Origin of the sequence: Rhizobium sp. S96, from assembly GCF_030382195.1 — a bacterium.
Classification (GTDB): domain Bacteria; phylum Pseudomonadota; class Alphaproteobacteria; order Rhizobiales; family Rhizobiaceae; genus Rhizobium.
In genome coordinates this window covers 1-56720 of the sequence record NZ_JAUDRY010000014.1, presented here as the reverse complement: position 1 = coordinate 56720, position 56720 = coordinate 1, and the positions used below count along the sequence as shown (strand labels likewise).

General features: G+C 60.5%; 55 protein-coding genes (1 of these 55 running past the window's edge). 25 read left to right on the top strand and 30 right to left on the bottom strand.

The annotated features are described in order from the left end of the window. Window positions 1-630, top strand: the 3' end of a protein-coding gene (locus tag QTL94_RS17255; protein WP_289802633.1) for an SLC13 family permease. 1206 nt of this gene lie to the left of the window's left edge; 630 of the gene's 1836 nt are visible here — the last part of the coding sequence; its start codon lies beyond the left edge, outside the window; it ends in the stop codon at window positions 628-630. A 147-nt stretch (window positions 631-777) separates the two neighbouring features. On the opposite strand, the gene QTL94_RS17250 is transcribed toward QTL94_RS17255, so the two are convergent. After that, window positions 778-2502 (bottom strand): hypothetical protein, encoded by a 1725-nt coding sequence (locus QTL94_RS17250; protein WP_289802632.1) that lies wholly within the window; start codon window positions 2500-2502, stop codon window positions 778-780. A gap of 595 nt (window positions 2503-3097) precedes the next feature. Between QTL94_RS17250 and QTL94_RS17245 the strand changes: the two genes are divergently transcribed. The 7 genes from QTL94_RS17245 to QTL94_RS17215 are packed head-to-tail and all read left to right on the top strand — an operon-like array spanning window position 3098 to window position 8623. Beyond that, on the top strand, window positions 3098-3586 hold the full coding sequence (locus QTL94_RS17245; RefSeq protein WP_244499448.1) for a Na+/H+ antiporter subunit E: 489 nt from the start codon (window positions 3098-3100) through the stop codon (window positions 3584-3586). Beyond that, entirely contained in the window at window positions 3579-3839 is a 261-nt protein-coding gene (locus QTL94_RS17240) for an MrpF/PhaF family protein (RefSeq protein WP_065690746.1), read from the top strand. Before QTL94_RS17245 ends, QTL94_RS17240 begins: the two co-directional genes overlap by 8 nt. A gap of 5 nt (window positions 3840-3844) precedes the next feature. Further along, window positions 3845-4096: a hydrogenase subunit MbhD domain-containing protein gene (locus QTL94_RS17235; RefSeq protein ID WP_065690747.1), complete on the top strand. Its 252-nt coding sequence runs from the start codon at window positions 3845-3847 to the stop codon at window positions 4094-4096. Further along, the gene (gene mnhG, locus QTL94_RS17230; RefSeq protein WP_289802631.1) at window positions 4089-4433 is read left to right on the top strand and encodes a monovalent cation/H(+) antiporter subunit G; all 345 of its coding nucleotides are present in this window, start codon (window positions 4089-4091) and stop codon (window positions 4431-4433) included. Before QTL94_RS17235 ends, mnhG begins: the two co-directional genes overlap by 8 nt. After that, entirely contained in the window at window positions 4430-5116 is a 687-nt protein-coding gene (gene mbhE / locus QTL94_RS17225) for a hydrogen gas-evolving membrane-bound hydrogenase subunit E (RefSeq protein ID WP_065690749.1), read from the top strand. Before mnhG ends, mbhE begins: the two co-directional genes overlap by 4 nt. A gap of 19 nt (window positions 5117-5135) precedes the next feature. Then, window positions 5136-5504, top strand: a complete 369-nt coding sequence (locus QTL94_RS17220; RefSeq protein ID WP_065690750.1) for a sodium:proton antiporter — start codon at window positions 5136-5138, stop codon at window positions 5502-5504. Continuing rightward, window positions 5498-8623 (top strand): proton-conducting transporter transmembrane domain-containing protein, encoded by a 3126-nt coding sequence (locus tag QTL94_RS17215; RefSeq protein ID WP_289802630.1) that lies wholly within the window; start codon window positions 5498-5500, stop codon window positions 8621-8623. Before QTL94_RS17220 ends, QTL94_RS17215 begins: the two co-directional genes overlap by 7 nt. A gap of 32 nt (window positions 8624-8655) precedes the next feature. Here the strand turns inward: QTL94_RS17215 and QTL94_RS17210 are convergent, their stop codons facing one another. Continuing rightward, on the bottom strand, window positions 8656-9819 hold the full coding sequence (locus tag QTL94_RS17210) for an alpha/beta hydrolase (RefSeq protein ID WP_065690752.1): 1164 nt from the start codon (window positions 9817-9819) through the stop codon (window positions 8656-8658). A 688-nt stretch (window positions 9820-10507) separates the two neighbouring features. On the opposite strand from QTL94_RS17210, the gene QTL94_RS17205 reads away from it, so the two are divergent. From QTL94_RS17205 to QTL94_RS17185, 5 genes are all read left to right on the top strand, one after another. After that, window positions 10508-11605 (top strand): efflux RND transporter periplasmic adaptor subunit, encoded by a 1098-nt coding sequence (locus tag QTL94_RS17205; protein WP_289802629.1) that lies wholly within the window; start codon window positions 10508-10510, stop codon window positions 11603-11605. Next, window positions 11602-14691 carry an efflux RND transporter permease subunit gene (locus QTL94_RS17200; protein WP_289802628.1) on the top strand — a complete coding sequence of 1030 codons (3090 nt, stop codon included), beginning with the start codon at window positions 11602-11604 and terminating at the stop codon, window positions 14689-14691. Before QTL94_RS17205 ends, QTL94_RS17200 begins: the two co-directional genes overlap by 4 nt. Before the next feature lie 223 nt (window positions 14692-14914). Next, window positions 14915-15412 (top strand): DUF1269 domain-containing protein, encoded by a 498-nt coding sequence (locus tag QTL94_RS17195; protein ID WP_289802627.1) that lies wholly within the window; start codon window positions 14915-14917, stop codon window positions 15410-15412. 155 nt (window positions 15413-15567) lie between these two features. Beyond that, entirely contained in the window at window positions 15568-16611 is a 1044-nt protein-coding gene (locus QTL94_RS17190) for an AI-2E family transporter (RefSeq protein WP_065690756.1), read from the top strand. Window positions 16612-17245: 634 nt separating this feature from the next. Then, the gene (locus QTL94_RS17185; protein ID WP_289802626.1) at window positions 17246-18382 is read left to right on the top strand and encodes a helix-turn-helix domain-containing protein; all 1137 of its coding nucleotides are present in this window, start codon (window positions 17246-17248) and stop codon (window positions 18380-18382) included. A gap of 102 nt (window positions 18383-18484) precedes the next feature. Here QTL94_RS17185 and QTL94_RS17180 read toward each other — a convergent pair whose 3' ends face one another. The 3 genes from QTL94_RS17180 to cax all read right to left on the bottom strand — a co-directional run bounded on the left by QTL94_RS17180 (window position 18485) and on the right by cax (window position 22170). Beyond that, on the bottom strand, window positions 18485-20413 hold the full coding sequence (locus QTL94_RS17180) for a mechanosensitive ion channel family protein (protein WP_289802625.1): 1929 nt from the start codon (window positions 20411-20413) through the stop codon (window positions 18485-18487). Between the two features lie 77 nt (window positions 20414-20490). Continuing rightward, window positions 20491-20955 carry a DUF2267 domain-containing protein gene (locus tag QTL94_RS17175; RefSeq protein WP_289802624.1) on the bottom strand — a complete coding sequence of 155 codons (465 nt, stop codon included), beginning with the start codon at window positions 20953-20955 and terminating at the stop codon, window positions 20491-20493. 75 nt (window positions 20956-21030) lie between these two features. Then, on the bottom strand, window positions 21031-22170 hold the full coding sequence (gene cax, locus QTL94_RS17170) for a calcium/proton exchanger (protein WP_289802623.1): 1140 nt from the start codon (window positions 22168-22170) through the stop codon (window positions 21031-21033). Between the two features lie 203 nt (window positions 22171-22373). On the opposite strand from cax, the gene QTL94_RS17165 reads away from it, so the two are divergent. Further along, window positions 22374-23246 (top strand): bile acid:sodium symporter family protein, encoded by an 873-nt coding sequence (locus tag QTL94_RS17165; protein WP_289802622.1) that lies wholly within the window; start codon window positions 22374-22376, stop codon window positions 23244-23246. On the opposite strand, the gene QTL94_RS17160 is transcribed toward QTL94_RS17165, so the two are convergent. Next, window positions 23233-24597 (bottom strand): DUF2254 domain-containing protein, encoded by a 1365-nt coding sequence (locus QTL94_RS17160; protein WP_289802621.1) that lies wholly within the window; start codon window positions 24595-24597, stop codon window positions 23233-23235. The two genes, QTL94_RS17165 and QTL94_RS17160, sit on opposite strands and share 14 nt — an antisense overlap. A 165-nt stretch (window positions 24598-24762) precedes the next feature. On the opposite strand from QTL94_RS17160, the gene QTL94_RS17155 reads away from it, so the two are divergent. The 3 genes from QTL94_RS17155 (at window position 24763) to QTL94_RS17145 (ending at window position 26690) form a co-directional block, all read left to right on the top strand. Then, complete coding sequence (locus tag QTL94_RS17155; protein WP_289802620.1) at window positions 24763-25068, top strand: hypothetical protein; 306 nt, start codon at window positions 24763-24765, stop codon at window positions 25066-25068. Beyond that, window positions 25053-26084 carry a hypothetical protein gene (locus tag QTL94_RS17150; protein WP_289802619.1) on the top strand — a complete coding sequence of 344 codons (1032 nt, stop codon included), beginning with the start codon at window positions 25053-25055 and terminating at the stop codon, window positions 26082-26084. The genes QTL94_RS17155 and QTL94_RS17150 overlap by 16 nt, the downstream gene beginning before the upstream one ends. A gap of 99 nt (window positions 26085-26183) precedes the next feature. Next, on the top strand, window positions 26184-26690 hold the full coding sequence (locus tag QTL94_RS17145) for a DUF4405 domain-containing protein (protein ID WP_289802618.1): 507 nt from the start codon (window positions 26184-26186) through the stop codon (window positions 26688-26690). On the opposite strand, the gene QTL94_RS17140 is transcribed toward QTL94_RS17145, so the two are convergent. From QTL94_RS17140 to QTL94_RS17100, 9 genes are all read right to left on the bottom strand, one after another. Beyond that, the gene (locus QTL94_RS17140) at window positions 26684-27865 is read right to left on the bottom strand and encodes an acetate and sugar kinases/Hsc70/actin family protein (RefSeq protein ID WP_289802617.1); all 1182 of its coding nucleotides are present in this window, start codon (window positions 27863-27865) and stop codon (window positions 26684-26686) included. The two genes, QTL94_RS17145 and QTL94_RS17140, sit on opposite strands and share 7 nt — an antisense overlap. A 23-nt stretch (window positions 27866-27888) precedes the next feature. Then, a complete protein-coding gene (locus QTL94_RS17135) occupies window positions 27889-28179 on the bottom strand; it encodes a hypothetical protein (RefSeq protein WP_289802616.1) in 291 nt (96 codons plus the stop codon). Further along, complete coding sequence (locus QTL94_RS17130) at window positions 28166-29791, bottom strand: MBL fold metallo-hydrolase (RefSeq protein ID WP_289802615.1); 1626 nt, start codon at window positions 29789-29791, stop codon at window positions 28166-28168. Before QTL94_RS17130 ends, QTL94_RS17135 begins: the two co-directional genes overlap by 14 nt. Window positions 29792-29888: 97 nt before the next feature. Next, the gene (locus tag QTL94_RS17125) at window positions 29889-30611 is read right to left on the bottom strand and encodes a CBS domain-containing protein (RefSeq protein ID WP_289802614.1); all 723 of its coding nucleotides are present in this window, start codon (window positions 30609-30611) and stop codon (window positions 29889-29891) included. Window positions 30612-30721: 110 nt separating this feature from the next. Continuing rightward, the gene (locus QTL94_RS17120; RefSeq protein ID WP_289802613.1) at window positions 30722-31735 is read right to left on the bottom strand and encodes a lysylphosphatidylglycerol synthase transmembrane domain-containing protein; all 1014 of its coding nucleotides are present in this window, start codon (window positions 31733-31735) and stop codon (window positions 30722-30724) included. 34 nt (window positions 31736-31769) lie between these two features. Beyond that, window positions 31770-32708, bottom strand: a complete 939-nt coding sequence (locus QTL94_RS17115; protein WP_289802688.1) for an ABC transporter ATP-binding protein — start codon at window positions 32706-32708, stop codon at window positions 31770-31772. Between the two features lie 174 nt (window positions 32709-32882). Beyond that, on the bottom strand, window positions 32883-35504 hold the full coding sequence (gene mgtA, locus QTL94_RS17110; protein WP_289802612.1) for a magnesium-translocating P-type ATPase: 2622 nt from the start codon (window positions 35502-35504) through the stop codon (window positions 32883-32885). 56 nt (window positions 35505-35560) lie between these two features. Next, window positions 35561-35959: a DUF5335 family protein gene (locus QTL94_RS17105; protein ID WP_289802611.1), complete on the bottom strand. Its 399-nt coding sequence runs from the start codon at window positions 35957-35959 to the stop codon at window positions 35561-35563. Window positions 35960-36065: 106 nt separating this feature from the next. Beyond that, a complete protein-coding gene (locus QTL94_RS17100) occupies window positions 36066-36578 on the bottom strand; it encodes an Hsp20/alpha crystallin family protein (RefSeq protein ID WP_289802610.1) in 513 nt (170 codons plus the stop codon). 653 nt (window positions 36579-37231) lie between these two features. Between QTL94_RS17100 and QTL94_RS17095 the strand changes: the two genes are divergently transcribed. Continuing rightward, window positions 37232-37882, top strand: a complete 651-nt coding sequence (locus tag QTL94_RS17095; protein ID WP_289802609.1) for a BON domain-containing protein — start codon at window positions 37232-37234, stop codon at window positions 37880-37882. Window positions 37883-38138: 256 nt separating this feature from the next. Continuing rightward, a complete protein-coding gene (locus tag QTL94_RS17090; RefSeq protein WP_289802608.1) occupies window positions 38139-38597 on the top strand; it encodes a pyridoxamine 5'-phosphate oxidase family protein in 459 nt (152 codons plus the stop codon). 79 nt (window positions 38598-38676) lie between these two features. On the opposite strand, the gene QTL94_RS17085 is transcribed toward QTL94_RS17090, so the two are convergent. After that, window positions 38677-38910 carry a hypothetical protein gene (locus QTL94_RS17085; protein ID WP_065690775.1) on the bottom strand — a complete coding sequence of 78 codons (234 nt, stop codon included), beginning with the start codon at window positions 38908-38910 and terminating at the stop codon, window positions 38677-38679. A 235-nt stretch (window positions 38911-39145) separates the two neighbouring features. Here QTL94_RS17085 and QTL94_RS17080 point away from each other — a divergent pair, with 235 nt between their 5' ends. Next, window positions 39146-39886, top strand: coding sequence for a Crp/Fnr family transcriptional regulator (locus QTL94_RS17080; protein WP_289802607.1), 741 nt, complete (start codon window positions 39146-39148; stop codon window positions 39884-39886). 13 nt (window positions 39887-39899) lie between these two features. Continuing rightward, complete coding sequence (locus tag QTL94_RS17075; RefSeq protein WP_289802606.1) at window positions 39900-41807, top strand: hybrid sensor histidine kinase/response regulator; 1908 nt, start codon at window positions 39900-39902, stop codon at window positions 41805-41807. An 8-nt stretch (window positions 41808-41815) separates the two neighbouring features. Here QTL94_RS17075 and QTL94_RS17070 read toward each other — a convergent pair whose 3' ends face one another. The 11 genes from QTL94_RS17070 to QTL94_RS17020 form a co-directional block, all read right to left on the bottom strand. After that, window positions 41816-42505: a CBS domain-containing protein gene (locus QTL94_RS17070; RefSeq protein ID WP_289802605.1), complete on the bottom strand. Its 690-nt coding sequence runs from the start codon at window positions 42503-42505 to the stop codon at window positions 41816-41818. Between the two features lie 41 nt (window positions 42506-42546). Further along, window positions 42547-43002: a host attachment protein gene (locus QTL94_RS17065; protein ID WP_153271262.1), complete on the bottom strand. Its 456-nt coding sequence runs from the start codon at window positions 43000-43002 to the stop codon at window positions 42547-42549. A 142-nt stretch (window positions 43003-43144) separates the two neighbouring features. Next, the gene (locus tag QTL94_RS17060; RefSeq protein WP_289802604.1) at window positions 43145-44557 is read right to left on the bottom strand and encodes a trypsin-like peptidase domain-containing protein; all 1413 of its coding nucleotides are present in this window, start codon (window positions 44555-44557) and stop codon (window positions 43145-43147) included. Window positions 44558-44696: 139 nt separating this feature from the next. Continuing rightward, window positions 44697-46046: a sensor histidine kinase gene (locus QTL94_RS17055; RefSeq protein ID WP_289802603.1), complete on the bottom strand. Its 1350-nt coding sequence runs from the start codon at window positions 46044-46046 to the stop codon at window positions 44697-44699. Then, complete coding sequence (locus tag QTL94_RS17050) at window positions 46043-46720, bottom strand: response regulator transcription factor (RefSeq protein ID WP_065690782.1); 678 nt, start codon at window positions 46718-46720, stop codon at window positions 46043-46045. The genes QTL94_RS17055 and QTL94_RS17050 overlap by 4 nt, the downstream gene beginning before the upstream one ends. After that, complete coding sequence (locus QTL94_RS17045) at window positions 46717-47283, bottom strand: cytochrome b/b6 domain-containing protein (protein ID WP_289802602.1); 567 nt, start codon at window positions 47281-47283, stop codon at window positions 46717-46719. Before QTL94_RS17045 ends, QTL94_RS17050 begins: the two co-directional genes overlap by 4 nt. 1 nt (window position 47284) lies before the next feature. Further along, window positions 47285-47551 (bottom strand): PepSY domain-containing protein, encoded by a 267-nt coding sequence (locus QTL94_RS17040; RefSeq protein ID WP_065690784.1) that lies wholly within the window; start codon window positions 47549-47551, stop codon window positions 47285-47287. 96 nt (window positions 47552-47647) lie between these two features. Then, complete coding sequence (locus QTL94_RS17035) at window positions 47648-48439, bottom strand: sulfite exporter TauE/SafE family protein (protein ID WP_289802601.1); 792 nt, start codon at window positions 48437-48439, stop codon at window positions 47648-47650. Window positions 48440-48478: 39 nt separating this feature from the next. Continuing rightward, entirely contained in the window at window positions 48479-48919 is a 441-nt protein-coding gene (locus QTL94_RS17030; RefSeq protein ID WP_289802600.1) for a YeeE/YedE family protein, read from the bottom strand. Then, a complete protein-coding gene (locus QTL94_RS17025) occupies window positions 48916-49347 on the bottom strand; it encodes a YeeE/YedE family protein (RefSeq protein WP_065690787.1) in 432 nt (143 codons plus the stop codon). The genes QTL94_RS17030 and QTL94_RS17025 overlap by 4 nt, the downstream gene beginning before the upstream one ends. Window positions 49348-49353: 6 nt before the next feature. Beyond that, entirely contained in the window at window positions 49354-50292 is a 939-nt protein-coding gene (locus tag QTL94_RS17020; RefSeq protein ID WP_141683928.1) for an MBL fold metallo-hydrolase, read from the bottom strand. Window positions 50293-50395: 103 nt separating this feature from the next. Here QTL94_RS17020 and QTL94_RS17015 point away from each other — a divergent pair, with 103 nt between their 5' ends. The 3 genes from QTL94_RS17015 (at window position 50396) to QTL94_RS17005 (ending at window position 52378) form a co-directional block, all read left to right on the top strand. Beyond that, the gene (locus QTL94_RS17015; RefSeq protein WP_065690789.1) at window positions 50396-51043 is read left to right on the top strand and encodes a peroxiredoxin; all 648 of its coding nucleotides are present in this window, start codon (window positions 50396-50398) and stop codon (window positions 51041-51043) included. Beyond that, window positions 51040-51489 (top strand): ArsR/SmtB family transcription factor, encoded by a 450-nt coding sequence (locus QTL94_RS17010; RefSeq protein WP_289802599.1) that lies wholly within the window; start codon window positions 51040-51042, stop codon window positions 51487-51489. Before QTL94_RS17015 ends, QTL94_RS17010 begins: the two co-directional genes overlap by 4 nt. Before the next feature lie 139 nt (window positions 51490-51628). Further along, the gene (locus tag QTL94_RS17005) at window positions 51629-52378 is read left to right on the top strand and encodes a response regulator (RefSeq protein ID WP_289802687.1); all 750 of its coding nucleotides are present in this window, start codon (window positions 51629-51631) and stop codon (window positions 52376-52378) included. On the opposite strand, the gene QTL94_RS17000 is transcribed toward QTL94_RS17005, so the two are convergent. Next, window positions 52332-52778, bottom strand: a complete 447-nt coding sequence (locus QTL94_RS17000; RefSeq protein ID WP_289802598.1) for a hypothetical protein — start codon at window positions 52776-52778, stop codon at window positions 52332-52334. The two genes, QTL94_RS17005 and QTL94_RS17000, sit on opposite strands and share 47 nt — an antisense overlap. A gap of 130 nt (window positions 52779-52908) precedes the next feature. Here QTL94_RS17000 and QTL94_RS16995 point away from each other — a divergent pair, with 130 nt between their 5' ends. Then, window positions 52909-54771 carry a heavy metal translocating P-type ATPase gene (locus QTL94_RS16995; protein WP_289802597.1) on the top strand — a complete coding sequence of 621 codons (1863 nt, stop codon included), beginning with the start codon at window positions 52909-52911 and terminating at the stop codon, window positions 54769-54771. Here the strand turns inward: QTL94_RS16995 and QTL94_RS16990 are convergent. Beyond that, on the bottom strand, window positions 54768-55580 hold the full coding sequence (locus QTL94_RS16990; protein WP_289802596.1) for a universal stress protein: 813 nt from the start codon (window positions 55578-55580) through the stop codon (window positions 54768-54770). The two genes, QTL94_RS16995 and QTL94_RS16990, sit on opposite strands and share 4 nt — an antisense overlap. Window positions 55581-55655: 75 nt before the next feature. Beyond that, window positions 55656-56489 carry a universal stress protein gene (locus QTL94_RS16985; RefSeq protein ID WP_289802595.1) on the bottom strand — a complete coding sequence of 278 codons (834 nt, stop codon included), beginning with the start codon at window positions 56487-56489 and terminating at the stop codon, window positions 55656-55658. Between the last annotated feature and the right edge of the window lie 231 nt (window positions 56490-56720).

Here is a 56720-nt window from a genome sequence, read left to right as displayed (position 1 = left end):
AATTCGCCGGAACTCGTACGCCGGCAGGCGGTGCCCCTTGGGCCCGGCGCACGCCAGGCGATCGTCATCCTGCTCGCCATGGTTCTGCTTCTCGCAACGGGTGTCGTCCCGCCTGCCGTGGCGGGTCTTCTCGCTGCCGGGGCGATTATCCTGTCGGGGATCATGAGCGTCGAACAGGCCTATCGCGCGGTCGGCTGGACGACCGTGATCCTCGTCGGTGCGATGATGCCGCTGTCGACGGCGATGGTGCAGACCGGGGCGGCAAAGCTGATGGCCGAGCACCTCGTGAATTTCGTTGGCGACGCCGGTCCTATCGCCTTGCTCGCCGGTCTCTTCGTGCTGACCGCTATCATGGGGCAGCTCATCAGCAACACCGCGACTGCGCTGATCGTCATTCCGATCGGTGTCGCAGCGGCGACGGCGATGGGGATCTCGCCGCGTCCCGTGCTGATGAGCACGGCGGTGGCCGCTGCGGGCGCGTTTCTGACACCGATTGCGACCCCGACAAACCTGATGGTTATGGGACCGGGCGGTTATGCCTTCAGCGACTACTGGAAGCTCGGCCTGCCGTTGTTGATCTGGTTCTTCGTCGTGTCGGTATTCCTCGTACCGTTGATCTGGCGCTTCTGAGATTGCAGACCGCGTCCGGGCGGTTTGCATACGCCCAGGCGTGCGATCGCGCCGCTCTTGGCGGTCAGTCTGAGATCAGGCGCGCAGCGCCTTCTTGATGAATATGGGCGATCACGCGCCGCCGCATAGGGCGGCGCTGCAGCGGGGCTATTGAGATTTCACCAGCCCGGAGAACCCTGCCACCGCCAAGAGGCTCAGGGCCCAGCCGATGATCGACTGCAGGAAATAGTATTTCAGGGTGAAGGTGCCGTTGGGCTTGAGCGAGTCTGGCCGCCAGTATTCCTTCTGTCCGATCGAAGCCACCGGCAGCAGCACGTCCAGCGAGTACATGAAGGCGTTGAACTCAGGATAGCTCGCGGCTTCCGGCTGGCTGCGGAAACAGGTCAGCTGATCCTGGCCGATCTCTGCGCGTCCTGCCAGGTCCTGTCCGCTCGTCGGCATGAAGCGGCTTTCCGTCCGGGGCAGATCGCACATCGTCCACTCGGGCGAACGCAGCACGACGGGGCTGTTCGGCTTCATCGCCCCGGTATTGTAGGCGACGGCGAAAACGGCCGTACCGGCCGCCCAGAAAACCATCATCCACACCAGCGCCAAAAGCGGCTGGCGGCCATAGCGAAGGGTAACCGCAAGGATCGCGTCGCTGGCCGCAAGCGTCGCCCGCAGGGCCGGGTTTTTGGCCCGGCCGCGGCGAGCGCGTCGCTGCAGCCGTTCCTTGGTGATCAGCACCGCGCGGGCGTCCTCGTCATGACCCATTTCCCGCAGCACCGTCGCGAGATGCTCGTAGGGCTGCGGCCAGAAATCCGCCTTCCAGCGATCGGGGGTCTGGCGCGATAACCAGTCGAGCCGGCTGTCAGCATCGACCGGGCCCCCGATGAATGCGCCGTACCGGCAGCGGTTCAGGAGCAGATCGCCGGTTTGCGGCCAGCTTGCCTGTTCGTCGTCTATGGCGCCGATCGTCGTGGCGGTCAGGTCGAGAGTTCCGATGACCGACGCATTCTGGCGCAGGAAAAAGGCGCCATCGATGGTGGTGCGGTTGAGCCGCAGCGCATTGCCGCCCGGTTGCGAAAGCGAGGCCGCGGTGCAGTCGACGTCACCGCCGAAACGGGCACCGAGAAAGCGCGCCTCGCCGATGATCGTTGCGCCGCGCAGCGCCAGATCGCCGCCAGCGACAACGGCGTCGCCGTTCAACGCGACCTCGCCAGGGCGCTCGATCCGCGCGCCGACAGCGTTGACATCGCCACCGAGACGAACGCCCGAGAGATTGATGCCGCCCCTGATGTCAGCACCGCGCAGCAGGACGCCGCCGCGGGCCTCCAATCCATCCGCTTCGATGACGATCCCACTGGGCCAGCTGATCGAAGCGCCGTCCGCCTCGATGTTGCCGCCGCTCCGCGCGCTCGAGAGGCGGATTTCGCCCGTGACGGTGGCGCCGCGCAGCGAAAGGCATCCGCGGGCCTCCAGTCTGTCAGCCTGCAGTCCTGGTAACGCCGAGCCATCGAGGAAGAGGTTGTCGATGACGGCGGAGCGCAAGACAGGTGGGGCTTCGAAGTGGCAATCCTTGAGGCCGATGTCGCGGGGAATCCGGCACCCTTCAAGGTCGAGAATGCCTGATATCCAGGCGCCGCTCAGCCTCAATCCCTTTTCATGCAGCCGGTAGCCATCGTTGCCGAGGATGAGATAGCGCAGCAGTTCGGCGCGCACAGTCCGCTCCGCGTCGATCTTCTCCGGACGCAGGCCGTCCCCTAACCTGTCAAAGTCCCCCAATTGCAGATGTGCAACCACCTTTGCTTCGGCCGCGCTGAGCGGGTGAAACTCGGCAAGGCTGGGCGCAACGGGAATGGCGGGTTGAGACTGCGGGATTTTTTCATTCATGAGCTGGCCATCCATTCAGCCACAACCAGCGATGCTGCCTTAAGACGATGGCGTCGAAGAGAGATCGACCGGACCCAGGCGTCAGCCGGTTGGCCGTGGCGACTTGGCATTTCATATGCTCATTCACCTCCACCATTGCGTCGCGAAATGCGCCTCTCCGCAACGCAAGCGCGGCAAACCACTGCCGCAAGCGACGCCCAAATCGCGCATCCAGCCAGGAAGGATTTGGCGCTCCTCATGCTGCAGCCTGGATTTCCCGCCGCAGGAATGATCCATCCAGTGATTGATTTCGCCGTTTTACATGCAGGTCAAGAGGTTATGCCGAAATCCATCGCACAGCGACGGTATGCAGGACAAGAAGCATAACTTCTGGATTCAATGCCGATCACAGGGCGCCGTATGCGGTGCTAAGCTACCGCTATAGTTCGTCAAACCTGTTTCGCGGGGCGGAAAGGGCGGACCAGAACGGGCGGGCAGGGGGATTCATGAGGTAAGCTTGCCTGCCCGGACTGAGTGCTGACACTCCACCGTCATCCGTCGAAAGCCTGCGCCCATGCCAGAAGACCATGCAACATCGCAGCCACGGCGATCGGGATTGCCGCAAAGCCTCCTCTTCCTCTGGGGTTTTCTCTTTATTGTCTGGCTGGTGATAAATTCGTCGATCGAGTTGCCGATTGCTGCTGTCGGCGCGCTGGTCTCCTTTGTGCTGGCTGCGATCTTTGTGCGCCGTGGTGATGTCTGGCGGATCGCGGTGACGCCAGCAAAGATCTTTCATTTCGTCGCCTACACCGGCGTTTTCCTGGTCGAGCTGGTGAAGGCGAACATCAACATGCTGCGCTATGTCTATGCGCCGCGTATCGATATTCACCCTGGGATCGTGAAGGTGAAGATGCCACTCAAATCGCCGATCGGGCGGCTGGCGCTTGCCAATTCAATCGCGCTTACGCCCGGGTCGCTGGTGATGGACCTCAGAGGCGATGCGCTCTTCGTTCACTGGCTCGACGTCAAGACGACCGACACGGAGATGGCGACACAGATGATCATCGGGCCGTTCGAGAAGCATTTGGGAGAGGTGTTTGGCTGAGATCATCCTGCGGATCGCCGTCGTCCTGATTTTTTTCAGCATCGTCTTCGGTGTGGTGCGGCTCGTGATTGGTCGCACGGCGATCGATCGAGTGGTGGCCATCGACATGCTGACGGTCGTCACGATCTCGCTGATTGCGCTCTATGCCCACATATCCGGGCGTTTCGTCTATATCGACGTTGCTCTCGTCTATGGACTTCTGAGCTTCCTGGCTGTTCTCGCGATCGCTCGCTTTCTGGAAAAGGGGCCGTAACAGCCATGCTCGAGATGCTGATCCTGTTGGTATGCGGCAGTATCCTGGTTAGCGGCGTGCTGGCCGTCGTGCTCAGCAATCTCATGGCAGCAATGGTGAGCGCCGGCCTCGCAAGTCTGTTTGCAGCAGCATCCTATGTGCTCTTGGCCGCACCTGATGTTGCGATGGCCGAGGCTGCGATCGGCTCCGGCCTCGCGACGCTCATTTTCCTCTATGCGATCCGCAAGACCCGCGGCGCGGGAGCGGCCGATGAGTGAGCTGATCGGCAGCATCGTCATCCTCGTTGGCGCTTTTTTCCTCTTTTCGGCGGGTGTCGGTTTACTGCGCATGCCCGATGTTTTCACGCGTATTCAGGCCGGCACGAAGGCGTCGACGCTCGGCAATATCCTCGTACTTGCCGGCCTCGGGATCTATCACCCGGACTGGTCGTTAAAGCTTCTGATCATTGCGTATTTCGTACTGCTGACCAATCCGCTGTCGTCGCATGCCCTGTCGCGGGCCGCCCACGCAATTCGTGCGCCGATGGCGGCGACCACCGTGGTGGATGCTCTACGCGATGAAAATGACGGCGGCGTTGAAGAGGGTTCACGATGAGGCGCGCATTCAGCCTGCTCGCCGTCCTGGCATTCGGCGTCATCTTTGCGGGACTTGTTGGAGGTTATGACGAGCGCCAGACGCTCTCCGCTCTGGCCGTGCACTATCTGACGCAGGTGCCGTTGGATCTTGGCGCGCCCAATGTCGTTACCGGAATTCTGATTACATTTCGCGGCTTTGATACGCTCGGGGAAGTCGCGGTGCTGTTCATGGTGGCGGCGAGCGTCGGGCTTCTGCTGGCCGATGATATCGACGAGGAACGCCGACCTATGGCCGCGCGCCGGGGACCGAGCGAGTTGGTGCGGAATGGCGCGGAAGTGGTGCTGCCTCTGATCTTCCTGTTCGGCGCCTATGTAATCATGAACGGCCATTTGTCGGCCGGCGGCGGGTTCCAAGGGGGCGCGGTCGTTGCCTCTGGAGTCATGCTTCTCATGCTCGCCTATCCCGCGGGACTGATCCACCACGGGTTCCTGAGCATCACGGAGTCGCTCGCCGGCGTGTTCTACGTCTTGATCGGCATTTTCGGCATCGTCTTCGGCTTGGGGTTCCTCGACAGTCACATCCTGCCGCGCGGCAATTTCGGGACACTGTTCAGCGCCGGGGCGATCCCGCTGATATCGGCGCTCCTCGGCATCAAAGTCGGCGCGGAATTGAGCGTCATAATCGATCGGTTTCGGAGCTGAGGCGGGAGATAGGAGCGTCATGGGGCTGCCAATATCGGAGATCCTTCTCGTCACGGGATTCCTGCTCGTTCTCATCGGCTTCTGGGGCATGTTGAGGCACCGGAACATATTGCGCATCATCATCGGCTTTTCGCTGATCGATACCGGCATGCATATCGTCTTGGTGGCGACCGGCTATGTCACGGGGGGAACCGCACCGATCATCGATGAAGCGCTAAGCAAGGCAGATGCCGCGGTGCGCGCCGTCGATCCCATTCCCGCGGCGCTTGTCGTGACCGCGATCGTCATCGGCTTCTCTGTTACCGCGATCATGCTCTCCTTCGCGATCCGGCTTCACGCCGTCAGCAAGACCCTCTCGATCGATGCCCTGACGGAGTCTAAATGGTAGATAGCCTTCTTCAGCCGCTGACCATTTTCCTGCTCGGCCTCGGTGGGGGCTTTCTCATTCCTCTGCTCTACCGCATCGCCAAGCCGTTGCCCGCGGTGGGATTCGTCGTCGCGCTGGTGGGGATGACCGTCATTTCATGCGTCTGCCTGTGGCGTGTCCATGACAGCGGGGCGCCCATCGAGATACTGACCGCAGGCAGTGTGCCGCCGTTCTCAATCAATCTGCGCTTCGGCGTGTGGGAAGGCTTCTTCTCAGTCTGCGTCAACATCGTTGCTGTGCTCGGCGCCTGGCATCTTTGGGAGCGGCTGCGCGGGAGCTACCCGGCACTGTTGCTCTACCTGATCCTGATCATGGGCATCAACGGCATGATCATGACCCGCGACCTCTTCAACCAGTTCGTCTTCCTCGAGATCATGTCGATTGGGACCTATGGGCTCCTTGGGCTCGAGCGGACTCCCTCGGCGCTCGCAGCGAGCTTCAAATACATCATGGCAACCGTGCTTGCCTCCTCTTTTTTCCTGCTGGGCGCCGGGCTTCTCTATCATGTAACCGGCACCCTCAATATCGACGGAATGATTGCGAACCGGGCAGCAATCACTGGACCGATCGGCACGACAGCACTGCTGTTCGTGCTTGCTTGCCTGGTGCTGGAGCTGAAGCCGTTCCCGGCAAACGGATGGGGACTGGATGTCTACGAGACGGCGCCGAGCGGCGTCGCGGCGCTTGTATCGGTCGGTGTATCGGCCGGCGTGTTCTTCACGCTTTTCAAGCTGTTGCCGCTCTTTGCCGATCATCTCGGAATCCTCGTCGTGTCGGGCGGGGTGACCTTTCTTCTGTCCAATCTCGTCGGGTTGACCCAAACCAGCGTGCAACGAATGCTGGGTTATTCCTCGATCGCGCAGATGGGCCTGCTGATGCTGGCGCTCGCGCTGCTCCACCAGCTTGGCGCCGAACCGTCGCTGCCGATGGTGGTCGGTGGGCTCTTCATCAATCACCTTTTTGCGAAAGCTGGCCTGTTCTGGCTTGCCGGCATTGTCGAGCGCCGCGAAGTCGCGGGCTGGTCCGATCTTGCCGGCAATCGGCTTGCACTTTCCATTCTTGCGGTGTTCGTCGTCGCGATTGCCGGTCTGCCGCCATTTCCGGGATTCTGGGCGAAGTGGGAACTGGTGATGCAGGCGGCGGCTGGCGGGCGATATGTCTGGATAGCGGTCGTTCTTGTTGGGTCGCTGCTCGAGGCAGCTTACATGTTTCGCTGGTTCAAGCAGGCGACGCGCCCGATGCCGACCCAAGCAGGCAGCAGTTTGCCGCTGAACAGCGAATTGCTCATCCGTCCTGCCTTGACCAGATTGGTGCCGGTGATCGTCGGCGCGATCTTGCTGTTTGCGAGTGGGTATGCTGCGGCAGCGATCGCAGGCGTCGCGTCAGTGTGGATCGTGGCCCCGCTTTGCGTCGGTGGCCTCCTTTACCTTCTTGATGGGCTTGGCGGACGGGTCAAGTGCATCCTGATGCTGGCTGCCGTGATGATTGTCGGCCAGTGGATCATTGCCGATATGGTGGGCCTGAGCCGGCTCTTCGCCGTCCTACTGTTCGCGGGCAGCCTGGTCATCGCCTTTGCCAGCCTGTATCGCGCCGATTCTCGGCCCGGCTTCTATCCGATGATGGCGATCCTGCTGTTGTCGATCGCCAGTCTGCTGCATGCGGCGACCAGTCTCGAGTTCTTCTTCCATTGGGAGATCATCACGCTCGCGTCGTATTTCCTGATCGCCCAGCGATCAGGAGCCCACCCTTACGTGCTGCAGTTTCTGCTGTTTTCGCTGGTGTCGGCCTTTTGCCTGCTTGCCGGCTTCGGCATTGCTACCAGCGCCAACGGGAGCGGGACCCTAGCGGCATTTGCCACCGCTGGTCCGGCTGCGGCGCCGGCCTTCCTGTTCCTGGCGATCGGATTTCTGATCAAGGCCGGCGCTGTTGGCGTGCATGTCTGGCTGCCCGGTGCTTATGCGGAGGCGGATGACGATCTGTCCGCCATGCTTTCGGCAGTTATCAGCAAGGTCGCGGTCTTCGGCTTGTTCATGGTGACCTATCTCGCCATTCGCTCCGAAGTCGGGCTCGAGATGGCGCATGTCATGGGTTGGATCGGACTGCTGACGACGCTTGCCGGCGCGGTCATGGCATTTCAGCAAAGCGATCTGAAGCGAATGCTCGGCTACTCCAGCATGAGCCAGATCGGCTACATCATCACGGCGATCGCCTTGATGAGCCATCTCGGCTGGGTGACGGCCTTCTACCTCGTCGCCAATCACCTGATGGTCAAGGGCATCCTCTTTCTTGCGGCAGCCGCCGTGGTCCTGAGGACGGGCACGCGGCTGTTTGATGAAACAGGGGGGCTGGCCAAACGGATGCCGCTCACCTTCGTGTTGGTGGTCATCGCGCTCATCTCGATGTCAGGGCTGCCGCCGCTCGCCGGTTTTGGTGGGAAATGGCTGCTTCTAAGCGCGATGGTCGACCGGGGCTGGTATGGCCTTGCGATCGGTGGCCTGCTCGCGACCTTTATTGGCTTCCTCTACATGTTCCGCTTCGCCTATTCGATCTTCCTGGGGAAAAGAAGCGCGGAGCATGATCAAGTGGCGGAGGCGCCTTTGGCGATACTGCTTCCCCAGTTCGTTCTGGTCCTGGCGATCTTCCTGCTGTCGTTCTTCCCAAAGCTGGTCATGGATCCGGTATCGGCCGCGATCGATCCATACTTCGCCTCGACCCTGGTCTGGCAGGGCATGTCGCTGGAGACCATCTATGGCTATTGGAACCCCGTGCCGGTCATGGCCATCAGTGTGGCGGTCGCGGCATTGTTGCTGGGGCTCTTCCTCCTGATCTACCGAAGCGGGCGAGGGCGCTCTGTGCCCATCAGCACCGCACATTTCTATGGCTTCTATCGCGCGGCATTTGCGCCACTCGTCACACCCGTTGCCAATTTCATCTGGGATGGCGTCTGCACTCTGACCACGGGAGCGGCGGGAGTTGTTCGCCGCATCTACACCGGCAACGGCCAGACATATGCATTGCATGTGCTCTACTACGTCATTGCCGTGTATCTGCTTGGCACGCTCGGTCTTCCGGCGGGATAACCAAGTTCGCCGCCAGCTCGGACGGCATCACGCTATTGTCCGGCTGCGGCCTGTGCCAGGCCGCCGATAATGCGGCTCGGTAGGAATATCACCAGGGACGCTGCACCCTCGATGACGGACGCGCCGTCGGCGAGCATCGTCTGGCCGGCCGGTCCCTGATCCTCCCGCAGCACGCTACGCACCAGGGCATCGTTGTTCACCACCTCCATCAACGTTGGTGAACTGGCGAAGACATTATGCCGGCCGCCATCAATGTCGGACACATCGATGACTGCGATATCTCTTTTCTGCAGGATCGCGACCTCGGAACCACTACCGACGCGCGGGTGGCCACCCGCCAAGCGCCGGGAGATTCCGAGCGCGCGATCGCGCCGCGAGACGAGAATCGTGAATGGTCGCGGGATATCGCCGATATCGTCAAGTTGGCTCAAGAACACGTCGACGTCGATGTCGGGGGCGGCCAGCACCACGCCGCCCAGGCGCTTCAGCGTGCCGGTACGGCCCCGGAGAGCCAGATCGCGCAAGGCTTCGGTGACGACATAGGCGCCCATCGAGTGGCCGACCACGACAATTCTCTTCGCGTTGGTCTCCGCGGCGATTTCGATCGTTTCAGCAAGTCCACGCCGGCCCACAAGCGCGCTGTCGCGGTCGAAGACATACAGCGGGATCGACGCTCCCGAGGGCCAGGCATAATGGAGCGCGACCGACTTGACGTTGTAGTCGTAGACGATCTGGGCATTGCGGAAGACGCTGTCGGCGAAGTTGTTATTGTAGCCGTGCACGAAGATGAAAATTTCGCGATCTTCGGGCGCGCGCTGGGCCAGCGCCGCATTCAATTGCCGAATGAACTCTTGTCGTTGCGCGATCGGCTGGTAGGTCCGCGCCGAAAAATGCCGACTGGGATCGGGCACGCGCCCGCTTTTCTCGACGCGTCCGGGAACGTGGTTCTGTGGAATGCCGATGTCGAGTTTCGCGAAGTTCAGTATTTTGGAACGCTCTGCCGAATATGGCAGCGAAAGATTGTCGGATCGGGCGCGCGTGGTGGCAACGTAGATCGGGACGGTCGCGCGTGGCCCCGCTGTCGATGCAGACGAGGCCGGAGATGCCGTCGGCAGGCCGAGCACGGCGCGAGGTCCCCCACAGCCGACCAGAGTCAGTAGCACGATTACAATAACCGACAATCGTATTGGTGACATGGCTTGGCTTAATTCCCTGGCAAGCTCTTCAAATCGGTGATCGGCAAGACATCTCGCAGACAGTCGGTTCGGATCGCTCACCCGGGTTGCATTGGGCGAAGCACGCCGCAGTTCTAAGCTATCTCCAGCGAGTCCGGAAGATGAATTCCGGAGGTATTGGCGGTATTTAGCATTTCGTGGCCGGCGGGCGACAGAATGTGAATGTCTCGCTCCTACGCCAGTAGATATCGCTTAAACAATAGACTGCTAAAATCTGGACGGTAGGCCTGTTTGCGGGATTCTATGCTGATCACTTCGCTTCTTGAACCGCTCTATAGTTCTTAAAGGAGCACTGCGCCTTCGGGTTCCCGGGACGGCGCACGCTGATCCGGGCGTTTAAGGGAGCATCGTCACTTGGGTTCCTACTCAGGACTTCTAGCGTTCGCGTCGATCACCGGGACCTATGGATTGACGAATAGCGAGCGCGTTCCTTCGCCTCGTCTTTTCGCCATTGCGACCGGATCGCTGAGGCTATCCCTTATGAGGCGGGCCGCCGCGGGAGGGAGCTTGCAGCGAGCCACTAAGTGGACGCGAAAAGCATCGATTCGTGGCAAAAAATGCATTTATCCAATTGATTCTATTTCATTTCCGCAATCGTCCACGCGGGGCACCGTGTCGGCGCGTCGATAAGCATTCGGGGGAACAACCCATGAAAATACGCCTTGCTGCATCAAAATCCCATGCAATGTCCGCCGCTGTTCTGGCCGCCTTTATCCTTGCCGGGTGCCAACGAGAGGACGAGGCGGGGGAGCGCCCGCCACGACCGGTCAAGACCGTCGCCGTTTCGTTCAATCCTGAGGATACCTACGGATCGCTGGTCGGCGAAATCCGGCCGCGAACCGAGACCAGCTTCAGCTTCCGGCAGGGCGGAGAGATCAGAGAGCGCGATGTCGAGGTGGGTGACCTTGTCGAAGCCGGCACTGTTCTCGCACGCCTCGATACAGAGGATGCGCAGGATTCTATGCGGAAGGCCGAAGCGAATCTGTTTGCTGCGCAGGCTCAGTCCCAGAACGCCGAGACCGAGCGGGCGCGGCAACAGCAACTCTATCCCCGCACCTCGACCCGCCAGGCTTTTGATGCGGCAATTGCGCAGGCGAGCACCGCGCAGGCCGGCGTTGATGCCGCCCAGGCTGCTCTGCGGATCGCCCAGACGAATCTCGACAATCGCGTGCTGAAGGCAAATGCTCCCGGCGTTGTCACCGCGGTTGGGGGCGAGGTTGGGCAGGTGGTTGGCGGCGGGCAGATGGTGGTCCGCGTGGCCCAACTTGGCACGCGCGATGCCGTCTTCCAGGTGCCGGAGGCAACGATCCAGAGCACCGGTGGCGAGGCGCGTGTCGAAGTGCAGCTTCTCAGCAATCCCAACGTGAAGGCGACGGGGTCGGTTCGTGAAATATCGCCGACGGCCGACCCGATAACGCGCAACTTCACGGTGCGGGTCGGACTTGACACCGCGCCCGACGAATTCCGTTTCGGCAGCGCCGTGCGCGGCACTATACGGCTATCCGGAGAGCCGGCAGCACGGTTGCCGACTACCGCGCTGTTCAATCAAGGTGACCGCAGCGCCGTGTGGGTCGTCGATGCCGCCAGCAAGACGACCAAGCTCGTGCCGGTCGAGGTGCATCGCTTCGATACGAAGGATTTCCTCGTGACCAAAGGTCTGTCGAGCGGAGACAACGTCGTCGTCGCCGGGGTGCAGCAGCTTCGCCCGGGCATGCCGGTCCGCCTGCTTGAAGGAAGCGCCGAATGAACGAGGGCTTCAACCTATCGGGCTGGGCGATCCGTCGACAGAGCCTCATCATCTTCCTGGTTGTCCTTGCGGCGATCGCCGGTGTGATTGCCTATATCAATCTTGGTCGTGACGAGGATCCCGAGTTTACCTTCAAGACAATGATTGTCTCGGCCGGATGGCCGGGCGGTACGATCGAGCAGACGACCGACCAGATCACCGATCGGCTCGAGCGGACGCTGGAAGAGGTTCCGCACCTCGACAGCCTGCGCAGCGTGACAACGGCTGGCCAGTCGATTGTCTACGTGACGCTGGACGATTCGACGCCCCCGGATCAGGTGGGTGAGTCCTGGTATCAGGCCCGCAAGAAAGTCGGCGATATGGTGTCGACGCTGCCGGCCGGCGTGCGCGGGCCGTTCTTCAACGACGACTTCGGCGACACCTTCGGTATCATCTATGGTTTCACGTCGGATGGCTTCAGCGATCGCGAGGTGCGCGATTGGGCTTACGAGGCGCGAAACCGTCTGCTGAAGCTCGACAACATCGGCAAGGTTCAGCTGATCGGCACGCAGGACGAGACGATCTATATCGAGTTCTCGACCGAACGGCTGGCAAGTCTTGGCCTCAGCGCGGCGACAGTGATCGGCACGATACAGGCGCAGAACGCCGTTCTGCCCGCCGGCCTTATCACATCAGCGCAGGATCGCACGATCCTGCAGGTCTCCGGCAGCCTTTCCGACGAGACCACGCTGCGGCAGCTGAATATTCCAACCGCGTCCGGGTTCGTGCGTCTCGGCGATATTGCCAGCGTCGTGCGGGGAACGGTCGATCCGCCTCAGCCGCGCTTCCGGATCAAGGGCAAGCCCGCGATCGGCATTGCCATTTCAATGGCATCCGGCGGCGACATTCTGCAGCTCGGTCAGAATATCGACGCGACGATGCAGAAGTTCGAGGACGACCTGCCGATCGGCATCGAGGTGACACATGTCGCCAGCCAGCCGGCAGTGGTCAAGACCGCGATCCGTGGCTTTACGACGTCACTGGCTCAGGCCGTGGTGATCGTTCTTGGCGTCAGCTTCCTCGCGCTCGGTGTGCGTGCCGGCATCGCCGTCGCCGTCTCCATTCCGCTCGTCCTCGCCCTGACCTTCCTGTTCATGGACATTACCGGCATCGCGCTCCAGCGTGTTTCGCTCGGAGCGCTGATTATCGCGCTGACACTGATGATCGACGACACGATGGTGACCGTCGAGACCATGATGGCGAAGCTCGAGCAGGGCTATGAGCGCATCAAGGCGGCCTCGCATGCCTATACGTCGACGGCATTTCCGATGCTGGCGGGAACGCTGGTGACGATCGCCGGTTTCATTCCGGTCGGCTTTGCCAGCAGCTCGTCGGGCGAGTATGCGCGATCGCTCTTCCTGGTGATCGGCTTCTCGCTGATCGTGTCCTGGCTGGTCGCCGTCTTGTTGACGCCGATCGTCGGCCTTGCCGTTCTCAAATCAGGCACGGCGACGGGCGAGAAGCAGGACGGCGCACTGCTGCGCGGATTCAAGAACGTTCTTTATGCCTGCATGCGGATGCGTCTCGTCGTTGTGCTCGCCACCGTCGCCTTGTTTGCGCTGGCGCTCGTCGGATCAACGGCGATGAAGCGGCAGTTCTTCCCGGCATCCGATCGGCCCGAGCTGATATTGCAGCTGACGCTGCCGCAAAGCGCATCGCAGGAGGCCACGGCGGCTGAAGTGTCGAAAGCCGAGGAGGTGCTTGCCGCTGACGAGGACGTGGCCGACTGGAGCTTCTATATCGGTTCCGATCCCGTTCGCTTCTATCTGTCGATGGATCTGCAGGCACCGGCGCCTTCCCGTGCGCAGGCGGTGGTGATCGCCAAGAGCGTCGGGGCGCGTGATGCGTTGCAGGCACGCCTTCAGAAGGCGCTCGACGAAAAGCTGCCTGACATCATCGTGCGCGTATCGCCGCTGGAAATGGGACCGCCGGTTGGCTGGCCCGTGCAATATCGCGTCACCGGTTCCGACATTCCCGGGGTTCGCAACGTCGCCTGGCAGGTCGCGGATGCTATCAGCAAGGTGCCTGGCGTGGTTCAGCCGAACCTCGACTGGAACGAACCTGTCCGCAAGATCGTCATCAACGTCGACCAGGATCGTGCCCGGCTGGTGGGGCTGAATTCGTCGGTGATTGCCCAGACGCTCTTTGCGACAGCATCCGGCGTTCCGATCACCCAGGTACGGGACTCGATCTACCTGATCAATGTCGTTGCCCGGTCGACTGCTGAGGAGCGAGTCGATATCAGCACGATCCGTTCGCTGCAGATCCCGGTCGGCCCCAATCACACGGTGCCGCTCTCGAGCATCGCGACGATCGACTATCAGACCACGCAGCCGGTGATCTGGCGCCGCGACGGTTCGACGACGATCACCGTTCAGGCGGATACAGCGGAAGGCGTGTTGGCTGCCGGTGTTGTTGAGGCGGCAGCCGGCAAGATCGATGAGGTGCGCAAGGCCAATCCGCGTTACCAGATTGAGGTTGGCGGTGCGGTCGAGGGCGCGGAGGAGGGGCTGGCGTCGGTTGTTGAAATGCTGCCGGTCATGGCGATCATCATCCTGATCGTGCTGATGTTCCAGCTGCAAAGCGTCCAGCGTCTGCTGCTCGTCATCAGTGTCGTGCCGTTGGGATTGATCGGTGTCGTCCTGATCATGCTGATCACCAACACGCCGGTGGGTTTCATCGCGGTGCTCGGCATGATCGCGCTGATCGGCATGATCACCCGAAACTCGGTGGTGCTTATCGACCAGATCGACATCGCGATCGAGGAGAAGGGCAGGACGTGGCAGAGCGTCATCGATGCGACCGCCCATCGTCTGCGCCCGGTCTTCCTGACTGCGGGATCGACAGTCCTCGGAATGCTGCCGATCATCCGCGATCCGTTCTGGTCGCCACTAGCTTTCACGGTGATTGGGGGACTGGTGGTCGCGGCGGCATTGACGCTGATCTTCCTGCCGGTGCTCTACGTGCTGTGGTTTCGCATTCCCGCAGACGCCGAGCCCGAAAAGGCCAAGGCGGACGCGGCTGAGCCTGCCGCCGCCAAGGCATAATAGCTCTTCCGGTGGTGTGCCCGATATCTTCGGTGTTCCCGCTATCTCATTGTCCGTGACCGGTTTTTTGGTCACGGACATCCGACCGTTGCCTGATAGGGGCGGCAAAAGAAAGAGACGCAATGCCAAGCTCCGGGATTCCCTGCTAATTCCTTCAGTATATTCCCGGCTATGATTTATTCTTAGCGTGTCAGTCCAAAGCCCTGTTGAGGGGGGAGTAATCATGTCTGATCTGATTGCAATTGTTTACCCGACCGAAGCTAAAGCCGAAGAAGTGCGTCAGCGCTTGTTCGAATTGCAGAAAGAGTACTTGATCAAAATGGGCGATGCCGTCATCGCCACAAAGACCGAGGCCGGCAAGATCAAGTTGAACCAGCTGGTCAATACGACAGCCGCAGGTGCTGCGTCCGGCAGCTTTTGGGGCTTGCTGATCGGCGTCCTCTTCCTCAATCCGCTTCTGGGCGTGGCGGTCGGCGCTGCATCCGGCGCCATCGGCGGCGCCTTGACGGATGTTGGCATCAACGACGCTTTCATGAAGGAACTCGCAAACAGTCTTCAGCCGGGCAACGGGGCCCTGTTCGTCCTGATCCAGGAGATGACGGCGGACAAGGTTCTCAAGGAGATATCGCCTTTTGGCGGCGTCGTGCTCAAGACCTCTCTCGATGAAACGAAGGAGCAGGTCTTGCGTGACGCGTTGCAGAAAGCAACTGCGACCAGCTGACTTGCGGTAGCGGGCGGGATTTCGGCCCCGCGTGGAAGGGCAGGTGATAGCCGCTGCCCTGCGCGCGGTGACGGACCGGCCTCTTGATGCGATGCCGGGCCCCGACGTTTGTAGCGGGCGGGGCCGGCAGTAAGAACAAGAATTTAGGGGTGGGCATGCTCGAAGCAAGTGGCAGTCGCATGATCGGGTCGATAGCGACCGGCATCCTCGTACTCGCTCTGCTTTACGTCGCGCAATCGATCTTCGCGCCGCTTATCTTCTCCCTTTTTGTCATTGCGCTGGTGTGGCCGTGCCAGGCTGTGTTGCAGCGCTGGCTTCCCAAGCTTTTGGCTCTTCTCATCACGTTGATCATCACGATGGTGGTTATCATCTCCATCGGTTCGTCCGTCGCGTGGGGGTTCAGCAAGCTCGCGCAATGGCTTTTTGTCAACGCCGAGCGTTTCCAGACGATCTATGTCGACTGGACAAACTGGCTGGAAGGGCATGGCCTCGCGGTGGCAGGGCCACTGGCTGATCGCTTCGATGTCAGCTGGCTGGTGCGCTTTGTGCAGGGGATGGCTGGGCGCCTAAACAGCTTCGCCGGCTTTGCGTTGCTGGTCTTCATCTTCGTCATGCTCGGCTTACTCGAGGTGGAGGATTTCAATGCCCGGCTTACGGCGCCTGCTGCCCAGCCTCATGGTATGCGCATCCTGTCGGCCAATCGCATCATCGGTGCAAAGCTGCGCCGCTTCATGATCGTCCGGACGTTCGCAAGTATCCTTACTGGATTGGCCGTCTGGCTGTTTGCGTTGGCGGCGGGGCTTGAGCTTGCTGCTGCCTGGGGCGCGATCGCCTTCGCGCTCAACTATATCCCATTTATTGGCGCGTTCGTCGCAACGGCGCTTCCGACGTTGTTTGCCATCGCGCAGTTCGATTCATGGCAGACGGCAGTCATCATCTTCGCGTGCCTGAACGTGATCCAGTTCATCATCGGCAGCTATCTGGAGCCGCGGCTTACGGGCGCTTCGCTGGCCATATCGCCCTTTGCCGTCATCTTTGCGGTGTTCTTCTGGAGCTTCATGTGGGGGATATCTGGGGCCTTCATCGGCGTGCCTATCCTGATCGCGTTCATCGTCTACTGCGCGGGCACACCGTCAGGAAAGTGGGTCGCCACGCTGCTCTCGAGCAGCGCGATGGCTGCGACAGACCGCGAGCCATAAGGGAGGAGTGGCTCGTGAGGGGACTGTTTTTCGACATGAATACAATATGATACCAGCACTTGGCGATCCTGCCGGTGCGTGGTTCATCTGACAGTTGAGGAAAGGGGGGGAAAGAGCTAGATTGCAGGTGGGAGGAACAACGGCTGCCCTTGCTGGTATGCCCGAATAGCCAGATGAACGCTGATAAGCGCGGCAACACCTGCCGTGTGCGACGAGACACTGCGTTCAAAGCCTGCAGATAACACACACTTGCATCATTCCGACGTCACCAGGCCCTCACTTGTGGGCCCGAGAGGAGAGTACGAATGAACTGCATATCTGCTATTCGCCCTGTGGCGGCAGACTTGGCACTCAATCACGGGCTCGAAACAAACGTCGCCGTTTCGAGTGGTGTTCAGCATTTTACGCCTGAAGACGACATAAGCTGCAATGGCGGCTGCAATGTGGTGGCCTGCGATACGGCTGTCGACGATGCCGTTTCATCGGTTGGACCGCAGGCTCAAGCCGCATCGAGAGAGATTGACTATCTCGTCGACGATTTGCGGCCGAAGCTCAGCGCTGCTTTCCAGGGCCGGAGTTCCGCCTCACTCAGTAGCCGAACTCGCTCTCCCATCAGCCAACGGGAGGTGACGCGATGACGGAAGATCTTACGACCCATGTCAGATCACCGGAGCCGCAGTTGGATTGTGAGAGGTTTTCCGGCTCGGATGGCGAGGCAGCCGATACGACAACAGCTGAAGAGAACGCGCAGTATCTTCCGTCCTTCGAATTCTCGACCGATGGGCTCGCCCGACCTGATCAGTTTGCAGCTTGGCGCGATAGTTTCTCGCCAATGCTCGAACTGGCCGACGAGGACCCGACGACCACCTACTTCGGCGGGCGTCAGAGGCTTTGGGATCTTGGAAGTCTGCTGCTTGCGCAAATCAGTACGGATAGGCTCTCGTTCTCCAGCCTGCCTGGCTATGTCCGGCGCGATCCCGTCGATCACTGGACGATGACCGTCTTGCAGTCGGGCCAGATCCGGACCGACAGGGGGCGAAGCGGGTTTGCAGCGGGGCCTGGCGAGGTCCAGATCCATTCGCTTGGTCGCTCCTTCAACGGTAGCGTCGACAAGAGCGAAATGCTCATGCTGTTCGTGCCGCGCGATCTATCCGTGGAAACAGCCGCGACGCTAGGCTCGGCGGAGTTTTCCACGCTTGGTACCGGCATGGGCGGGCTGTTCTCGGACTACCTCATTGACGTATCCAATCGTTTGCCAACGCTGACCCAGGCAGACCTTCCGGGGCTGGTCGCAGCGACACGGGCGATGATCCTTGCCTGTGTCTCGCCATCCGCGGATCATATCGAGGCCGCCGAAGGGCCAATCGCCAATGTGCTGCTCGAGAGGGCGCGGCAACTGGTGCACGGTCGGCTGCTTGACCCGAAGCTGGGGAGCGAGCTGGTCCGACGGGAGCTCGGTATTTCGCGGACGCGGCTCTATAACCTGTTCGAGCCCTTCGGCGGCGTGATGCATTACATTCAGCACCGCCGCCTGCTCAGTGCCTATGCCGCACTGACCGATCCCAATGATCGGCGGCTGATCTTCCAGATTGCCGAAGAACGGGGGTTCAGCGATGGCGCCGAGTTCAGTCGCGCCTTCAAACGCGCGTTTGGCTACAGCCCAAGCGAAGTGCGCAATCGAGATGGCGGGGGCATTCCAATTCGGCGGGATCTCGACGATTGCCCGTCCGAGGAGCGTCTGGGCGTGCTTCTTCGACGATTGCAGGGGTAAGCCTAGGTTGTCGCGAGGCGCGGCCTCGCGACATGTCCGCAGCGCCGGCAATGAAGGCTTCGGCCGACAGCTGTCATTGGGGCTGCGTCACCGGCGATGGTCCTAAGTCGAGGGAGCGGCAGCCTTTACGTCATGCGCCATGACTGCCGCCTGAGCGGCAGCCGCTCCGCCAGATTTGTCATCGCCGCCGACCTGCACCGTAGGCTGGGCGAAGGTTATTCCGTTCGCCAGGAAGGCCTCGCGGAGCTTGGCATAGGCCTTGCGCCGTATATAGGTCTGCATTCCGGGAACGGTGGTCATTCCGAAACTCAGGATGATGCCGTAGTCTCCGAATTCCTCGACGCCTTTCATTTTCAAGGGCTCGATGAAGAGCGGTCCCAGCTCGCTGTCTTCCTTCAGTTCGGCGCCGACCTTCTTTGTCAGTTTGCGGGCGTTCTCGATATTGGTGTCGTAACCCACCGAAATCCGGAACTTGTCGATCACCCAATCGCGGCTCATATTCTCGACTGCGCCGAGGTCGCCGAAGGGCACCGTAAAGACCGGGCCGCGATGATGCCGGAGCCGGACGGAGCGCAGGCTAAAACCTTCCACGGTTCCCTTGTAGTCCTTCGCCTGGATGTACTCGCCGACCCGGAAAGCATCGTCGAGCATGTAGAAGACGCCGCTGATGATGTCCTTCACCAGCGTCTGCGAGCCGAACCCGATCGCGACGCCGAAAATCCCGGCCCCGGCAAGCAGCGGCCCGATCTGAACCCCCAGTTCCGAGAGCACGATGAGGCCGGCGATAACGAGGACCACGACTGCGATTGCATTCCGGAAAATTGGGAGAAGCGTGCGAATGCGAGCGCGGCGCGCGGCATCCGCAGGAGAAAGCGACGCTGTGTCGGATGCCGTTAGCAGCGAACGGTCGATCCAGTGCCTCACCAACTGCCAGACAAGATCGGCAAGAAGCAAGACGATAACGCTCTTCAGACCTCCGTAGACAAGCGCCGCGATCCAGGGATCCTGCCGCCCGGGTGCTTCGGGGTTGAGATGCCACACGAGCGCCAGCCAACCGAGCGCCACTCCGACGACAGCGGCCCGGATTCCGTGCGTGACCAGCAAGTGTCGCAAGCCGCCGGTGTCTGACGAGAGCGCCGTCGTTACGCGTGCCGTCCCTCTGAGGACGCGCGGAAGGGCAATGGCGTAGATGCCGAGCCAGAACAGCGCTTTCATGTCGAGGCACCACGCGACCCAGAGTGCTACGCCGAACGCCGTCGCCGCAGCCTTCCACGACGCCGACGTCTCCATCGTCGACCAGACGGCCTCGACGGCCAAAGCCAGCACGATCACAGAGAAACACACGGCGATCGCGTTCGCAACATCAGGATCGATGCCCTGCGGTCCCGTGATGGCAGATGTTGCGATGCCAACGACCACAATGCCGATGAGTATGGACAGACGGTGCCGCTGTGGAGGCGACATAAGCATCAATGGCATCAAGGTAAGGGCCAGACGGATGACAATGAACGCGATGATGTAAGCAAGCAGTGTCAGGCGGGCGAGTGGAGGCCAATCCACGGCGAAGAAGATCGCGGCCGTTACGAGCGAGAATATGCCGATGGATCCAAGCCTCACGAGTGTGCTGTCGCTGCGCACCACGAGCCGTCGCCAGACCATTTCGGCCGCAAGCCCGATGGCGATAAGACCCGCGAAGATCGCGAAGACCGGCGCATACCCCTTCGCAATGGCTTCGCCGCGCGTTCTCGCTGCGGCTGCGTTCAGTTCCCCGGGCACGCGCGGAAGAGCACTCAGGACATTGTTGACGCGCTCACGGATCGACGCTTCCCATTTTGCAAAGCCAAACTTGCTCGTGTCGGAAACAGACGCGGCCTGTCCCGCCTTGTGGCTCTCCAGCCAGGATTGAACCTCGGGGTCTGCGAGCAGCTGCAAGAGCTGATCGACTTTCTGATCAGGAGCAGTGGCGGGCAGCGGTGCTGCCGACGCGATGGACGAGAACAGAATTACCAGCCCGACGATTATCCATCTCATGTCAGAAAGCCTCTTTTGAACAGCTTATTCGAACACTGTCTGGCGGGCTTTTGCAATCGTCCGATTGGTGAAGCCTATCATGCGGCAGATGGGGGCTTGTTCAGGGTCACAGACGTGAGCTGATTCCCGATCGTGGCGGTGGTTGCGCAGAGCCTCAGCGCGATGTCGAGCTTGTTCGATCTCTTGCGAGGAAGGCGGGCTTCGAACAGCTTCAGGACTTTCGGAAACAGCTCGGCGTCTGAGACGATGCTTCGGGGCAGAGCCGCGTTGATCAACGCAGGCAGATCGTGAAGATCATCGTGTCCCTGGCTCTTCATCGGATCCCAGGCCTCGAAATAAAGACCGCGAAGCATCATGGGCAAATCGTTGCCAACCTTGGCGTTGTCATCCACCGAAAGCCTGTCTCGTACCCCGTGAAGGATCGTGCGCAGCACCTCATATGCGACGCGCTGCTCGCAGCCGAGCAGTTCGGAAAGTTCTCGGATCCAGACCGTTGCCTGCTGCGCGGCATCCGGAAAGGTGAGAATGGGGCTGTAGCGCATGCGATCCTCCGTATTGCGGTTCCTTCAGCAATTTCGATTTGCGTGAAGAATGTCAGTGTCGTTCTTGATCTTCGTTCACAGCACCATCGGCGGCAGCAGGAAAAGCGTGAGCCCGAAGATGGCGTAGACCGCCAGGGCGAGAACGCCGATATACCAGGTGCCGTGGCCGCCGTTGGACAGGAACGTGGCCGCCATCGTGGCGATGAGCATCATGGTCACCGCGCCGGGCCAGAACTGGAGCGACATCGGCGCAGGGCCCAGGAAATAGCTCGTGATGACCAGAACGGGTGCGACGAACAGGGCGATCTGCGCCGCGCTCCCGAGCGCAATGCCGACGCTCAGATCAAGACGGTTGGAGCGCGCGGCCGAGAAGGCCGTCGTCATCTCGGCCGCGCCGCCGACCAAGGCGACGATGATAAAACCAACGAAAGCCGGCGTCATACCCATCTGCTCCGCGGCAGCCTGAACGGATCCCACAAAGACCTCGCTCACCAGGGCGACCAACAGCGTGACGACGAGCAGGATGGCGACGGAAACCGACAATGACCAGGAAGCGTGTTCTTCAGCCTCGCCGACGCTAGCGAACAGTTCGCGATGTGTCTTGAGCGAGAACAGCATGCCCAGTCCGTAGACGGCGATGAGCAGCACCGACAATCCAAGGCTCAGCTTGCTCGACACTGCGGAGGCCTGATCGACGTTCTTGATCAGGGACGGAACCAGGACCGCGACGGTCGCCAAGAACAGCAAGCAGGACTGGAAGCGGGCATTGATGCGATTGAAATCCTGCACATGGTGCTTGAGGCCGCCGAGCAGGAAGGCCCCTCCCAGCATGAAGAGGGTGTTTGTCACGATCGCACCGGCAATGGATGCCTTCACCAGCTGGTATTGTCCTGCCTGGAGGGCCGCGAGCGAGATCACAAGCTCGGTCAGATTGCCGAGCGTCGCGTTAAGCAGACCTCCGACCGCGTCTCCGGTTCGCACGGAAACGGCCTCGGTCGCGCGACTAAGCAGTGCTGCAAGCGGCACGATCGCCAAGACCGACAGGCCAAACAGCAGCGTATGAGCATCCGGCGACGCTAGTTCGATCAAAAGAACAGCGGGCACGAAGACGAGAAGCGCCAGAAGCGGCGCCTGTCGCACTTCGCCAATCAGCCGCTTTGCCAATCCGGACGGCTGGGGCGATTTGCTGGAATGGATCTGCTGGACGTTACCCATCGCTGCCTCCCAGAACATTCATCTGCGACGGCGAGAATAGGAGCACGATTGCAACGCGCATTGACGGGGATCAAAGCAGGGATGCCGCATTGATCAATCCTATCGTCCCTAGCCGTGATTTCGCAGGAGTACATTGAAGGAGATCAACGACGGGTATCGGCCGTCGCAGTATGATTGCCCAGGAAAGCCGGGAGGTGGCGAGGATGTCGGATCTGCTGAAATACACCCTGCATGTCGCGCTTGTTTCATTCATGCTCGGCAGTCTGGTCGATGTGGGCCTCAAGCTCGATGTGAGGGAAGCCTGGGCGGCACTGCACGACAGGCGGTTCGTCATATCCAGCGTTCTCTCGGCCTTTGTCGTCGGGCCGCTGCTTGCCCTGTTTATCGCGCGCGCACTCGCATTGCCGGAGCCTTACGCACTCGGGCTGTTGCTGCTTGGGCTGACGCCGTGCGCGCCGTTTCTGCCCCTGCTTTCAGATGTCGCGAAAGGCGATCCGGCCTATACCGCAGCGTTCATCGTGATCGCAGCGCTTGGCACAATCGTCGTGATGCCAATCGCGGTGCCCTTCGTAGCGCCGGACCTGCACGCAGGCGCGGGCGTTATCGCGCGGCCTCTACTGCTGTTGGTGCTGGCGCCGTTCGCCATCGGCATCGCCGTTCGAAGCCTCTCCAAAAGATGGGCCGACAGAAGTGATCCGATCATCAGAAAGCTGGTCGCGGTCAACATTGTCATACTTCTGGCCGTTGCCGTGCTGCAGAACTGGCAGGACATGCTGAGTGCGGTTGGCACCTGGGCGATCGCCGCGCAGTTCATCTACTACTTCGCACTGGCGGCTTGTTCCTATGCGCTTTCGTTCGGGCTGAGATACGATAAGCGCAGCGTCGTTACGCTTGGAGTGTCCACCAGGAATGTCGGCGCTGCGCTTGCGCCCTTGTCCGCCGTTCCAGATGCGGACCCGCGGTCCAGCACAATGTGCATTCTTGCCGCCTGCATCACTCTTCTGGTTGGATTTGCTGTTGCAAGACTGCTCAGCCGGCTGGCTCCGGCTCCTCGTCTTGAAATCAATCGCGGCTAGCGGAACTCAACCGTCTTCCGGTGCCACCCAATCCTTGCGAGTCGGGCGTCCGTGCAAGTTTCAAATCCTCTGGAAGGACGTAGATTTTTTCCAGCATCCGGTCGAGGAGGTCCAATTCCTCGAGCAGCGTTGGGCGGCGACTATCTGGCAGCACCTCCAGTGCATACTCGATTACTGCCCTCATGCGGCGCGCAATCTGGAAGTTCTCGGCGCCGTATAGCCGTATCTCGCTGAAGGTCAGTTGCACGAAGTCCTCCCAGTTCGGCGTTCTGCAGATCAGCCGCAGTTTTCCTGATTTCCCGCGGAGCTGGTCGCCAAGGAGATGCCGTCCGCCGACGAAACACAACAGGCGTTGCAGTTGATCGATCGCCAGCACCGCTGTCGTCGGATCGTTGATTGCCTTCGACAGCGCTTTGATGCCGATATCGACGATGATCCTGAACGCAAACGTCGAGTCCTGTTCCAGGGTGCGCTCTGGCCCGAGAGCGACCAGCGCCTTGAGCTTGCGTTCGTCGGGCAGGTCTTGGCCGTACAAACGGAAGAGGACTTCACCAGTGCCGACGAAATCACCGACCCTCGGCACAAGTTCGATGATCGAATCCGTTCCGTCGGCGAGGCCGACGAGGCCCCGCATGTTGACGGCAACTACGATGGCAGGGTTGGCTTGGTGGAAGATGACTTTATCAGGCGTGCCCACTGTCGTGATGGAGCTGTCATCGGAACCATCAGCGAGATCAGGATAAACAGCCTTGATGACATCATGTCCCTTTTCACCGACCCTCAAGATGATGCTGACAGGACGCAGCAAGCGTGCAGCGTAGTCTATGAGGTAGAGAAAGGCCGCGATGGACAAGAAGCCAAGTAGTCCCGCCATTCCCGAGACGCCGTGAGGCACGGTGGTATCAAGTCTCGAAAGAGCGCCGGCGGCGAAGAGCAATGTAAAGATGAAGAGGCCAACGGTAAAGCGGATGGCGTTGTCCTGCAGCAGGGTGGTCGCGATAATTCTGGGCGTCAACTGACCGCCGGCAACCTGAATGGCAACCAGAAGGGAGCCAAAGGTAAAGACAACGAAGGTCAGGGTCATCGTGACGATCGTCTCGAGCATGCGTTGCGTGCCCGCGACGCCCCATGGCCAGACGTCCACGAAGACCGGCCACGCATCGAAGGCGTAGACCAGTCTGATGGCGCCGACGTACAGTAAAAGGGCAATAAATGGAACGATCCACAGCGAGGATCGGACGTAGCTTCTAAATCCGTACCAATGATTCCAACCCATCGCGGCGTATCTCGCTCTTGAGCGCCAAGTAAAACTGCCTTCTATCAAGCATGCCTTATCAATTCTGCGACGCATTGACCCCGATCAAGCGGTGGCGTTCTCATTTTGATTTAACTCAATGTGGGACAGCGTCAGCCTGATAGCCTTTATCACAAGTTGGCATTCCCGGTCTGCGGGGTCGCGCGCCTCGCAATAAAATAAGTCCGAGAGCAGGCATCGAAAGAGCTACGCATGAGATTCATGAGCAAAACCAAGTACATCTGCGTCCCGACTCGCCATGGCCTTTTCAACGTCGTTGATGCCGCGACCGGCTCGCCCGTCGAAGTCGATGCCACGGCGATCTTTCTTACACGCAGGGAAGCGCATCGCCTTATCGCAAGGCTCGATAGGGCTGCTTCACATGGCAACGACGATCAACGTCTGGTCGTCCCGCAACAATCCCTCGGGGCTACCCGTGAGTACGAAGGGGGAAGGCAATGGTACATGCAGGAGCTGTTGAAGAAGCTGCCGCGGCACCCTCAAAATCGGACGTGGAAGATCAGCTAGAGAGGATCCTCGCAAGCGAGGATCTCCGTCTCCCGACGCGTGCGCAGAACTTCCTGCGGTATGTGGTCGAGGAGACGCTTGAGGGACGGTCGCACTACCTTAAGGCCTACACGATCGCCGAGACGGTCTTTGCGAGACGAAACTTCGACGCGCAGAATGATCCCGCGGTCCGCATCGAGGCTTGCCGGATCAGGAGAGAGCTGGAGCGCTTCTATCTGCTGTCGCGACAGCCTGAACCTGTCCTGATCACGATTCCCAAAGGTGGCTACGTTCCGTCATTCGCGACCAATCCGGATTTCGGAGTGCAGATTGCGGCGGTCGCGACGAACCCCCCGCCCATTTTAGTGAGGCGCGCCGAGTGGCTCAGTGGTCCTTCGAGGCAATCGGCCGACCTCAAGGGGGCATTCGTTGGATTTTCGATCATCGGGATCGCGACAATCTCTGTTATTGCCCTGCAACTTGCCTCAACGCCACCGGTACAAAAGCCGGCTGAGGTGCAGGCGGCGCCAACGATCGTCGTGGAGCCTATCGATGATGCTGGCGGCAGCGGCCAGGCAGCGGAGATCTCTCGCTTCCTCAGGGACGAGCTTGTCGTCAAACTCGTGTCGGGCGGAAAGCTGACAGTGATGCTGCAGCCTGCAGCATCCGGCGCCAACGGGGATGAGCGCTACTTGCTGCAAAGCAGTGTAAGAAAGAACGAGGAGCGGCTTCGTCTCACAGCTCGCCTCGTGCGCCAGAGCGATGGAGCCGTCCTTTGGTCGGGCAGCTACGACCTGAACCAGCGCCCGGACACATCGCTGGGGACGGAGGAGGCGGTGGCAGACCAGATCGCACATGACATTGCGCAGCCACTCAAGATCGGGTCGCCTCTGACGCTGCCCACAGTTTCGCTATCGGACAAAGAGGACCCCAAGGGTAGCAGCGGGGCGCATATGTCGATGCCTGCAGGCGTTGAACCTCAATCCTTGGCGAGCAACAGGGAAAAACGCACTGCGATGGGCGGTCTATCATTCTAGGGAGCGGCGAAGGCAGGTGCTGCACCCTCTATGGACGATGTTTAATTATGGCCACGCGAAGTGCCATGTCATGATCCCGCCATTACCAACAGGTGGACAATGACGAACCTCATAAAGCGTTACGCAACCCCATTCATCACCGGCTTGTTTCTTGTTTCATTGATTTCTGGAATCGCGCTCTTCTTCCATGTCGGCCAAGGCTGGTTTCATGGTATGCACGAGTGGCTCAGTATGGTTCTGATCGCTCCTTTCGCTTTTCACCTCTGGAAGAACTGGAAGGCGTTTTCCAATTATTTCCGACGGGCGCCGATGGCGATTGCGTTGGTGATCTCGCTGGCTGCCGCCCTCTATTACGCGGTGCCGTCGGGAGCCGAGGGTGGCCGTGCTGGCGGCCCTCCTCACTTCGCCTTTGCCAGCGCCATCCTGAAAAATCCCGCATCCCAGGTCGCGCCGCTTCTGGGGACGACACCCGAGGCCCTTGTCCAGAAGTTGACCAGTGCTGGATTTGCCGCTGCCGCATCCGAGGCAACCCTTAGTGATATAGCGGTGCGCTCCGGCAAGGATGAGGCGGCGCTTCTTCAGATATTGGTTGCGAAGCCTCAATGATATCCATGTCGATTGATGGTAGCGAGTGCCTCGTCGGCGATGACTTGCTCTTCGTCAGTGGGAATGACGAATGCAGCAATGGTGCTGTCCTTGGCATTCAACACGGTTGCGCTGGTTTTGTTGGCCGCCTCGTTCAGGGAAAGGCCCATCCATAACAGGTGCCGCTCGATCCCCCGGCGGATCTCAGGCTGGTGCTCTCCAATACCGCCGGTAAAGACGATCGCGTCGACGCCGCCAATCGAAACGGCGAGACGGCCGATTTCGCCCGCAACTCTGAAGCAGAACAGATCGATGGCTTCCCTGGCGGCGGGGCGGAAGTCCTCCAGGAGGGCTTGGGTATCGCCGCTTGTCCCCGAGACCCCGAAAAGCCCGCATCGATGATAGAGAAAATCCTCCAGCTTGTCGGCATCCGACAATTCGGATCTGAGTAGATGAAGCAGGACGCCGGGATCCATAGCTCCCGGCCGCGTGGCCATCGGGACGCCATCGAGAGCTGAAAAGCCCATGCTGGTGTCAATGCTCACTCCATCGACCATGCCGCAAAGGCTGGCGCTGTTTCCAAGGTGAGCGCAGACAACTCTGCCGCCACCTATGTCTGGCGCAAGTCTATGCAGACAGGCCGATACATGTTTGTAGGAGAGACCGTGGAAGCCGTATCTCCGCACGCCCGCCTCGTGCATCGAGGTGGGGATTGCCAGTCTGGCCGCCAAGCTGCATTGCGAGGCGTGAAAGGCCGTGTCGAAGGATGCGGTTTGCACGACTGGCGGATAGAGCGAGAAGATGGCGTCGATTACTTGCAGCGCCTGCGACTGCTCCCGAGGCGCCAGTCGTGACAAGGCTTCGATTTGGGACATCGTGCTCGCGTTGAGCGGCGTCGGCCCGTTGAAAAGGAGTCCGCCGTGTATGATGCGGTGGCCGACAAATGCCATGTGGCAGCCAGCGTGCACCAGACGATCGATAACATTCGCGATTGCCTTGATGCCAATGCCGTCTGCGGTAATCGGCAGCTCGATTTCCTGGACATCCTCACCCACCTGATATGTGAACCGCGGGCTCTGACCGAAACACAAAGTGCCTCGGCCGACACGCTTGGCCACCCCGGAACCGACATCGAACACGCCAATCTTCAAACTCGAAGAACCGGCATTGAAGACTACTCCCACTTCCCTGGTCATGCTGAACCTCACTTGGTCGCCAGCTACCGGGAGCTGGCTTCCGCAACGGCGGACTCCAATAGCTGCAAGGCGTAATCTGCCGTCGACTTCTCATCATCGGCGCAGAGCTTCAACGCACGGCACCGATTCTTCAGATCTCGCAGGATCCGGCGCCGAACTCTCTGGATGACAGGCGCATGCTCCTTCTTCAGAAGCTCCTGCAGGCAGGCGACGGCGACCAGCTCTGACACCAGCAGCCTGCCTTCCACTTCGCCCTGCGTGGGAACGGCGAAGTGTTCGCCGGCGGGTTTGAAATCCCGGTCAGTGCATAGCATTGTGGTTCTCCCTTGCCTTGATGTCTTCTTCGCCAGGGTCGAGCGCGCGCCTGACCTTGCGAAGGATCACAGCCCGGCCTTTCTGATCGGCGGCTTGGCTCAGACGGTCGGAGAGGTCGAGGACGAAGCGCTGGAAGTCGTTATGCCAATCCGGGCGACCGAGTTGCTCGGGTGCAAGCCGGACATGAGTTGCATCTTCGATCAGACGCGCGCCCTCCCTAGTCAGGGAGAAGCTGTCATCGAGCCGGGGCTCGATCACAGGGACGTTCAGGGATTTTGACAGGCGGCTCGTGAGCGCGCTACGCGCTTCCGGCTCACCATGGACCAGAAATACTCCCTTGCCGATCGGCGCCCGGGCCGAAACCCATTCCTCCAGATCCGAGGCATCCGCGTGACCACTATAGGCGTCGAAGGCTACGATCGTCGCCTGCACCTGAATCTCGTCGCCCTGGATCCGCACCACGCGGGCACCATCCTGCAGGATGCGTCCAAGAGTTCCCGATGCCTGGAAGCCCACCAGAAGGACGGTGCATTCCGGTCGCCAGAGCCAGTTTCGCAGACGGTGACGGATACGCCCCGCTTCGCACATGCCGCTCGCCGCAATGATGATGTGGAAACCACGGACCAGATCGAGCGCCTTCGACTGCTCGGCGGACTCGGTGAACCTGACGTTCGGCGCGTTGAGAGCACGTATGAAGGCGGCCGCGTTGGCAAGCTCTCCGGCCTGGGCCTTGAACACCTCGGTGGCCCTCGACGCCAGTGGTGAGTCGATCATGATTGGCAAACGCGGGAGGCTGCCGTCGTCCATCAACGCGATGAGATCCGTCAAGACCTCCTGGGTTCGCTCGACGGCAAAGGACGGGATCAGAAGCGCGCCGCTTGGGCTGTGCGCCTTCGCAACGATCGCCTTCAGGCGGTCGCGGCGTGCATCTTGCGTCAGGTCCTCGCGCTCACGGTCTCCATAGGTGCTTTCGCAGATGAGATAGTCGATGCCTGAAGGAGCCTGGGGCAATCCCTCCAGCAGTTTGAAGCGGGTGCCGACGTCGCCGGAAAATAGCAGGCGTCGCGCATCGTCTGCGCCCGCCACCTCGATCTCTATGGAGGCGGATCCGAGCATGTGGCCGGCGTTCCAGAAGCGGAACCTGATCCCGTCGCCCATGTCCCGCCATTGCAGGTACGGCACGCTGATGAACTGGGGCATCACCATGCGGGCGTCGTCGGCGGTGTAAATGGGCTCCACGGGAGCGCGTGAGCGCCTGCGGCTGCGGCGGTTGAGCTGCTTGACTTCGGACTCCTGGATATGTCCGGAATCCTGCAGCATGACCCCGCACAGTTCCATGGTCGGCCGCGTGGCGTAGATCGGCCCGCTGAAACCCTCCTTCGCCAGCTTCGGAAGGAGACCCGAGTGATCAATGTGAGCGTGTGTGAGAAGGACTGCATCGATCTCCGTCGGATCGAAGGGGAAGGGGCGGTAGTTAAGCTCTTTTTCGCTCTTCGAGCCCTGGAACATGCCACAATCGATCATGATCCGGCGATCTGCAGCCTCCAGAATGAAGCAGGAGCCGGTGACAGATCCGGCTGCGCCATGGAAGGATAGTTTGGGGTCCGGCATGTTCCACCTGTCAGCGTTCGGGCAGAGCATAAAGGTGAGGGGCAGGCCGTCCTTGATGAAGGTCAATCTGTGAACGGCATGCCGAACTAAAACTGTGTCAGACGCGATCTTCCTCACCGGCTGGCGGTGGTAGCGCCACTCCATAGTAGGGGTCGATCCATGTCAGATGGTCGGAAATCGCCGTTACACCCGGCACATTCTCCGCCGCGACCTTCGCAGCCAGTCTTTCCCGTTCGTCGAAGATGGTGCCGGCCAATTCCGCGACCCCGTTTCTGACCCGGCAGCGGATGAAGCCATTCTTGCTCCAGATCTGCTTTGCGAGCTCGGCTTCGACGGCGAGTTGTATCTGAGCATCGACTGTCGATGGAGCCGACGGTCTCTGCATCCTTGTCAGCGCGCGAAGCAGATCCGACCGCGCGATGATCCCGACCAGCTTCCCGTCCGAAATGACCGGCAGTCGCTTCACGTCGTTTCGTTCCATCAACTGGACAGCATCGGACAGCGATGCAGTCGGAGCAACGACGACAACGTGCTCGTTCATCACCTCTGCTACGCGGCGGCCGTGAGAGCGGACATATTCGTCAGCGATCTTGCCGGGGCTGGCGAGCCAGCCTTGCAGCCAGGAGCGCTTGCGGTCCGTGGCGAGCTCATGTCGACGCAGGAAGTCGCCTTCGGTGATCATGCCGACAAGGACGCCCTTGTCGTCCACCACCGGCAGCCCGCTGATCCGGTTGGCGAGCATGATGTCGGCGGCCTCAAGGACCGTGGCGGAAGCATTGACGGTCATCGGGGATGGCGTCATTGCGTTTTCGACGAGCATGTCTTTTTCTCCTGATCATCGCTTCATTTAGAAGCTAGCCCTCCCGTCGCCATGGCGGGAAGAGCGACGGGTACGATCCTGCCTTCGGGCGACCCACGCATTGACCCAGGTCAAAGATCCGCCTGTGCCTCCCGGTGGGTCAACCACATGCCGGGAAGCATCGGGATCCAGAACGACAATCCTCGGAAGATCAGGGTGGCGGCGAGGGCGACCTCGATGCTGACTCCAAACAGGTGAAGGACTGCTACGCAGCCGCCTTCGAAGGAGCCAAGACCGAGCGGAATGGGGGAGACCGTTGCCACGACCGACGCGAGGACAAAGGCGAGAAACGCAGGTGAAACTGCAATACTGGTGCCAAGGGCGTAGATGGCAAGCCAAAGCGTTGTCGCGTCCAGGACGAAAATTGCCAGCTGCAGGAAAATCGTGATGCCGAGCATACCGGGAGAACTCACCATGTCGGTCCGAACCTGTTCAAGCGCTTTCGCGAGGCGTGCCACTACCGGCCGCTGCAGGAGCCTGCGGGGGATCCAGCGCCCCTTGCTGACAGTGACGGCGACCAGGCAGGTTGTCATGACGACGATGATCGCGGCGAAGATGATAGAGAGCAGCGCCCAGGTGCCGCTGAGGTCGCCTGTTGACCAAAGCAGGGCGAAGGCGAGCGCTGCCATCAGAAAGTAGGCGGCGTAATAGGAGAGGGCGGCAATCAGAAGGGCGGTTACTGCGATCGCGGATGGAATTTGTCGCCGCACCAGACCGCGCGCAACCAGCAGGCTTCCGCTCAGGCCGCCCGTCGGTATCGCCTGGTTTGCGAAAAGCTCCATTACCGCGAGTTTGAGCAGGTCCCGAAGATCGAGCGGATAACCGGCCCGCCTGGTTACCACCTGCCAAACTGCCGCGGCGCAGGCGTAGGTCGCCATCTGGCATGACAGGGCGGCAAGGATCCAAAGCGGATTGGCGGCTCTCAATACAGCGAGAAACTCGGCGAGATCCGCGAAGTGCAGAAGAAGTGCCATCACGCCGGCGAATATCAGCGTGCCGGTCAGCCAGCCCATGATTGCGCGGCCGGTCGATCGCTCACGCTGCAGCAGGAGGTCGTCAGGTTCGGCCCAATGTTCCTTCGCCACCGGCTTCCTCCGTCGTTTGCCCGACCACGTCCGTCTAGTTCGCTCCACCACTCGACGGGCGCTGATCGAGGGCGCTCGCGTCGCGGATCAGTTCGTATTTCACCTGAGTGACACGCAGGTCGCGATACCAGTCGACGAGCGCGCCCCAGGGGTCGGACACCTTGTTGAGGCCGGCGATGAAAGCGACAACCGTCCCGATCTCGATCTTGCCCGTGATGACGTAGTAGCCGCCGAGCGCGAAGATCCCGGCGTATCCGAGCTGAAACATCAGGTTCATCAGGAAGTTGAGCGAATACTTCAGCTTGTAGATGCTCATATTCGTCGAGAAGAGGCGTTGCACGCGGGCGGCCTGATGCTTCGGTGATTTTGGCGAGGAATGGTCGACCATTTCCTCACTTAGGTGCCGCATGACGGTGATCTTCGTTTTCACGCGCTGATTTATCAGCCCCTGAAGAACCGGGACGAGGATGGCTTGGGGAACGAATACCGCGATGACCGCCAGCGCAAGCAGCGGCTGCAGATAGATCATGTAGCTGCCGACGGCGAGGAGCACGCCAGCCTGCAGCACCGGTTCGGATATGCTGGTGCCAACGAAACCGCCAACCGGCTCGGCCTCTGCGAGCACGATCGACATCTCGATGCCCTCGGCCACCGTCGTGAGCCCCTCGGCATGGCGCTCGCCGGCATCGATGACCACCATGCGTAACCAGCGGATGGCAACTTCACCAATCCAGCCACGATATACGTTGAGAACGAGCTTGATCCCGCCTTCGCTCAAGACGAGCGCCAGGTAGGCTGCGACGAGAACGAGGATTGCGTTCAGACTTGCTCCCTGCGTCGCGTCATTCACGATCCGCCGCTGGACCTCGAGCGGAAGGATGCCCACGGCAAACAGGAGAACTGACAGCAATACCAGCAACGCCTGGTGGCGCCGCCCCATCCTTGAGATGAAGCCGGAGAGCTTTCGCGGCATCGTCGCATCTGCCTTGTCGGATCGCACGTCGGCCTCCGTCTCCTGCTGCATCAGCGCCTCGCGTTGCCTGCTCTCTGCCCCCATCACAGTATCCTTTTGCTAGCACAGTCAGCCAGATCGCAGCATTCTCTTCATCGATACATCGCAATTGGGTTCCCGCAGGCCGCGCCGCTCCTATAAGCCCCATCTCCGGACAAACCAAAGTTTCCCAAGATGCGCGAATACTGCATAGAGAAGCAGGATGACTGCGAGCAGTGGCCAGTACGGAAGTGGCAGCGGAACGAACCCAAGCGCTGCGCCGAGGCCAGTCGTGGGCAGGATGACACCCACGACCGCAACAAGGAGACTGGCGGTCATCAATGCCGTGCTGGCGGCGCTCTCGATGAAGGGTATGCGCGACGTCCTGATGACGTGGATGATCAGCGTCTGCGTCAGCAGCGACTCCACAAACCATCCTGTCTGGAATAACGCCGGGCTTGCCCAGGCATTGAAGACGAACAGCATCATGGCGAACGTGACGTAGTCGAAGATCGAGCTTACGGGGCCGAGCAGCACCATGAACCTGAAGACGCCGGCTATATCCCACCGCCTTGGCGAAGCGACAAATTCATCGTCGACCGTGTCTGTCGGAATGGCTGTCTGCGAGAGGTCGTAGAGCAGATTGTTGGCGAGCACTTGGATTGCGGTCATAGGCAGGAATGGAAGAAAAATGCTCGCGCCCACGACGCTGAACATGTTTCCGAAATTCGAGCTTGCGCCCATCCTGATGTACTTGGTGATGTTGGCGAACACCTTGCGGCCCTCGATCACGCCATCGCGAAGCACGAGCAGGTTTTTTTCCAGGAGGATGATGTCGGCCGACTCCCGGGCAATGTCGACGGCACTATCGACCGATATGCCAACGTCGGCGCTCTTCAGCGCCGGGCCGTCGTTGATGCCGTCGCCCAGAAACCCGACCACGTGTCCGCTCGCCCGCAGGAGCTGAACTATACGCGCCTTCTGGTCGGGTGTGAGCTTGGCAAACACTGTTGCCCTTGTCGTGGCGGCCGCGACTTCGCCGTCCGTCATCTTGCTGAGCAGTGGGCCGAGAACAATATTCTGCGCATCGATGCCGACGTCACCGCAGATCTTGCGGGTGATGACCTCGTTATCGCCCGTCAGGATCTTTACACGTATGCCACTGGCTTCGAGCGCGGCGATCGCCTTCGATGCGCTCTCTTTTGGCGGGTCGAGGAAGGAGATGTAGCCGAGAAGAACAAGGTCTCTTTCGTCTTCGACGCCGTAGCTCGGCTTCGTTTCATTCATCTCCCTGTATGCTACCGCGACCACCCGGAACCCACTCTTGTTCAGCAGTACGGTCTCTTGCTTTGCCGTCTCCAGGTGCCCGGCATCGAGGGTGCCGATGACGCCGGCGTCTTCGTATCGTGTAGAGACGTCGAATATCTCCTCAACGGCCCCCTTGCAGATGAGGACATGCTTGTCTTGTTTATCGGAGACAATCACCGACAACCGGCGGCGCGAGAAGTCGAACGGGATCTCGCCCACCTTCTTGAAATGCTCGTCAATGCCGAGCGCTTCATGGACGTCACCATGCTCCAGGACGGCGACATCCAGAAGGTTCTTCAGTCCGGATTGGAAATAGCTGTTGAGGTATGCGTAGTGCAGCACGCGCGGCGAGTCCTCGCCATGAATGTCGACATGCTGCTTGAGGATGATCTTGTCCTGCGTCAGCGTGCCGGTCTTGTCGGTACACAGAACATCCATTGCGCCGAGGTTCTGGATTGCGTTCAACCGCTTTACGATCACCTCGGACTTCGCCATCGCCAGGGCGCCTTTGGCGAGGTTAACCGTCACCGCCATCGGCAGCATTTCAGGCGTCAATCCGACAGCGACCGCCACCGCAAAAAGCAAGGCCTCCAGCCAATTTCCCTTGGTGATGCCGTTGATGAGAAAGACGAGGGGACCGAGGACAACGGTCACGCCGACCATCAACCAGGTGAACCGCCGGATGCCGCGATCGAATGCCGTCTCTTCCTGCTGCGCCGCGACCTTTTCGGCCAGTGCGCCAAAGAAGGTGTTGGCTCCTGTCCGGATCACCAGGGCCCGGGCGAAGCCGCTTACAACGTTCGACCCCATAAAACAGAGATTGCTCCGGTCCAGAGCCCCCTCGATATTGTCATGACAAAGAGCCGCCTGCTTTTCGACCGGCATTGCCTCGCCGGTCAGCGCGGACTGGTTGACGTAGAGATCCGTGGCCTCGAGCAGGCGGACATCGGCGGGCATGAGATCACCCGCCGAAAGCTGCACCACATCTCCAGGCACGAGGTCTTCGACTGCGATTTCTTCTAACGTGGAATGCACATCCCCGGGTCGATGCACGGTCGCAGTGGTCTTCACCATCGCGCGCAACTGCGCCGCTGCCTGGCTGGAACGATGCTCCTGGATGAAGGCCATGCCGACGGAAAGGACCACGATTGCGAATATGACGATCGAGGCTCTGACGTCTCCGAGCGTATAGGACACGAATGCGAGAACCAACAGCAGCGCATTCAGAGGGCTCCTGGCGCGAGACCAGATCTCGGCAAGCAGCGGCATACGCTGCTCCCGGCTGACAATATTCGGCCCGTATTGATCGCGCCGGAGCTGAGCCTCGGACGATGATATGCCTGTTTGGCTCGAACGAAGCAGCTCGCAAGCCTTGTCCTGCGAACTCTCGCTTATGGTCGCGAGGTCTTCCGCATCACGCGTGGCGGCGTTGCCCGCCTCGAAGCTCACTGTCCCCGCCCTCACGTTCATCGATCGCGAGCCTCCATTTCATCCGCGCATCGGGCGCCGATCAGGTGCGGCATCGACTAGGCGAATGTCATGAGTTGATGCCGGTCTCCGACGTCGACCACCTCGATGGCGAGGATCTTGCCGTTGTCGTCCTGCACCGAGACCTTTTGCGGCCGATCAACGACGTGGGTCATTCCCTTGACGGAGATTTCGAGGGCATCCTCCTTCGGTTCGTATGTGGCACCTATAAGCGAAGCCGAGCGCACCAGAATTTGGTCGCCAAGCGTGTCTCCGAGGACCTCGATCTTGATTGTTCTTCCCTCGACGGCCTTTCCAAGCCGCGAGAAGTATGCCGGCCAATCGGCCTTCGAAAGCACAGTGACGCCCATCGTCTCGTCTCCTCCTGATCGCTCCTCAGCGCAGTATCCGGCAGCTGAAAGCAGTGCATCTGTCGTGCGTGATGTCTCGTTGATCATTGGCCTGATCCATTCCTGTGACCTCCGCCAGCGCGGAAAGGCACGGCGCGTCCAAAGGCAGGTAGCGCAGGGTGGTGCCACGGATGCGCTCCACCCTTATGCGGCCTCAGCCGGCTGTGATCTCGATCTTCCGATCATTCCGCTTTGCATTTGGGGTTTTCGGAAGCGTGACCTTGAGAACGCCCTTGGCGAAGGCTGCTTTCACCTTGTCGGCGTCGACATATTCCGGAAGCTGGAAGGACCGCTGGAATGAGCCGTAGTGCCGCTCCGAAACATGATAGGACTTGTCCTTTTCTTCCTTCTCTTCGGACTTTTCTCCGCGGATCGTCAGGACGCCGTTGGCCAGCTTGACTTCGATGTTCTTCTCGTCAAGTCCTGGGACCTCCGCGGTGATTTCGAAGGCATCGTCCTTCTCGACCACATCGACAGCCGGCGACACGACCCATTCGTTTGCAGCCCGCCCTGAGAATGAGCGGGTCAGCGGGCGCCATGAAGACGGACCGAAGTCGTCGAACAGGCGGTCGATCTCCGTCCGCAGTGATTCAAAGGGCGACCAGAAACCGCCTTGAGCCGGAGCTGGTGGTTTGGGTTCTGTTTTGACAGGGAATGTATCTGGCATGATCGTCTCCTGTGTACCGGGAGATCCGGAGGCCGGATCCCACTACAGTTGCGCTCGAAACCGAGCCCAATGATCAAAGCATGTCCGATAATTCGGAACCTTGATCCCGGTCAAAGAAGAAGATCAGTCGGTTCGCCATACTCCCGCGGTCTCAACGACCGAGGAGCACAGAGATGTTTGTCCGACACCCCCAGCGCCATCAGATGCAGCCTGAGCCGCCACAGACTCTGGAACAGCACAGTTCGCTCCCCGACTTCATTGTTGAAAAGAGCAGCGAGAAACATTGGGAGGTGTCCGTCAGCACTCAACGCGGGCTTCATTGGATTTCAGCCAACTATTCCGACCGTGTTGCCGACGAAAGCGGTCGGCTACGCTCGATGTCATTGTTCGAGGTGAACGATTTTCTTCGCCGGGTGCGCAGGAACGGTCTTCGCACTCGGTATTGCGGTCCCCATAGTGTCGAGATGCTGTGATTGTAGCGGCGGAGCAATGGCCTCGCTCTCGATTCGCAAGCCGCCTGAAATTCGCGCTGGAGCTACTGCCGGAACCTCGGCGGACAATTTCGTCTGGTTTGATCAAACGCAATGTGACCTCGGCAAAACGGGAGGATTCTCAGCGGAAATCTCGTGGAAGCTGTTCAACGGAGAAGTGTCATGAACGATCTCGCAATACGGCAGGACATCATCGACGAACTTGGCTTTGAGCCGAGCGTCGATGCAGCCAATATCGGCGTCGCTGTGGAGGAGGGCGTTGTCACTCTTTCGGGCCATGTCGGCAGCTATGCGGAGAAGATTGCCGCCGAGATGGCAGTTAAGCGGGTCAAGGGCGTACGCGCGCTCGCCGAGACACTTGAGGTGCGGTACGCGGGACGCAAGCAGCATGCCGACGACGAGATCGCCGCCCGCGCTCTCGATATCATTGAATGGGATGCGCTTTTACCAAACGGTGCGATTGACGTCAGAGTTCAGAAGGGCTGGGTGACGTTATCGGGCGAGGTTCCGTGGCACTTCCAACGAATTGCGGCGGAAAAGGCGGTGATGAAGCTCGGCGGTGTCATCGGCGTCACGAATGTCCTGTCGATCAAGCCCGCGGCGTCGATCCCCGACGTGAAAAGCCGCATCGTGGGTGCGTTGAAGCGCAACGCGGAGGTGGAGGCAGACCATATAGAGGTCGCTGTCACCGGCGGTAATGTCACGCTGAAAGGCGGCGTTGCCGGCTGGCGTGAGCGCACCGCCGCGGAGCGGGCGGCCTGGTCGACGCCCGGCGTTATCAGCGTCACCAACAACCTCGCCGTCACCGGCTGAGCCCATTCGTACCTTACATTGGTGGGGCTGAAACCAGCCCTGCTGAACGCGCGGAGTCGCCAACATGCACGCCCAAGATGGCTATAGATGGCTGCGATGGTTCTTGCTCGATCACGCGTTGCTTTTTGTCCTCATCCTGATGATCGCGACGATATTGAGCGTTCTCTTCTACCGCGCGGATGGCGATTTCACCCGATCAGATTCTCATCTCCAAAGATCGGTCGACGATCGTCTTTGATTGAACGGAGCGATTGAAATGTCGATGGCCCTCAAGAACATGACGCATGCGGAATGCCTTCAAATGCTGACAGCCGCTCATTTCGGCCATTTGGGCTGTAGCAACGACGGGCAGCCTTACATCGTGCCTATCTACTTCGCGTTCCAGTCGAGAGTGGCGTACAGCTTCTCGATGCCGGGGCATAAGGTTGATTGGATGCGACAGAACCCGAAGGTGTGCCTCCAGGTCGAAGAATGGAAGACCAAGGGAGGCTGGCAAAGCGTGGTGCTGGACGGCACTTTTCAGGAGTTCCCGGATAACGATGCCTGGCACGAGGAGCGGCTTCACGCGTGGACGTTACTCCAGAAACACATGAACTGGTGGGAGATCGGGTCGCTGAAGCCGGACGAGGTTGCGCCGGCGCACGCATCGCCGCACCTCTTTTACGGCATCTATATGAACGATATCTCCGGCCGCATTGCGATCCAGACCGACTAGAGATTCCGGTTCGTTAGTTGAGAGCCAGATGGCGAGCGGCATCACTGCCGGACGCTGCTTGGCGTGCCGAAGCGCCAGACTACTGGAGGGTTTGGGGCATCTTTGCGGATACCTGCCCGGGCGGAACTCGGGCGATAAGCAGTCGCGAGATGTCATCGATGCTGATTGCACCATCCTGGTAGATTGCGATGGCTGCCGCGCAGACATGGGACGAAATCGTCTCGTCCAGCGGCAGATGATAATGCCTATACCAGTTCTGCACCGCGACAGACAGTTTCTTGAGGTCGGTTGATGTCAGCGCGGGATGGTTCATCGGTCGTTCTCCGCTTACGTTCTCCTCATTGTTTTCTCATCCGGACCCGATGGCCTTGACCCATGTCAAAACGTGGAGCGTTGGGTTCTCCTGAGTTGAGAAGATTTGTTCTTCGCAGGGTGGGGCAGCCTTGTCACACAACGTCACACATTTGCACCAAGAGACACAGAAGCGGCATCACGATGTGACGTTGCGGCTCTCTACTGCAGTCATCATGATTGGAGGAAGCAACATCATGCTGGCGAGCAATCTCAACATCCGCCCCCTCTTTGAAGAAGCTGCAACGGTGGACGAACCCTGCGGGCTCGCGATGCTTTTCGTACGCAACCCTATCGAGCGTGCGGCGCCAGGACAGATCGTCTTTTTCGAAGGCGATCGCGCGCTCCACCTTTTCGTGATCCGCGAGGGCAACGTGCGCATCTGCCGCCAGCTTCACGACGGCCGCCGCGTCATCACGGGATTTCTGGCGAAGGGTGATGTCGTCGGTGTCTCGTTCAAGAACCGCTACCTGTATAGTGCCGAGGCCTTGGACAACGTCTCATTCCAGCGGCAGACAAAAGTGGAATTCGAAAAGCAGCTGCTCGCGAGGCCCGACTTGCGCCCCATGCTTCTGACCCAACTTTGCGACGAGGTTGCAGCAGCTCAGGACCAGATGGTGCTCTTGTCGTGCCGCAGCGCGGAAGAGCGCCTGTGCAGCTTTCTCCTAGCCCGTCTGCAGAAAAGCATGGCGCAGGGCTACGAGCCGAACGTGATCAACCTTCCCATGACGCGGCTGGACATTGCGGACTATCTCGGACTGACGATCGAGACAGTCTCTCGCACGATTACGAAGTTGGCCGGGCAGGGCATCCTGTCGGCTGGACGCAGGCATGAAATACTCGTGCTGAAAAAGTCGGCGCTTGTGCAACGGGCCGGAGAAGACGAAGCTGACGGCGATGACACCGTTGACGATGCGCCAAGGCACTATCATCACTAGAAAGTAGGCTTCAATGCCAGCTGATGTCACAGCTCCGTTTGCGCCGGCACAGGATCTCGATGTAATCGCACGCGTCTTCGACGATATCAGCGTCATCATTCACGGCGTGGATGGCGTCATCAGTCACTGGACCTCCGGCTGCGAACGTCTTTATGGCTGGAAGCGGATGGAGGCCGTGGGGCAGGTGGTCCACACGCTGCTCCGCACGAAGCTGCCGCGCTCAATCGAGGATATCCGCAGGGATGTCTACGCCGGCCTGACCTGGGAAGGCGACGTCGTTCATCATCACAAGGACGGCCATCCGATGACGATTGCCACGCGCTGGGTGGTCTTCGACGCGACTTCGCCGGCGCCCGTCGTCATCCAGACGAATACCGATGTCTCGGAAACGCGCAAGGTTCAGGAGGACCTTGCCGGGCGCGAGGCGCACCTGAGATCCATCCTTGCAACCGTGCCGGATTCGATGGTCGTCATCGATGAAACAGGATCGATTGCCTCCTTCAGCAGCGCCGCCGAACAGCTGTTCGGCTACTCCTCCCGCGAGGTGATCGGCCGAAACGTGCGCATGCTGATGCCGTCCCCCTACCGCGAAGAGCACGACAGATACATTGCCGACTACCTGCGCACCGGAAAGGCCAGGATTATAGGGCTCGGGCGTGTGGTCAAAGGACGCAAGAAGGACGGATCCATCTTTCCGATGGAACTGTCGGTCGGCGAAACGGTGACGAACGACACACGGATATTCACCGGATTCATTCGCGACCTGACAAGCCGCCAGCGTATCGAGGAGGAGCTTCGGCAATCACAGAAGATGGAAGCCGTCGGACAGCTCACCGGTGGGATCGCCCATGACTTCAACAACCTTCTGACCGTGATCAGCGGCAATCTCGAGATGCTCGAAAGCAGCCTGCACGATGAAGCGCAGAAGGAACTGCTGCGAGAGGCGCAGGATGCGGCGGACGACGGCGCCAAGCTTACCAGCCAGCTTCTTTCCTTCGGTCGGCGTCAGCCCCTCGATCCGAAAAGCGTCGATGTCGGGTCTCTCTTGTCCAGCTTCTCCGAACTTCTACGGCGGACGTTGGGTGAAGCCATCGAGCTTCGAACCCGCATTCGGGGGAGTGGTCATACGGCATTGGTGGACAGCTCGCAGCTTCAAAACGCCTTGCTCAACCTGGCGCTCAACGCCCGGGACGCGATGCCGACCGGCGGAAGCCTGACGCTGGAGATCTCGCGGGCTCAACTGGATCGGGACTATGCGAACATGTACCCCCAGGTGAGGCCGGGCGATTATATCCTGGTGGCCGTGACGGATACGGGAACCGGGATGTCCGAGGAGGTGAAGGCACGGGCCTTCGAACCGTTCTTCACGACCAAGGGAGTGGGGTCAGGCACCGGCCTTGGTCTCAGCATGGTCTATGGTTTCGTCAAGCAGCTAGGCGGACACATCCAGCTCTATAGCGAGATCGACAAGGGAACGACGATCCGCATCTATCTGCCCGCAGTCGGCGCTGCGCCGATGCGCGATCCCCGGGATGCGGCAAGGCCGGATGCGCAGCTGAGGGGGCGCGAGAAAATCCTGGTCGTGGAAGACGACGAGCGCGTGCGGCGGATTGTTGTCGCGAGGCTTACCAAGGCGGGCTACTCCGTTATCGAAGCGTCGACCGGCGCACATGCGCTTGAATTCCTGTCGAGGAACGAGCCGATAGATTTGCTGTTCACGGATATCGTGATGCCGGGGGGGATGACGGGGGACGAACTTGCGCGCAAGGCCGCCTTGCTCCGACCCGATCTGAAGGTGCTGTTTACGTCGGGTTATGCCGAGCCGAGCATAGCCCGTCGCCCGATGCCGAAGGCGAGCTGGTTGAAGAAGCCCTATACCGCGCAGGATCTTGCGATCCGCCTCCGGCAGCTCCTCGACTGATCCCGCCATCAGGCCGGCGGCTTCATGCGGCTCGCCAGATGGAGAGCGACCTGGATATCGCTATGCACACCTCTCACACCGGGCACGCTTTCAGCCGCGACCCTGGCTGCCTCGCGCTCAAGCGGCGTTTCAACGTCACCGTGAAGGCTTGCCAGTCCGTCCTGCACCGAGACCTGCACGCTAGCGGGTCCAATTGCCAATTCCGCTTCCAGCCTGGCCTTCACGGCCGTCCGGATCGCATCGTCGCCGAGAGCAACCAGGCTCGAAGGCTCGTTCATTATTGCGTGCATGAGGTCACGGCGGCTAATCATGCCGACCAGACGGCCTGCGTCCACGACCGGGACGTGCTTGATGACATGCGCAAGAAGCAGATCGGCAATTTGCGTGATCGTCGCAGTCGGTAGCGCGCTGACAACCGGCGTTGTCATGACGTCCTTGATGCGCCAGCTCCGTGCCTTGATGTAGTCCGCCAGCGCATCATTGCGATCCCGCGTGTTCGGAACCGGACGTCTGCCGCCCGCCGAGGAGATGCGGCGCAGGAGGTCGCCCTCCGTCACGATGCCAACGAGTTGGCCCTTGTCATCGACGACCGGCACTGCCCCGATCCTGCTTGCGTTGACGATGTCGATCGCACGCCGGACGTTCTGATCTTCTCTGATCGTTTCGACCGGACTGGTCATGATGTCCCTCGCAAACATGGTGGCACCTCCTGTTGGCAGCGCGGCCGATGGCGGAGATCTTATTGGTTGAAGGCCCGCAATCGGGACTCGATCTCGGGGACCGGCATCTTCGTGAAGTCTTTCGCGATCTCTGCAACAATCGCGCTCGTCGACGCAGGCTTGAGATGTGAGCGCAGAAAACCCATCGCGCGTGGTGGAGCGATCAGGAGAAGCCGCTTGACCGCGCCGCTGGCAATGTCGCTATCCACCTCTGCGGCCACGCCGGCGAGGAAAGCCTGTTCCGCGCGGTCGTGCAGGTCAGGAGCCTCGACGGCGCTCCTGATGCCGCTGACGGAGCCGTAGACCCGCCCCGGTCGATCGTCCCCCAGGTCGTGTGTTGCCGCGCCTTCGTTGATTGTCGTTCGAACTTCGACAAGGTTGAAGTCTTGCGCATCCCCGTCGTTGCGCAAGAGCAGTGCCTTCGATCCGTCACACACCAGAATCCAATCCTGCGCGCGAATTCGTTCCCTACTCATCTCCTCGTCCTCCTTCGCAGGGCCAGTTTTGACTTGGTAGATCCAATCTACCGATCGAGCAGAGGCGCTGCATTGCACTGGATCAAACTTGCGTCACCAAGCGCCCATGGGCGAAGGCGGTAAGTTTTATCGGAGACGCGGGCTACCGTTTGACCACCACGAAGGTCTTGTGAGCGTCCCGAAAAATTCCGAGGAGCAGGACGTCCGTCGCGGCCTTTGACAGGTCGGCCACCATTTGCGGTGTCGTCGCGTTGGTCTGGTTGACGCTGATGATGACGTCGCCGGGCTGTAGGCCGGCGGCTGCGGCGGGGCTGCTGTCCGAAATAGAGGAAACCACGGCACCTTGGACCTTGCCGAACGCGTCGGATGTGCTGTCGAGGGTCTGCAATGTGATCTGGTCGAGCAATCCCGCGCCATCCACATAGTCGACAGATTCACTCGTCGCGTCCGCCGCGGAGGCGGTTCCCAGTCTTGCCGTGATCTCGGCTTTGCCGCTGCGTCGTAGAACTGTCAGCTTCACGACGGTTTCCGGCGGAAGGGCCGATATCCGTGCGCTGAGTTGCGCCGCGCCGGAGATCGACACGCCGTCGACGGCAGCGACAATGTCGCCTGCGATGAGACCGGCGTTTTCGCCCGGAGATCGAGGGAGGACCTCATTTATCAGGGCTCCGGTGGTGGCATCGACGCCAAGGGCCTTTGCGAAATCCGCGCTGCTATCCTGAACCTGCACGCCAAGCTGGCCACGGCGAATTTCTCCATGAGCAACGAGTTCGCGCATGATCACGCTCGCGGTGTTGATCGGCACCGCGAATCCAATGCCGATGTTCGCTCCGGACGGTCCGAGGATTGCCGTGTTGATGCCGACGACCTTGCCCTCCAGATCCACGAGTGCACCTCCGGAGTTGCCGGGGTTCAAGGATGCGTCGGTCTGGATGAAGCCCTCCTGTGAACTCAACCCCAGCCCGGATCGATCCAGCGCGCTGACAATGCCGAAGGTCGCGGACTTGCCCAAGCCATAAGGGTTGCCGATTGCGACAGCGTAATCGCCAACCTTGAGAGAACTGGAATCCCCCAGTACCGCCTGGGCCAAACCCACGGCCTTGATCTTGATAACGGCCAGATCGGTTTGCCCGTCTGTCCCGACGGCGGCCGCGTCGTAGGTTTCGCCACTGGCGATCGTCACCTTGATCGAGGTGGCGCCTGCAATGACGTGGTTGTTCGTCAGGATGTAGCCGTGCTGCGCATCCGTTATAATCCCGGCTCCCGTGGTCTCGGAGGTCTGGCCCACGGCGGTGCCACTCGACGACGGTCGGCTCTGTGCTCCTGGTGTCAGGTATAGCGTATCATCCTGTTGGTCTGCCGATTTTCCGCGCACCGATATGCTCACGATCGTCGGAATGACACGGCTGAGCATCGGTGCAAGCGACATCGGCGCAAGAGATGCAGAGAGCGGTTGTCTCGCATCGGCAATATCAAACGAGCCGAGGATGAAGAGCAGTGCACCGACGGCCATTGCCACGCTGCGCAAACGGTAGGGGACGCAATCGCCGGCCATGGCTCATCTCCTGTCTCGAAAGAGTGCAGGAACAGGCTTAGGACAAAGCGTGGCAGGCGCATTGATCAAGCGCAAACTGGCATATGGCAGTCTGTCGACGAGCGGTAAAAGTCGCTTGCCGATCGATCGGCGCCGTCCCCTATTCGTGGCGGAATGGGACGTGTTTGGGCTGATCGGCGAGAGTAATCTCGAAAACGTGGCCCGACCTAGTCGTCGACTGCCGAAGGACGCCTCCGTGCAATTCGGCGATCCGCGTGACGATTTTCAAGCCGATGCCCAAGCTGTCGGCGTGATCGGTTGTCTTTGCTTCGGCTCGGATTTCGCCCGCATGCCGATCCTCGACGCGGATCTTGTTGCTGCCCACGTGCACAACGATGGCCGTCCCCTTGGGTGTATGGCGTACGGCGTTTTCGACGAGGTTGCGCAAGGCATCCTTCAAGAGAGCGGGTGCGCCCCGGATAGATGCGGTCGGCACCTCGGGACTGAACTCGAGCGAATGATTGTGCTCGTAGACCCAGGGGGCGAGCTGCTCGACGACGGAGGACGACAGTCCAACTAGATCAATGGCTTCGAAGATGCCGTGGTCAAAGCTATCGAGGCGGGCGAGGGTGGTCAGCTCCGCGACAAAGCGCACGAGGTCGTCCAGATCGGCTTCTGCCCTGCGGGCGCGAGGATGATCGATGTTGCCCAGCTCAAGCTTCATGGCAGCGAGAGGCGTGCGGATCTCGTGCGCGATGCCCGACGTGAATAGCTTCTGCGAAGCCATCAGTTCGCCGACGCGCTCAAACGCGCGATTCACGGCGATCGCGAGGTGGGCGACCTCCCGTGGCATTCCATCGAAATTCAGGTGCGAGCGAGCATCCATCGGATCAATGCTGTCGGCAGCGTCCGCAGCGGCGCGGACAGGCTTCAGCGCCTGACGGACGGACAACAGGGTAGCCCCGAGTACCAGGACGAGCAGAATGCTCATTGGCACCAGCATATGTTCGATGACTTCGTTCCAGAATACGGAGGAGACCACATTCTGCGGATCATCGATCGTTGCGACATCAACGACGAACCGTTGATTTCCGATCAGGAACGCTCGGCCGCCGACCAAGGCCAGTGGCTTGCCGGGTCGCAGAGATCGGAGCCAGAAATCCGGCGGGTTGACGTCGGCTGGAAGGAAGCGGTTTTCGCAGGCTTCGTCGCAAGACTCGAATACCAGCGCGCCGCTGGCGTCGCGAATTCGAGCGACGTAGCCGGTCGATCGCTCGTGGTAACGCTGCCTGACATTATCGGGGAGCCGATATTGCACGCTTTGGCCATCGATGGTGATGCCTGCGGCCAGCCGCTCGGTCTCCTGTTCGACGAACAGACGCGACAGCTCGCCGACATTCCAGTAGTAGTCCGAGAAAATCACGGCAAGCTGCAGGACCATGGCCAGCACGGCGAAGAATGCGATCCGTTTTGTCAGGATCGCGCCGAGGGTAGGGTGGGCGCGGCTCACGCGCGTTCCTCGCGCATCATGTATCCGACGCCCCGGACCGTTTCGATCGACGAGCCGGTTGGATGGCCTTCAAGCTTCTTGCGCAGCCTGGATACCGCCAGTTCGACGGCATTGGTGCTTCTCTCGTCGCCGTATTCCGAAAATGCGTGCTCTATCTTGGCCTTGGAGACAACCCTGCCGCCATTGCGCATCAGGAGTTCAAGCAGATCCTTCTCTGACGGGGCGAGCGCGATGTCGACGCCTGCACAGGCTACCCGTTGCGAGGCGACCTCGAACGTGAGGTTGGCGAATTCCAATGTCGGCATGGTCGTGTGCGGGGCACGGCGTATCAATGCACGAATGCGCGCGATGAGCTCTCCATTGTGGAAAGGCTTCGCGAGGTAGTCGTCGGCGCCTGCGTCCAGGCCAGCGATACGCTCGTCGATCGCTCCGCGCGCCGTCAGTACGAGGACGGGCGTCTGAACTCTTGCAGCTCGCAGTGATTTCAATACGTCTATTCCGTCTTCATCGGGCAACCCCAGATCAAGAAGCAGCAGATCGTAGTCAGCACCGTCGAGCGCAAGACGGCCCTCCTGCGCTGTCTCGAAAGCGTCGATCTTCCAACCCACGCTTCTGATCGCTTCGCAAAGCAGTTCGCGAAGCCGCAAGCTGTCCTCGATCAGCAGAATTCTCATGCTCTCTTTCGACCAGTAACCATCGACCAGACCAGATTTTCCCTCTGCCTCCAGCTTTCGACGACGGCGGCGCCGGCATGGATGAAGGCGAGCACCATGATGCTGTTGGCGATCGTACCATGCAATTCCTCCAGCCACTTTTCTCCCCAGAAGGCATCGAGCGTCGTCATCCAGCCGGTCAGGGCGGTTGCCGCCAGCAAGGCCATCAGGCAAAGCATCATCACCGAGGCAAGCGGGTTATGGCCGACATATCGCTTCTCGTTTCTGTCGACGATATCGAGGATCTGACCAACCACTTTCGAAGGGGTGGGCAGGAAATCGCTGAAGCGGGAATGTTTCGTGCCGACGAAGCCCCAAACAACACGGATGATGATAGCGGCGGCCACGACATAGCCGGTGACGCGATGCCAGTACTTGCCCTCCTCAAGGATGAAGAGGTTGAGCACACATGCGGCGACCACGGTCCAATGAAACGCCCGGACAATGGGATCCCAGACCTTCACCGTGGGCTGGGCGGAGGTGGAGGGCACCGAGCCCTCCTTCTTCTTAGAGACGGATGTCATATCAGTCGCCCTTCTGGGCAATGGCGCCGGACACCGGATTGAAATAGACCTCTGCCCGATTGCCGCTCTTGTCCTTGCCGTAGATCTCGTAGCAATTGCCCGTGATCTCGAAGGTCTTCACCTTGTAGCCCATGGCGTCGATCTTCGCCTTCATGGCGTCTTCCGACATCCACTTGGACTTCGGCTCGGCGGTGCAGCTCGGGCTGGCGAGCGCCAGTGCGGGTGTTGCGGATACGATGGCGATAGCGGCGATAAGCTTCAGCGTCATGAAAAATGTCCTCTGTTGGTGCCCGTTGCGGGCGACGGGGACATCGATACGGCTGCCAAGCTGTCGGTTTCCTGTCGGCGTGTCGTTTTGCCGATATCAGGCAACAGAGGGCTGTCCGACGCTCCGATAGATCATGTAGGCGGCGACCGCGAAGATGAGTGCTGCGAACAGGCTGTTCAGAACGCCCTTGCGCGCCGAAAGATGCCTGGCGAGATTGGCGCCGACCAAGCCTCCGACCACGCCGCCAGCTATGAAAACCGCCGCAAGCAGCCAGTCCACATATCCGGACAGGGCATAGTTCAGCGCTGTCGTCAGCCCGAACGCGGTGACCGCGACAAGCGACGAACCGATCGCGAAGATGATGGGCATTCCCGTCGACGCAATCAGGCCGGGAACGATCAGAAAGCCCCCGCCGATGCCGAAGAAACCGGAGAAGATGCCAGTCAGTCCGCCAAAGCCGGCGACTTTGTGCACGTTTTCTCGTGAGCATTGCGCCCCCGGGTCGCCGTCTGCGCCCCGCTTGCGGAGCATCAGAATGCCGATGACGAGCATGAGAAGAGCGAAGAGGAAGAGCAGCTTCTGTCCATCGATCATCTTCCCAATACTCGAGCCAATGAACGCACCGATGATGCCTGCTACACTGTAGATGCCCGCGCAGCGCCATTTGACGTTGCCAAGCCTCGCATGCCCGAGAAGGTTGGCGAATGCGTTGGCGGCGACCGCGAAGGCACTCGTTCCGATCGCCAGGTGAGCGCTCGGAACCCCGACGAGGTAGACCATCAGGGGAACAGCAAGGATTGACCCACCACCGCCGAACATTCCGAGTGTGAAGCCGACAAGTGCGCCGGAAACGGCCCCGAGATTATATTGCATTGGATCGAGGTACATGGCGATGATCTTGGGCCGTCGGGCGGCCTCTCCTGATACTCAACGCAGCCGAAGCTGCGTGCTTTGCCCGGATTGGACGATGCGGTAAGCGAACATGCCGGCCAGCATGGCGACGGCGAACAGGGCGGTCTCCCAACGGCCGGTAACGAGCGATGCGATGGCCGGCCCGGGGCAAAGGCCCACGAGACCCCAGCCAAGGCCGAAGAGAGCCGCGCCGAGGACGAGCCTAGTGTCGATGGAGCGGCTGGTCGGCACATGGAATTGGGTATCGAGCGCGGGGCGGGATCGAGACCTCTTGATCGCATAGGCGATGGATGACGGGATCAGTGCACCGCCCATCACAAAGGCAAGCGAGGGATCCCAGTTCCCGCCAACATCGAGGAAGGCGAGGACGCGGGCCGGGTTGACCATGTCCGAAACGACGAGGCCGATGCCGAAAAGGATGCCGCAGAGGATCGAGGCGAGAATTCGGTTGCTCATGCCACGCCTCCGATCAGATGACGCGTCACGAAAACCGTCAGTGCCGCGACGGCCATGAAGGTGCCAGTTGCGACAATCGAACGCGGCGACAACCTTGCGAGGCCGCAGACGCCGTGACCGCTGGTGCAGCCCGAGCCGAGCCGTGTGCCGAAGCCCACAAGCAAACCGCCGGCGATCAGCAGCAGCGGCGACGAGGATATCGTGAGTTCGGCGTGCCTGATGTAAGCAAATGCCACCCCGGCGCCGCCAATAATTCCTCCCATGAAGCCGATGCCGAGCGGGCTGACGCCCGCTCCCGTCCACCCGAAGGCTGAGGCGACCAGGCCGGATATGCCGGCGATGCGGCCATCCAGCAGCAGATAAAGCGCCGCCGAGAGGCCTATGAGCAATCCGCCGGAGAGCGGCCATATGTAACTGAGTTGGGACATGTGTGCCTACAGCGCGTTGATCGGGATCTTCAGGTATTGGACACCGTTGTCTTCCGCCGGAGGCAGCTTGCCCCCGCGCATGTTGACCTGCACGGACGGCAGGATCAGCTTCGGCATCGCCAGCGTGGCGTCACGCGCATTGCGCATCGTGACAAATTCGTCTTCGGTCACGCCCTCGTGGACGTGGACATTGCCATCGCGCTCGGCGCCCACGGTCGTTTCCCAGGCGTAGTGATCGCGGCCATGTGCCTTGTAGTCATGGCACATGAACATGCGTGCCTCCGCCGGAAGCTGGGTCAAACGCTTGATGGAACGGTAGAGCGTCCGGGCGTCACCACCCGGGAAATCGCAGCGCGCGGTGCCATAGTCAGGCATAAAGAGTGTGTCACCCGGGAAAACGGCATCGCCGACGACATAGGCTAGACAGGCCGGGGTGTGGCCGGGCACATGAAGGACTGTGGCCTCCAGATCGCCGATCTTGAAGCGATCGCCATCCTGGAAGAGCTGGTCGAATTGGCTTCCGTCTCGCTGGAATTCTGTCCCGGCGTTGAAGATCTTGCCGAAGACCTCCTGAACGCGAACGATTTCGCGACCGATGGCGAGCTGGCCACCGAGCTCCGCCTGGAGAAGCGGTGCGGCGGAGAGGTGATCCGCGTGGGCATGCGTCTCCAGCAGCCAGTGCACTTCTAGTCCCTCGGACCGCACGTAGTCGATGAGAGCCCTCGCGGAAGCATTCGTCGTTCGACCGGATGCCGGATCGTAGTCGAGCACACTGTCGATGATAGCGCAGGCCTTCGAGTTCGGATCGCGAACGACGTGACTAACGGTGTAGGTCGCCGGATCGAAGAATGAGCGGACGATGGGGCGCTTGGAGTGATCCGGCAATCCTTGGCGGACGATCTCGAGCGCGTGGGTGAGGTTTGGATCGGTAGCGGGAGTTGGCATGGTACTTTCCATTTGATGATTCTAAAATATATATTTACATTAAATGTGCAAGTGTATATTTTCGTTGTCACCATAATGATGCGTTGAGCAAGCGGAGAGAGAAATGGACGGATCGAGCGATAGGGCGGGGATCGTGCCGGCGGCATTGCGGATCAATGACGTCGCGCCCGGGTTCTCGGCCCGCTCCACCGCTGGCGAGGTATCGCTTTCACAATATCGGGGGCGTTGGCTGCTGTTTTTTTCCCATCCCGCGGACTTCACCTCGGTATGCACCAGCGAGTTCATCGCTTTCGCACGCGCTCACCAGAGCTTTGCTGGGCTTGGCTGCGATCTCCTCGGGTTGTCGGTCGACAGCCTTTACTCTCATGTCGCCTGGTTGCGGGATATCGAGCGCAGCTTTGGGGTCAAAATACCGTTCCCGGTAATCGAGGACTCGGCGATGGTGATTGCGAGAGCTTACGGGATGCTGGACAGCGCGTCGGCGAACAGCGGAACCGTCCGGGCAACCTATGTGATCGATCCCAAGGGCGTCATCCGCGCGATTGTTTGGTATCCGATGAATGTCGGCCGATCGGTTGGAGAACTTCTTCGCCTTGTCGAGGCGTTGCAGACTTCGGAAAGGGAAGGGGCGGTGACGCCTGAAGGATGGCAGCGCGGAGACGCTCTATTCGAGCCTGCTATGGCTTCCATGGAGGAAATCGACGAGATGCCCGAAGGCGAAAGCTGGTACTATCGAAAGCGACGCGCATGACCGGCATGGTTCCTTCCCTCGAAGAGATGCAGGACAAGGCCGCGGAGGCTGCGGAGTTCATGCGTGTTTTCAGCACGCCGAGCCGGCTGATGCTGCTCTGCTACATTGCGCAACGCGAGCGGTCCGTCAGCGAAATCCAGGAGGATCTGCACTTCAAGCAGCCCGCGCTGTCGCAGCAACTCGCGGACCTGCGCCAAGCGGGCTTCGTCGAGACCCGCAGGCAATCGCGCCAGATCTATTACTCGATCGCCGATGGGCGCGTCGCGATCGTGATGAACATGCTCGTGCAAATGTTCTGCGAGACGCCCCCGGCCGCAGACCGGCAATCGGCCGCAGTTCCTGCCGCCGCTCGCCACGCCTCAGGTGGTGGCGGTACCTCCTCGCTGGAGGAGATGGCGCATTGGGCGCGGCTTGATGTACCCACGCTAGAAGGCGAACGGAAATGAACAGCAGCTGATATCGTAGCGAACCGGTCGCACAGGAGGGACCGAAAGCCTGATTGACGCAGACGAATCCTGACGTATTCTCGCCCGATCCAGCATTTCGGGTTCGTTAGACAGTAATGATCCAGGGATGGTCCTGATGATGACGGTGAGGTCTCAAGCCAAAACACAAATTCTTGTTGTCGATGACGATCCGCGCATCCGGCAGATGCTTCAGCGGTACTTCGAACAGGAGGGCTATAAGGTCACCTGTGCCGCGAACGGCAAGGAAATGAGATCTGCCCTCGGCGCGGCGAACTTCGATATCGTGCTCCTCGATCTCGTGCTTCCGGATCAGGACGGGATAGACCTCGCTCGTGAAATACGAAGCGGCTCAAATGTGCCGATCATGATACTCACTGGCCGCGAGGACGTCGTCGATTGCGTCGTCGGCCTGGAGGTTGGCGCGGACGACTACGTGGTCAAGCCGTTTCATTTGCGTGAGGTTCACGCGAGGCTGAAGTCGATCTTGCGCCGCTACAAGGCGTCTCCCAACCCGATTTCGAATGGGGAGGACGTACTTGTCTTCGAGGGCTGGCAGCTCGACAGGGATAAGCGCAAGCTTCTCAACCCCGAGAGTATCGAGATCGAGCTTTCCACCGGCGAGTTCGAGATGCTGGACGCATTTGTGCGAAACGCAGGCCGGGTCCTCAGCCGCGACATGCTTATGGACCTGACGAGACACCGTGAGCGTGACGCCTTCGACCGGTCGATCGACACGCAGATCTCGCGGCTAAGGCGAAAGATCGAGATCGATCCGGCTCGACCCGAACTCATAAAATCCGTTCGATCGGTCGGCTATGTGTTCACAGCGAAGCCGGGCCGTGTTCCTGCGGTCGAACGCGATAGATGAGGCCATGATTCCAGCGCCGAAACAGCTCGGGGCCTTCCAACTCTTCAAGGCTTTCCGGCAGCTTGTTCCAAACGCGCATGAACTGGCAGGCGGACGCCTGGACCTCCAGGCTCGCAAACAAGCTCTCGGCAAGATGGTTGTGGTCGGCCGCGCTAAGCGCGATGAAGATCGGCACATCCATGAGCCAGCCGACTTCCGGATGCATGAGGAACCGGAACACCGCCAGCCCTCTCACTCTCCCCGCCAGATCGCTCGCTCCGATACACCGCCATCGTCGGCTGCCGTCGAAGAGGCCATGCCAATCCTTTTCCTCGAAGGTTGGCGCCACGCTGCAGACCAGCGCAAACGCCGAAAGCGCATTGTCGGGTTGCAGTTCGCAGATGACATAGTTGTCCAGCATGGCGTCCTCCCCTGCTTTGTGAGCTTTAGTTGTCGCGCAGCCCGCATCCGCGAACATTGTCCTAGATCAATGAACGGCCCGCGCTTCCTGTCACGCTCTCTCGGCCTGGATCTGCAAGGGGAGGGACGGCGTGGACGCACCTGACATCGCTTTGGGCGGCAGTGCTCTTGTCGGAGTTCGCATGATGGATTTCGCAAGGCGCTATTGGCCGCTTGTCCTGTTTCTTGTCTCGGCGGCCTGTGTTTTGGTCGGTGTCGCTCTCGAGTTGCTTGGTGTAACCCCGACCGCCAACGCTTTCCTGGTCTTCAGTAACATCCTGGTGCTGTCGTGCTTAGTCATCGAAATCGTGGGCAAGCTTCGTCAGGGAGAATTCGGTCTCGATCTGATCGCGGCCCTAGCCATGGCGGCGGCTCTGTGGTTCGGCCAGTATCTGGCCGGAGCGATCGTCTCCGTGATGTACGCCGGTGGTCATTTTCTCGAGTTTTACGCTCATCGTCGCGCCGAAAGCGGCATGACGGATCTGCTCTCGCGGGTCCCGCGAAGCGCGTTGCGGATCACTGGTGAGGAATTCGCGGAAGTACCGATCGATGCGATCGTCTCGGGAGATCGTCTTCTCATTCGACGGGGCGACGTGGTGCCCGTTGACGGGCAGGTGGAGAGCGCTACTGCGCTCGTCGACCAGTCTGCCCTGACTGGCGAGCCGCTGCCCGTACGCATCATGCAGGGAGAGGCGGTCGCAAGCGGTGCCACGAACGCGGGCGAAGCGTTCGACATGGTAGCATCGAGGGCCGCCAAGGATAGCACCTATGCGCATATCCTGCGTCTGGTTGAAAAAGCCAAGGCATCCAAGGCACCTATCTACAGGGTAGCGGACCGGATGGGGCTGTGGTTCCTCGGGCTCACACTGGTGGTGGCGGCCGTCGCCGTTGCCGGCTCGGGAGACAGTGCGAGGGTCCTTGCCGTTCTTGTTGTCGCGACGCCCTGTCCGCTGATCCTTGCAGTGCCCGTTGCGCTGGTCGCAGGCATCTCGAAGGCCGCGCGTCGAGGGATCCTGGTCAAAGGCGCCGGTGTGCTCGAGGCGCTGTCAAAGGTGGATGTCGTCGTATTCGACAAGACGGGAACCCTGACGGTCGGAGCGCCCGGGGTTGCGGAGGTACTTGGAACGCAGCATCCGGATGAACTGCTGCGTCTGGCCGGATCGGCGGAACTGGCATCGGCTCACAGCCTTGGCCGGGCGATCGTATCGGAAGCGCAACGGCGGGGCCTCGCGCTGAGCAAACCAGAGCAGGCCGCCGAAGTCCCGGGGGAGGGTGTCGAAGCGTTGGTCGACGGCAGGAAGGTCCTCGTCGGCGGCCCTGCATTCGTGAGGTCGCGGGGCGTAGAGCCGGATCTTTCTGCAACGGGCGTGTCGGCGAGTGCCTTCGTGTGCGCCGACGGGCGCCTTGTTGGTGCGATCCGCTTCGAGGATCGCCTGAGGCCGGAGGCCGCCCATACTCTCGAAGGTCTGCGCGCGTTGGGGGTAAGGCGGACCGTCCTGGCGAGCGGCGACCGGCTCGAGGTCGCCAAGGCGATCGGTGACTATCTTCAATTTGATGCCGTCGAGGCGGATCTCAGCGCGGCCGACAAGGTCGATATCGTTCGCAGGGAGAGCGAGCGCGGCCATGTGATGATGGTGGGCGACGGTGTCAATGACGCACCGGCGCTGGCGGCCGCCAGTGTCGGCTTGGCTGTGGCGCGTGGTAATCTGGCGGCGGCAGCGGAAGCCGCTGACGTCGTCCTTCTCCAAAACGACGTCGGCGGCGTGGCCGAGGGGCTGCGAATAGCCCGCCGGGCCAAATCCATTGCACTTCAAAGCGTGGGAGTCGGTATCGGGCTGTCGAGCATCGCGATGATCGTCGCCGGTGCCGGGTTCTTGCCGCCGGTGCAGGGCGCGCTGATCCAGGAGGCGATCGATGTGGCCGTGGTCCTGAATGCGCTGAGGGCGCTCAGCTAGTGTGACAGGAGCGTCGGGATCCTCAGATTGTCGAGCAGCCCGCGCGTGACGCCGCCTACGAGGGCTTCGCGCAGCCGCGAGTGTCCGTAGGCACCGGCGACAAGAAGGTCGGCGTGGCCTTCAAGCGCAGCATCCTGGATCGCGGTTGAGATGTCTTCTCCGTTGCCGTGCAGGGCGGCCAATTCAACTTGGAGACCGGAATGTCCCAGCGCCTCGAGATAACGATCAAGGATCTCGTCGCTCCACAGTGCTGCGTCGCGGACGCGGACGACCGTCGCACGCGTGGCTGTCTGCATCATCGGGTAGGCGTTGGAGAGGGCTCGTGCCGCCGTCGCGCTCCCGTCCCATGCGATCGCGATATTGTCGATGCGGCCGTAGTAGTCGCCTGATGGCAGCAGGAGGAGCGGCCGACCGCTATCGAAGAACAGCCCCTCGATAACCGGTCGTGCCAGTTCGGTATTTTCCAGGATCGTGACGTCGTAGGCTCGCGCAAATTCTGCCAGCCGCAGCGTTGCGGACATCGCCTCCACCTCAATCGGGATAAGTCTGACATCGAGTGCAACGCGGGCAGCGCGTTCCTTCAAGTGCCTGACAAGCTGGGCGGCAACCTCACGATCGAACCGGTCCGCCTGAAACTCGTCGTCGTCGGAGTAGGTCGCCGCCGCTTCATGGCCGTGACGCCGCGCTGCCGCAAGACTCGCAACGAGATCAGCGCCTTGATGCAAGGCAAACTGGATCGCGTTCTCGATGATCGCGAACGAACTCGCTTCCGGATGCGTCGTCAGTGGCAGATGGAACTGCGGCCTCATTGCGTTCTCCCGCGACAGAGACTGGGACATTCGAAATCCCGCAGCCCCGGCAGGCGCCCGGGCTGCGGGATGGCGTTACCGCGACAGAAACAGTGGGACCCGGCTATCCTTCAACATCGAGCGGGTGACACCACCGAACAGGCGCTGCTGTATCCGCGGATGATTGTAGGCTCCCATGACCACCATGTCGGCGGCGACGTCAACGGCATGCTGGCGCAAGGTTTCGTCGATCCGGCGGCCGCCGCTTGCAACCCGCTCGACTTCGACCTTGACGCCATGACGGGTCAGAAACATCGCGATGTCGGCTCCCGGCTCCTCGCCATTTTCCCAACTCCTCGCAACGGGATCCACCAGCGTCACATGCACGGCATCGCACCCCTTCAGAAATTCCAGCGACTGGCGCGTGGCGCGTGCCGCCTCGTCACTGGAATCCCAGGCGAGCAATATCGACTTGGGAGCGGACGAGACCGTTTGCATGCGCGGATTGATCAGGATCGGCGTCGGAGATTGGAACAAGGCGCCATCGACGATACGGCGCTGAAGCGGCTCGTCGCCGGCGGCTTGCGCGCCGACCAGCACGAGGTCGGCATAAAGTGCGTGCTGGGCGATATCCTCATCTGCCCACGCGAACTCGGTATAGATCTCCTGCACATCGAAGGAGAGGCCGGAGCTCTCCAGCAATTTCTGAACGGCCTTCGTCTCTTCGGTGAGGCGCTCGATCTCCTTGCGCTGCTCGTCCAGCCATGCGGTCGAGATAGCTTCGTATGTCGCGATCGCCGGTACGCCGCCCAAGCAGACCACCAGCGCGGTCATGTGCGCGCTTTGCGCTTCGCAGAAATCGATCGCCTGCTTGATGTCCTGATCCCAACGCTCGACGCTGAAAACACACATCACGGTCTTGATGCTCATGGCATTGCTCTCCTTGTTTTGTCACGGAGAGCCTAGGCCGTTCTTGCCGACTGTCTTTGATGCTCGTCAAAGTGGGGGTGCAAAACGGCAGATCTGACCGCTGCGCTCGTGGAGGAGCCCCAAAGATCTGTGGCGGAGAAGTTGGAATGTCCGGCGGTTTGCAAAGTAGAAATGTCCGACTGGTCGCTACACTGTACAGCGACCAGCCCCGATCTGAGCGGCTGATCCCGC

Bases quoted from the DNA above. Each gene is read 5' to 3' on its own strand.
- QTL94_RS17140 (WP_289802617.1), bottom strand. From the start codon at position 27,865: ATGACCAGGGAAGTGGGAGTAGTCTTCAATGCCGGTTCTTCGAGTTTG.
- QTL94_RS16985 (WP_289802595.1), bottom strand. From the start codon at position 56,489: ATGAGCATCAAGACCGTGATGTGTGTTTTCAGCGTCGAGCGTTGGGAT.
- QTL94_RS17100 (WP_289802610.1), bottom strand. From the start codon at position 36,578: ATGCCAGATACATTCCCTGTCAAAACAGAACCCAAACCACCAGCTCCG.
- QTL94_RS17025 (WP_065690787.1), bottom strand. From the start codon at position 49,347: ATGTCCCAACTCAGTTACATATGGCCGCTCTCCGGCGGATTGCTCATA.
- QTL94_RS17160 (WP_289802621.1), bottom strand. From the start codon at position 24,597: ATGCGTCGCAGAATTGATAAGGCATGCTTGATAGAAGGCAGTTTTACT.
- QTL94_RS17210 (WP_065690752.1), bottom strand. From the start codon at position 9,819: ATGTCACCAATACGATTGTCGGTTATTGTAATCGTGCTACTGACTCTG.
- QTL94_RS17185 (WP_289802626.1), top strand. From the start codon at position 17,246: ATGACGGAAGATCTTACGACCCATGTCAGATCACCGGAGCCGCAGTTG.
- mbhE (WP_065690749.1), top strand. From the start codon at position 4,430: ATGAGGCGCGCATTCAGCCTGCTCGCCGTCCTGGCATTCGGCGTCATC.
- QTL94_RS17145 (WP_289802618.1), top strand. From the start codon at position 26,184: ATGACGAACCTCATAAAGCGTTACGCAACCCCATTCATCACCGGCTTG.
- QTL94_RS17220 (WP_065690750.1), top strand. From the start codon at position 5,136: ATGGGGCTGCCAATATCGGAGATCCTTCTCGTCACGGGATTCCTGCTC.
- QTL94_RS17090 (WP_289802608.1), top strand. From the start codon at position 38,139: ATGTCGATGGCCCTCAAGAACATGACGCATGCGGAATGCCTTCAAATG.
- QTL94_RS17195 (WP_289802627.1), top strand. From the start codon at position 14,915: ATGTCTGATCTGATTGCAATTGTTTACCCGACCGAAGCTAAAGCCGAA.
- QTL94_RS17115 (WP_289802688.1), bottom strand. From the start codon at position 32,708: ATGCCGCGAAAGCTCTCCGGCTTCATCTCAAGGATGGGGCGGCGCCAC.
- mnhG (WP_289802631.1), top strand. From the start codon at position 4,089: ATGAGTGAGCTGATCGGCAGCATCGTCATCCTCGTTGGCGCTTTTTTC.
- QTL94_RS17165 (WP_289802622.1), top strand. From the start codon at position 22,374: ATGTCGGATCTGCTGAAATACACCCTGCATGTCGCGCTTGTTTCATTC.
- QTL94_RS16990 (WP_289802596.1), bottom strand. From the start codon at position 55,580: ATGAGGCCGCAGTTCCATCTGCCACTGACGACGCATCCGGAAGCGAGT.
- QTL94_RS17010 (WP_289802599.1), top strand. From the start codon at position 51,040: ATGACCGGCATGGTTCCTTCCCTCGAAGAGATGCAGGACAAGGCCGCG.
- QTL94_RS17215 (WP_289802630.1), top strand. From the start codon at position 5,498: ATGGTAGATAGCCTTCTTCAGCCGCTGACCATTTTCCTGCTCGGCCTC.
- QTL94_RS17075 (WP_289802606.1), top strand. From the start codon at position 39,900: ATGCCAGCTGATGTCACAGCTCCGTTTGCGCCGGCACAGGATCTCGAT.
- QTL94_RS17030 (WP_289802600.1), bottom strand. From the start codon at position 48,919: ATGAGCAACCGAATTCTCGCCTCGATCCTCTGCGGCATCCTTTTCGGC.
- QTL94_RS17065 (WP_153271262.1), bottom strand. From the start codon at position 43,002: ATGAGTAGGGAACGAATTCGCGCGCAGGATTGGATTCTGGTGTGTGAC.
- QTL94_RS17105 (WP_289802611.1), bottom strand. From the start codon at position 35,959: ATGATCAACGAGACATCACGCACGACAGATGCACTGCTTTCAGCTGCC.
- QTL94_RS17015 (WP_065690789.1), top strand. From the start codon at position 50,396: ATGGACGGATCGAGCGATAGGGCGGGGATCGTGCCGGCGGCATTGCGG.
- QTL94_RS17155 (WP_289802620.1), top strand. From the start codon at position 24,763: ATGAGCAAAACCAAGTACATCTGCGTCCCGACTCGCCATGGCCTTTTC.
- QTL94_RS17205 (WP_289802629.1), top strand. From the start codon at position 10,508: ATGAAAATACGCCTTGCTGCATCAAAATCCCATGCAATGTCCGCCGCT.
- QTL94_RS17095 (WP_289802609.1), top strand. From the start codon at position 37,232: ATGAACGATCTCGCAATACGGCAGGACATCATCGACGAACTTGGCTTT.
- QTL94_RS17235 (WP_065690747.1), top strand. From the start codon at position 3,845: ATGCTCGAGATGCTGATCCTGTTGGTATGCGGCAGTATCCTGGTTAGC.
- QTL94_RS17125 (WP_289802614.1), bottom strand. From the start codon at position 30,611: ATGCTCGTCGAAAACGCAATGACGCCATCCCCGATGACCGTCAATGCT.
- QTL94_RS17190 (WP_065690756.1), top strand. From the start codon at position 15,568: ATGCTCGAAGCAAGTGGCAGTCGCATGATCGGGTCGATAGCGACCGGC.
- QTL94_RS17005 (WP_289802687.1), top strand. From the start codon at position 51,629: ATGACGGTGAGGTCTCAAGCCAAAACACAAATTCTTGTTGTCGATGAC.
- QTL94_RS17200 (WP_289802628.1), top strand. From the start codon at position 11,602: ATGAACGAGGGCTTCAACCTATCGGGCTGGGCGATCCGTCGACAGAGC.
- QTL94_RS17000 (WP_289802598.1), bottom strand. From the start codon at position 52,778: ATGCTGGACAACTATGTCATCTGCGAACTGCAACCCGACAATGCGCTT.
- QTL94_RS17135 (WP_289802616.1), bottom strand. From the start codon at position 28,179: ATGCTATGCACTGACCGGGATTTCAAACCCGCCGGCGAACACTTCGCC.
- QTL94_RS17050 (WP_065690782.1), bottom strand. From the start codon at position 46,720: ATGAGAATTCTGCTGATCGAGGACAGCTTGCGGCTTCGCGAACTGCTT.
- QTL94_RS17175 (WP_289802624.1), bottom strand. From the start codon at position 20,955: ATGCGCTACAGCCCCATTCTCACCTTTCCGGATGCCGCGCAGCAGGCA.
- mgtA (WP_289802612.1), bottom strand. From the start codon at position 35,504: ATGAACGTGAGGGCGGGGACAGTGAGCTTCGAGGCGGGCAACGCCGCC.
- QTL94_RS17045 (WP_289802602.1), bottom strand. From the start codon at position 47,283: ATGACATCCGTCTCTAAGAAGAAGGAGGGCTCGGTGCCCTCCACCTCC.
- cax (WP_289802623.1), bottom strand. From the start codon at position 22,170: ATGGGTAACGTCCAGCAGATCCATTCCAGCAAATCGCCCCAGCCGTCC.
- QTL94_RS17085 (WP_065690775.1), bottom strand. From the start codon at position 38,910: ATGAACCATCCCGCGCTGACATCAACCGACCTCAAGAAACTGTCTGTC.
- QTL94_RS17180 (WP_289802625.1), bottom strand. From the start codon at position 20,413: ATGAGATGGATAATCGTCGGGCTGGTAATTCTGTTCTCGTCCATCGCG.
- QTL94_RS17060 (WP_289802604.1), bottom strand. From the start codon at position 44,557: ATGGCCGGCGATTGCGTCCCCTACCGTTTGCGCAGCGTGGCAATGGCC.
- QTL94_RS17035 (WP_289802601.1), bottom strand. From the start codon at position 48,439: ATGTACCTCGATCCAATGCAATATAATCTCGGGGCCGTTTCCGGCGCA.
- QTL94_RS17130 (WP_289802615.1), bottom strand. From the start codon at position 29,791: ATGCCGGACCCCAAACTATCCTTCCATGGCGCAGCCGGATCTGTCACC.
- QTL94_RS17080 (WP_289802607.1), top strand. From the start codon at position 39,146: ATGCTGGCGAGCAATCTCAACATCCGCCCCCTCTTTGAAGAAGCTGCA.
- QTL94_RS17070 (WP_289802605.1), bottom strand. From the start codon at position 42,505: ATGTTTGCGAGGGACATCATGACCAGTCCGGTCGAAACGATCAGAGAA.
- QTL94_RS17020 (WP_141683928.1), bottom strand. From the start codon at position 50,292: ATGCCAACTCCCGCTACCGATCCAAACCTCACCCACGCGCTCGAGATC.
- QTL94_RS17250 (WP_289802632.1), bottom strand. From the start codon at position 2,502: ATGAATGAAAAAATCCCGCAGTCTCAACCCGCCATTCCCGTTGCGCCC.
- QTL94_RS17040 (WP_065690784.1), bottom strand. From the start codon at position 47,551: ATGACGCTGAAGCTTATCGCCGCTATCGCCATCGTATCCGCAACACCC.